Here is a 42,706-nt window from a genome sequence, read left to right as displayed (position 1 = left end):
GGAGATAATCCTTTCTTAAAATTTTTTATAAAACTTATCCACAGAATTTGTCAAAACCTGTGGATAAGTGCATAAATATATTATCAAAATGAGCATGATATATCAACAAGTATTTTGAAATCTGTTGACACAAAAACAGCAGTAGTCTATAATTCTAATAGCTATAATTTGAACTATTATGGTGTTTTTTAAGGAGGTGTGAAAATTGAAACAGACATTTCAGCCAAATACTCATTGGAAAAAGAAAACTCATGGTTTCCGTCAACGTATGAAAACTAAAGGTGGTCGCCTTGTTTTAAAAAGAAGACGTACTAGAGGAAGACATAAGTTATCCGCATAATAATAGGTCACTACGGTGGCCTCTTTTTCCTTTTGTCATAAGTAGAGATAGTGCTTTTCACTATCTCTACAACTGGGAATGATTTAGTTTTTTGTATTTTGCTTAATATATATGAGCATAAACGCCAGATTAACTTCCCAAGTGAGGGTAACATGAAATATAGTTTGCAAAAGAAACTCATTGTTAAAGAAAATAGTGATTTTCAAAAAATTTATCGTTGTGGCCGTTCTTTAGCAAATAAGAACATGGTTATGTATTATTGCAAAGCATTTCACCCTTCTCACAAAGTGGCTTTTGCTGCTGGTAAGAAACTTGGAAATGCTGTTACTAGAAATCGCGTAAAGCGATTGCTTCGAGAAGTATATAGACTACATCGTCGTGAAATAAAAGATGATTATTGTCTTTTACTTGTAGGCAGAGCGGCAGCTGTAGATTTAAAATCTACAGCTTTAGAGAAATCATTTTATTCACTATGTAAGCGTGCTAACATTTTGAAAAAAGAGGTTGAAAAAAAGTGAAGCGGATTTTCATTGGTTTGATTTTATTTTATCGAAATTTTATATCTCCATTGAAACCGCCTTGCTGTCGCTATATTCCGACTTGTTCAGAATATGCCTTAATTGCGGTAGAAAAATATGGTGTCGTTCACGGTGGCTGGATGGCAATAAAACGTATATTGCGTTGTCATCCTTTTCATAAAGGTGGATACGACCCTGTAAAATAGATGTTTATTTATGGTTATTCGTTGGTAATTTGAAATTTACTTATAGGATGTGATGATTTGGATTTTATTTCTTCTATTTTTAATCCAATTGTGCAGTTATTAGAATTTATCTTGGGGATTTTCCATGATTTTCTAAGCACAGTAGGTTTGGAATCTTATGGTGTGGCAATTATAGTATTGACTATTATTATAAAAATGGCATTTTATCCGTTGACTGTAAAACAGGTAAAATCTATGAAGGCAATGCAAGAATTGCAACCAAAAATGAAAAAACTTCAAGATAAGTTTAAAAATGACCCAAAACGATTACAACAGGAAATGGGTATGCTTTATAAAAATGCTGGGGTAAATCCTTTAGCTGGTTGCTTGCCACTTTTAGCTCAGATGCCTATTTTGATGGCAATGTTTTATGCTCTTCAAAGCATTGATTATGGTGGAGATCCAACATTTTTATGGATTATGAATTTATCTAATCCAGACCCATACTACATTTTGCCTGTTTTATCAGCAATAAGTACTTATGTAGTACAAAAACAAACATCTTCAGCTTCTAGTTCTCCACAGATGCAAATGCAGATGAAGATTATGTCTGTAGTAATGCCTTTATTTATTGGTTGGATTAGTTGTAATTTTGCAGCTGGTTTAGTTATTTATTGGATTGTCAATAATATTATGCAGATATTGCAGCAGTGGTGGATGTATAGACATGAAGATACTTCTGCAAAAAAGGGGTCATAATATATGGCAAGAGTTATCGAAGTAACTGGTAAAGACATTGAAGAAGCAAAAAAATTGGCTTTAAGTCAATTGGATTTGCCTCAAGAACGTGTTATTTTTGAAGTATTAGAAGAACCTTCAAAGGGCTTTTTCGGTTTAATTGGTGCTAGAGTTGCTAAAATAAGAGCAACTGAAAAGGAATTAACACCATTGGAAAAAGGTCAAGAATTTTTAAAGAAGATTTTCAAATCCATGCACAAAGATATACAGATTGAATGTATTGAAGAAGATATAAATTATAAATTCAATCTCATTGGTGATGATTTAGGTGTATTGATTGGTAAACATGGTCAGACACTTGATTCATTGCAGTATCTAACAAATATGGCTGCTAATAAAAATGTTACAGGTGCGAGAGTTCGCATTGTTCTAGATGTGGAAAACTATCGTAAACGCCGTGAAGAAACACTTTGTCAATTAGCAGAAAGATTAGCTAATAAAGCTAGAAAATATCGCACAAAAGTAGTTTTAGAGCCAATGAATCGCCATGAACGTAAAATTATTCATATGGCACTTCAAGATTATGCTGATATCATAACTTACAGTGATGGTGTTGAACCTCATCGTAAAATAGTTGTGGATATTAAACATAATAAAAACGAAGATTTAGTAATTTAATAGTGAAAATAAAGCTGTGAAAGGGCTGTTTCCAATTGTTTATATTATTTGGGGCAGTCCTTTTGTGTCTAATTGGAGGATTTTTGATGAAAAACTTTGGGGAAAATGATACTATTGTAGCAATTTCTACACCACCTGGAGAAGGTGGCATAGGTATTATTCGCATCAGTGGTGAAAATTCTGGAATTGTTGCTAGTAAGTTATTTAAATGTGCCAAAAAGGATTTGACTGTAGAAAATTTTGAAAGTCATAAAGTTGTATATGGTAAGATTGTAGATGAAAAAGGCAATGTCATTGATGAAGCTTTATGTATAGCAATGTGGGCACCTAATTCTTATACAAAAGAAAATGTGGTGGAAATTCAAAGTCATGGTGGTGCATTAGTTGTTCGCCGTATTTTAGAATTGGCATTGCAAAATGGTGCTAGAATGGCAGAGCCAGGTGAATTTACAAAACGTGCTTTTTTAAATGGTAGATTGGATTTATCACAAGCTCAATCTGTAATGGACATCATAAAAGCGAGAACAGATGCTTCACTTCGCATGGCAGCAGGTCATCTTCAAGGTAAATTTTCTGATGAAATCAAAGCTATGCGCCATGATATTTTAGAAGTCATAGCTCATTTAGAAGCTTCCATAGATTTTCCAGAAGATGATATCGAAGATGTGGCAAAAGATGAAGCTAGTGCAAAGGTTAGAAGTATAAAAAATCGCATAGAAGAAATGTTATCTACGTTTAATACTGGTAGAATTTTGCGTGATGGTTTAGTAACAGCTATCATTGGTAAGCCAAATGTAGGTAAATCTAGCCTTTTAAATACACTTTTGCGTGAAGATAGAGCGATTGTAACAGATATTCCAGGGACTACAAGAGATAGTTTAGAAGAATATGCAAATATCGGTGGAGTTCCTTTAAAGATTATAGATACAGCTGGTATTCGTGAAACAGAAGATAAAGTAGAACAAATTGGTGTAGAAAAATCCATGTCTTATGTACAAAAGGCAGATTTGATTTTAGCTTTATTTGATACATCTTCTGATTTAACAAAAGAAGATGAAGAAATTATTAATTTATTGCAAGGTAAAGAAGGCATAGTTTTACTTACTAAAAATGATTTATCTTGTGTTTTAGATATAGAAGATTTACAAAAACGTTTGCAGGGCAATTTTAAATATATGCAGATATCTACATTCAACAATGATGGCATAAAAGAATTAGAGCAAGAGATTGTAAATCGCGTATATAGTGGTACAGTAAAACAAGCTGAAGGCGTTTTTGTAAATAATGTGCGTCAGGCTAATGCGTTAAAAGAAGCACAAAAATATTTAGAGGATTGTTTAAATACTATTGAAATGGATATGGCAGAAGACTTTATTGTCATAGATATTCGCTCTGCTTGGGAAAAATTGGGAGAAATAACAGGCGATACAGTAGATGAAGATATTATTGACCAGATATTTAGTCAATTTTGCATAGGTAAATAAAACGATATAGTTTGAAATAGGAGGAATTTTTTTGTTTATTGCAGGCAATTATGATGTAATTATTATTGGTGCAGGTCATGCTGGCGTAGAAGCAGCTCTTGCTAGTGCTCGTATGGGTTGTAATACTTTACTTACAACTTTGAATATGGATAATATAGCAATGATGCCATGTAATCCATCTGTAGGTGGCCCAGCTAAGGGTCATTTAGTCCGTGAAATTGATGCTTTAGGCGGAGAAATGGGCGTAAATGCTGATAAAACTTGTATTCAGTACCGTATGCTCAATACTGGTAAAGGCCCTGCTGTACAGGCTTTGAGAGCACAAGCAGATAAAAAACTATATCAAAATACAATGAAGCATACTTGTGAATTGCAAGAAAATCTCGATGTAAAACAATTATTGATAGATGAAATCTTGTTTGAAGATAATAAAGTAACAGGTGTTGTAGTAGAAACTGGTGAAGTTTATACTTGTAAGGCTGTAGTGCTTGCTTCTGGGACATATTTAAAAGGACGCATTATCATTGGTGAAAATACATATGATGGCGGTCCTAATGGTCAAAGAGCAGCTATAAAATTATCTTCATGTTTATTAAAAGCTGGTGTTGAACTCATGCGTTTTAAAACAGGTACACCAGCTCGTGTAGACCGTCGTTCTTTAGATTTTTCTAAAATGATAATTCAACCTGGTGATGATGAAGTTCATAATTTTTCTTTTATGAGCGATGTAAAAACTCGTGAACAAGTTCCTTGTTGGCTCACTTATACAAATGAACAGACTCATAAAATCATCAGAGATAATATCGAACGTGCACCGATGGCAAATGGTATTATCACTGGTGTAGGTCCTAGATATTGCCCATCTATTGAAACAAAAATTGTGCGTTTCCCAGATAAAGAACGTCATCAGTTATTTATCGAACCGGAAGGTTTAGATACTGAAGAAATGTATGTACAAGGTATGTCCACAAGTATGCCTATTGATGTACAAATGGAATTTTTACGCACTATTCCAGGCTTGGAAAATGTGAGAATTATGCGTCCTGGTTATGCTATCGAATATGATTGCATTAATCCATTACAATTAAAACCTTCTTTGGAATTTAAGAAAATAAGCGGTTTCTTCTCAGCTGGGCAGACAAATGGTACATCTGGATATGAAGAAGCAGCTTCACAAGGTCTTATTGCTGGTATCAATGCCGCATTGAAAATTCAAGGGAAAGAACCTTTGATTTTAAAACGTTCTGATGGATATATTGGTGTTTTGATTGATGATTTAGTAACTAAAGGTACTAACGAACCATATCGTGTAATGACTTCTCGTGCAGAATATCGTTTGCTTTTACGTCAAGACAATGCTGATTTACGTTTAACAGAAAAAGGTCGTCAAGTTGGCTTAGTATCTGATGAACGTTATGCTCGCTTTGTAAAACGTCGTGATAGCATTAAAAATACTATTGAATTATTGAGTGAAATTCGCATTCACCCAAATAAAGAAACGCTAGCAAAGATGCAGGAATTTGAATTAGGCTCTATTCACAATACTGTTACAGCAGCGGATTTATTAAAACGCAAAGAAATCAGCTATGATGATTTAAAACATATCGTAGAGCTTCCTGAAATCAGTGAAGATGTGAAAAAACAAGTAGAAATTACTTTGGTATATGAAGGTTATATCAAAAAACAATTAGAACAAGTTGAACGCATGGAAAAACTTGAAGAAAAATTATTGCCAGAAGATATAAATTATGATGAAGTATCTAGCCTTCGCGATGAAGCTAGAGAAAAATTAAATGCGATAAGACCAATTTCCATAGGTCAAGCAAGTCGTATTTCTGGCGTATCTCCAGCAGATATTTCTGTATTACTTGTTTATTTAGAACAATATCGTCGACAGGAGGAAAATGCATGAGCTTTGTAAATGACTTAAGTGAAGTAGCTAAAGAATATGGTTTAGAGCTTACTAGCAACCAAATAAGCGCTTTTAATAGATATTATGAGTTACTAGTCGAATGGAATGAAAAAATCAATTTAACAGCGATTACAGAGCCTAGAGAAGTAGCTATAAAACATATCGTAGACTCACTTAGTTGCTATCAAAAAGAATTATTTACAGGACAGACAGGACAGATAAGTCTTATTGATGTTGGGACAGGAGCAGGTTTTCCAGGACTTCCATTAAAGATATTTTATCCAGAATTAAAATTGACATTGCTTGATTCTTTAAATAAGCGTGTGAAATTTTTACAACTTGTAGTTGATGAATTGGGTTTAAAAGATGTAGAAGTAATCCATGCACGCAGTGAAGAAGCAGCAAGAAATAAAAAATATCGTGAAAAATTTGATTTAGCAACAGCAAGAGCAGTAGCTAGATTACCTATTATTTGTGAATATTGTTTGCCTTTTGTAAAACAAGGTGGTACTTTTATCGCTTTAAAAGGTCGTCAATATGAAGAAGAAATACAAGAAGCGCAAAAAGCATTTTCTGTATTAGGTGGAAAATTAGTTAAATCTATGCCTGTAAAACTCCCTGAATTGGAAGATAAAAGAGCTGTTGTCTATATCAAAAAAGAAAAAGCAACACCTAAAGTATATCCGCGTAAAGCAGGTACACCAGAGCGAAATCCAATTGTTTAAAATATAGATAAAGTAGAAAATAAAAAAAGATAGTACATTTTGAACTGCACCCAAAATATTGGACATATTAATTAGGCTACTAATTGAAACTTAATTCTGTATTCTACAGGACTAAGTCCTTTTAGTTTTATCTTTATCCGTTTTGTATTATAATATTTTATATAAGATTTTAACTCTTTTATAAAATCTTCAACGGATTTGAATTTTTTTAAATAGAATAATTCGCTTTTTAGCAAACCAAAGAAATTTTCTATTACAGCATTATCTAAGCAATTACCTTTTCGGCTCATGCTTTGGATAATGCCTTTTTCTTTTAATAATTTTTGATATTTTTTATTCTGATACTGCCATCCTTGGTCTGAGTGTAGAATTATCCCTTTTGTTTCTTTTATCTTTCTTGTTGCATCTTCTACCATATCTAATACTTGCTTTAGTATTGGTCTTTTCGATATTTTATAACTTATTATTTCTCCGTTATATAAATCTATTATTGGTGATAAGTATATTTTTTCATTACATAATGCAAATTCTGTTACATCTGTTGCCCATTTTTCGTTTGGTTTTTCTGCTTTGAAATTTCTATTTAATATATTTTTAGCTATTTTTCCTTCTTGCCCTCTATACGATTTGTATTTCTTTGCTCTTACTTTGCATGTTAAATTTTCTTCTTTCATCAATCTCATAACAACTTTATGATTGATTTTTATCCCTTGTTTATGCAGCTGCATAGTTACTCTTCTATATCCATATCTTCCATGATTTTTATTACAAATATTATGAATTAATGTTTTTAATCCTTTATATTTATCTTCTCTAGATAATTTTTTTAATGCATCATAATATGTGCTTTTAGCTAATTTTGTATAGTTTAATAGGGCTTTTAGAGTATATTTTTTCCTTAATTTAGCAATTACTAAAACTAGTGTCTTCCTTCCTTTTCCCATTGCTTCATTAAGGCATGCCACTTTTTTAATAGGTCATTTTCCATCCTTAATTGATAAACTTCTTGTTCCAATTTTTCAACATAAGAAAGTTCTTTTTTAGGTTTGTTAACTTTGTATTTAGATTTAGATTTTTTCATAGATGGTCTACCTCGTTTCTTAGCAAGTAAGCCAGAAAAGCCATAAGAATGATACAACTTTTCCCATGTAGAAATTGTACCAGTATTAGGAATGGAAAATTTGGCTGCTGTTTGATTTAATGATAAATGATGTAGCCATTTATATTCAATAACTTTTTGCTTAAAGATAGGAGTATATTTACGATTTTTATGAAGAAGTTGTGGAATACCACCATGTTCATAATGAGATATCCATCTGCAAAGAGGAGCTATATCTGGCATGTTTAGAATTTTAGCTACATGAGAAATAGAATCTCCTTTTAAAACCATTTTAATTGCTTTAACTTTAAATTCATTTGAGTATTTAGTCATAAAAAAACTGCACCTCCAAAAGTTGTTTTTTGTCCAACTTTTGGGGTGCAGTTCAATTTGTACTATCTTTTTATTTTGCTAAATCAACTTTAAATTTTAAACAATAAGCGATGATGAAAGCAATAATGGCAGCAATTACATCACTTAAAATATACAATAGAAAGCCATCGCCATAAAATACAGGAAGAGAAGCTAGACTAGGAAAGGCAAAAGCGATAGCTTTAGCGCCTGAATAACCAGCGATAGCACCACCAATACCACCACCGATGCATACGGCTATCATAGGCTTTTTGCGAGGTAAATTTACACCAAACATAATTGGTTCAGTGATACCAAATAATGCTGACAAAATAGAAGATGCGCAAATGGATTTAAATTTCGTATCTTTACTTTTTAAGAATACAGCAAGTCCTGCACCAGCTTGAGCAAATACAGCAGGTCCCATTAAGGCTAAAACTGTATCCGAACCCAATACGGCAATATTATTCATACCGATTAAAATAAAACTCCAGTGGAAACCAAAGATTACCATTGGTTGAATGACTGTACCTAATAACGCTCCTGATATAATTGGGGAAAATTTATAGATATATTCATAGATATTAGCGAGAAAATCACCTATAACCATACCAATAGGGCCAAATAAGAATAATGTTACAAATCCTACAAAAATAATACACAAAAGAGGTGTCAAAAACCCTTTTACCATATCAGGGAAAATTTTATTTAAGAATTTTTCAACAAAAGTTAATAATGCTGAAGCTAAAATAATAGGGATAACACTAGAATGGTAGGTAACACCTTTTAAAGGAATATGGAAGAATTCTACAGTTTGACCAGATTCTAAGATATGATTTAGTGAAGGATAAAGGAAAATACCTGCAATAACGACAGCAGTAAAGGGATTAGCACCAAATTTTTTAGCTGATGTATAGGCTAATAACATGGGTAAAAAGTAAAATAAACTGTCAGTCATGGCATTTAAAACAAGGTAATTATCACTTTCTTTAATTAGTACATCTGTGGCAATTAATACAGCAATAATACCTTTTAAGATACCAGCGGCACTTAGTAAACTGACAATGGGTAAAAATATACCAGCGATACCATCAATTATAGTATTAATCATTGATTTTTGGTGTTGAGAAGAAGTGTTCATACAGATAAAAATAGTCCTTTCGATGAATTTATTATGTACATATATCTTATATAAATACACACACAGCTAATAATTATACTTAGTGTTAACAATATTGTCAATTTGTGAGTTAAATTAAAGAAAATATGTGTATTTTTTAGATGATGAATTTATAGAGATTGAAGAATTTTTAAAATAAAAAAAACTGCACTTAAAGTGCAGTTTTTTATTTAATATAATTAAAAATTAATATTATCACTATCTTTGTAAGAACCACCACAAGTAGTTATATTATCAATAACACACAAATCTTCACAACTAATTGTAAAATTTATTTTTAGATTTTCAATAATACGCTCTTTAGTAACACTTTTCACAAGAGGTATAACATTGTGTTGTAAAGCATATTGAACACATAATTGCGCTATTGAAGCATTATATTTTTGAGCAAAGATTTTTAATTCCTCACATTGAAATACTTTACCATTTGCCAAAGGACTATAACCGACAACTACGATATTGCGTTGTTTACAATAATCTCTAATATCTTTTTGCAAACAGCTAGGATGAAATTCAATTTGATTAACCATAGGTTTGATTTCACAAGTTTCAAGTAATTCATCAATATGATGCTCTTTAAAATTGCTCACACCAATAGCACGAATTTTTCCTTGTTTATATAAATCTTCCATAGCTTTCCATGATTGGCGGTTTTTTTCAATATAATCATCATGGTATTTTTGTGGTCTTGGCCAATGAATTAAATATAAATCTAAATAATCAATAGCTAAATCATTTAATGTTTGATTAAAGGCTGTAATAGTTTCATCATAACCGCGAATGTCATTCCATAATTTACCTGTGATAAATAATTTATCGCGAGAAATATTACTAGCAATAATGCCTTGACCAACTTCTTTTTCATTGCCATAAACGCTAGCACAATCGATATGTGTATAACCATTTTCGATAGCTGTTTTCACAGCATTTATAGTAACTTCACTTGTTGGTGCTTTCCATGTGCCAAAACCAATTTGAGGAATTTTTACACCATTATTTAAAAGAATATTATTCATCTAAAACCCTCTTTTCACTGAAATCATTTAATTGTTCAAATAATGATTGCAATTGCAAATAAGCTTTTTCAAAAATTGGCTGTAATTTTTGATATTTTTTTACGTTTGTAGGGGTAGGTTCAATTATTTTATCTAAAGAAATAAATTTGCTGGCTACTTCAAAATCTTTAAAAATACCAATGCCAACACCAGCAGTGATAGCAGCACCCATAGAAGCAGCTTCATCTAATAATTTTGGCAGAATGATTTTAGTATTATAAACATCAGCAAATATTTTTTGCCATGATTTACTTTTAGCTCCACCCCCAACAGCTACTAATTCAGATATATGGATATTTTCAGCTTTAAATATATTTAAGATAATATTTAAATTCATAGCAACGCCTTCTTGAATTGCTCGCAATAAATCTTTTCGCTGATGTTCCATTTTTAGACCAATGAAATTAGCTTTAGCATTTGTATTCCACCAAGGACTTCGTTCACCAATAAGGTAAGGCAAAAATAATAGTCCATTGCTACCAACAGAAGTATTAGCAAGTTCTTGTTCTAATATGTCATAAATAGATTTATGTCCTCTTTGAGCTAGATTTTGTTCGTATTGGCAAAATTTATTTATATACCAAGAGTAAGCGCCCCCACCGCTTTGCATAGTACCAGTAGGTAGGATATATCCAGGAACTATATGAGCCCAATTAAAAGTGCTTTTATTTTTGGAGAAAATAGGTTTTTTGTAGTTATAGATATCCAAGAAGAAGTACCAATACTACTATGAGCAATTCCCTCTTTGATACAACCAGTGCCAACGGCAGCACATACCCCATCGCCTCCACCACAAACAACAGGTGTATTAGGGCAAAGTCCAGTTAATTCACTAGCAGTATTAGTTATATATCCGGTAATATCAGTGGATTTTAAGAGTTTAGGCATTTTTTGTTTATCAATGCCCATAATATTTAATAATTCATCAGACCAACATAATTTATTTAAATCCATTAGACAAGTAGAGGAGGCATCACTGTATTCAGTAACAAATTGATTTGTTAATTTTAAAATGATGAAGTCTTTTGCATTTAGCATTTTATACGTTTTAGCATAAATATGCGGTTCATTATCTTTTATCCACATAAGTTTTTGACCACCATAGCTAGGAGAAAGACGATGACCTGTTATTTCATAAAATCTTTGAGGTGATATTTGTTTAGCTATTTGTTGAGTTTGTTTTGTAGCACGCATATCTGCCCAAATAATAGCATTTCTTAGTGGTTCTTGTTTTTTTATCTACACAGACACAACCCATCATTTGACCACTAAAGGACACAGCTAAAATATCTTTAGGATTAATATTTTTTATTAATGTTTTAGTGGTAGCTATGACAGCTTGCCACCAATCGTTAGGATTTTGTTCTGCCCAATTATTATTAGAGTAATAAACATCATAATTATATGTGCAACTAGCGATGAGTTGCCCTTCTGTGGAAAATAAAGTGGCTTTATTTCCAGATGTTCCTAAGTCGTGAGCTAGTAAGTATTTACCCATAGATAGGTATGCTCCTAATTATTTATTATTGTATGCTTCTGTGATTTTTATAGCAGAAGATGTGCCAATTCTTTCAGCGCCAGCTTCAATCATTTTTAAGCAAGTATCTAAATCGCGAATTCCACCAGCGGCTTTTACTTTTACTGTGTCTTTGACAATGCTTTTCATGAGTTTTACATCTTCAACTGTAGCGCCACCTGTACCAAAGCCTGTAGAAGTTTTGATGAAGTCTGGTTTTACTTCAAGTGCTATTTCGCATAATTTAATTTTTTCTTCATCAGTAAGATAGCAGTTTTCAAAAATAACTTTAGAAATTACATTATGTTTTCTGCAAACATCTACTATTTGAGTCATTTCTTCTTTGATATAATCATAATTTTTTTCTTTTAATTCTGTAATATTAATTACATAATCAATTTCATCTGCACCATTTGCAATAGCATCTTTAGTTTCAAAGACTTTAGTTTCTATTGTAGTTTGCCCTAAAGGAAAACTAATAGCAGCACCTACATGAATATCAGTTTCTTTTAAAAGTTCTTTGCATAATTTTGTCTGTGTAGAATTGATAGCTACCATCATAAAATCATATTTTTTAGCTTCTTCGCAAAGTTTAGCAATATCTTCTCTAGTAGCATAAGGTTTTAAACATGTGTGATCAAAGTATTTACTAAATTTATTCATAGTTATCGCTCTTTTCTTTGTTATTATGTAATTACATAATAACAAAATAACAAAATTAAGTCAATATATAATAACTTATTGATAAAAGATAGTTAATATTTTATAATTTTTTTGAAAGGAGATTATAAATGAATTCGATATATGAACAATTAAAAATAGATAGAACAGTTCCTATTCCGCTATATTATCAAATAAAAACTTTTATGATAAAGCATATTGAAGATAATAGCTTAAAAGATGGTGAATTAGTTCCACCAGAAGAAGAATTATGTGCATATTTAAATGTTTCAAGACCGACAGTTAGACAAGCGTTTTTAGAATTAGTACATGAAGGTTATTTAAATAGAATTAAATCAAAAGGGACATTTGTTACTCGTCCTAAAATTGCAGGGGATTTCATTCAAAAAATCCAAACATATAATCAAGAGATGCAATATTATGGATTAAAGCCTAAAACGAAGCTTTTATCTATATCAGAAATAGATGTCTTTGCTGAAGTTATGGAAAAATTGAAGCTAACAGAAAAAGATAAAGTTATTTGTCTTGAACGTTTGCGCTATGCTGATGATAAACCTATAGTTTATGTTAAAACTTTTATACCTGTGAAATTATGTAAGGGCTTAATTGATGAAGATTTAGAGCAAAATTCTTTATACGATACTTTAAAAACAAAATATAATATAGAGATTGCTCATATTAATCGTCAAATTCATGCAACAGTTGCTGACCCTTATTTATCTGATTTATTGGGTATTATGGAAAATGCTCCATTATTATATATAACAACGGTTGCATATAATCAAAATGATATTCCATTTGAATATTCATTAGCATCTTATCGAGCAGATATGTATAAAATGAATGTAGATTTATATAAAGATAAGTATTATAAATAAAAAAATGGCACTAACATAGTTAGTGCCATTTTTATAATCCTGTCCCTATAGAAATAAGACGATAATAATCTTTTTCTTTAATAAGTTGCATATAATTTGATTTATTAATAATCCAATTATTTTCTTGTTTAGTCCCATTACCAGGCAACCAAAAATCGTCATCACCTGACTGAATAGAAAATACTACAGAATATATAGTTGGTTCATTAGGTACACTATATACAGAGATATCTTTATAATCAAAGATTTTACCATTAGCAAAAAGACTTTTATTTTTATGATAAGATAGTTCTTGTTTGACAATAGTATAAACAATTTCTTTATCAGTCATGTGGATAGTTTCTTTTATTGGTAATGTATCTGGATAAGATGTAATTGGTGAATGACTAGAATAATATAAATTTAGACTAATAAGTGTAAGTAAAATCAAATATATTTTTAATGAGTTTGTTTTTTTATATAATTTAAGAAAAAATATACAAAAAATACTTATTAAAATCAAAATACATATTGAATAAAAAAGATTAATATTCATTATAATTCTATTTATAGAAATTAATGATGGAATAAACGAATTCCAACGAATGCCATTGCCATATTGTATTTATCACAAGTTTCAATAACATTATCATCACGAATAGAACCACCGCTTTGAGCGACAAATTCTACGCCAGATTTATGAGCACGTTCAATGTTATCGCCGAATGGGAAGAATGCATCAGAGCCAAGAGCTACGCCTTTTACTTGAGCGAGCCAAGCATCTTTTTCTTCTTTAGTGAATACTGGAGGTTTTTCAGTGAATACGCGTTTCCAATCGTCGCCACCGAGTAAATCCATATATTCATCAGAGATATATACATCAATTGCATTATCGCGGTCTGGACGGCGAACATCTGGTTTAAATGGTAAGTTTAATACTTGAGGTGCTTGACGTAAATGCCAGATATCTGCTTTATTACCAGCAAGACGAGTGCAATGTACACGGGATTGCTGACCAGCACCGATACCGATAGCCTGTCCGTCTTTAGCATAGCATACGGAATTGGATTGAGTGTATTTCAATGTGATTAAAGCGATAAGTAAATCACGTTTTGCTTCATCTGTGATATTTTTATTTTTTGTAGGAATGTTATTGAATAATTCTTCAGTGATTTTAATATCATTGCGTTTTTGTTCAAAAGTAACGCCAAAAACTTCTTTTGTTTCAAGTTCAGGTGCTTTGTAATCAGGGTTCATCTGAATTACAAGATAGTTACCTTTACGTTTTGTTTTTAAGATTTCTAAAGCTTCAGCACTGTAAGATGGAGCAATAACACCATCGGATACTTCACGGGCTAAGAAACGAGCTGTAGCAGCATCACATTCATCGGAAAGTGCAGCAAAATCTCCATAAGAAGACATGCGGTCAGCACCACGAGCGCGAATATATGCTGTAGCCATAGGTGTGAGTTCGATACCTTCAACGAAATACATTTTTTTCAATGTTTCAGATAAAGGAACAGCAACAGCTGCACCAGCAGGGCTTACATGTTTAAAAGATGCAGCAGATGGAAGACCTGTAGCTTCTCTTAATTCACGAACTAATTGCCAACTGTTAAAGGCATCTAAAAGATTAATATAACCTGGACGTCCATTTAAAACTGTGAATGGTAAATCTTGTCCATCTTTCATAAAAACGCGAGCAGGTTTTTGATTAGGGTTACATCCGTATTTTAATTCCATAGAATTCATTTACGATATTCCTCCTGTAAAATAAATATAATACTATTAGATTTTGTTGCCCAGACGGTCGGCTGTATAAATCTGTGCTTCATGTGGTTAATTCCACTTCCGTCAGTTACACAGATTGTTAACTAAAATTTATCATTTTAGAGTATGAGTTGTCAAGCTAAGCAATAATATTTGGAGATTTTGTTTTTTTAGGGATTTTTACAAGGATATTAGTTATTATTTAGCGAATAAAATATATAAATGCTTTTAATTTTTGAGGAGGTTTTTTTATGTCAGTAGAAAATATTGCTGTATTGACAAGTGGTACAGATGCACCAGGAATGAATGCGGCTATTAGAGCTGTAGTGAGAACTGCGATTAATAATAACGTGCGTATATGGGGCGTTTATGATGGATATAGAGGCTTAGTTGATGATAATATGGAAGAATTAACTTCTATATCTGTAGCCGATATTATTCAGCGTGGTGGTACTTTCTTGGGTACAAGTTTTTGTAAGCGTTTCCGTACAAAAGAAGGTCGTCAATTAGCTTATGAAAATCTAAAAAAACATAATATTGATGCTTTGATTGTTATCGGTGGTGATGGTAGCTTACGTGGAGCAGAAGAATTTGAACGTGAAACAGGATTTTCTGTAATTGGTATTCCAGCTACTATTGAAAATGATATTTGGGGAACAGATTATGCTATTGGTACAGATACTGCTGTAAATACTATTTTACAGGCAATCAACGAAATTCGTGATACTGCAAAAGCACATCGTCGTACATTTATTATTGAAGTAATGGGCAATAAATGTGGTTGGCTTGCTACATATTCAGCCGTTGCTGGTGGCGGAAATATGGTTATAGTACCAGAAGAAGAATTTGATAAGGAAAAAATTATCAATAAAGTACAAAAATTACATGATGGTGGTAAATCTTATTTAGTAATTTTGGCTTCTGAAGGTACTGGCAATATGCAAGAGTTAGTAAAAGAATTAGAAGCTAGAACAGGAATTTCCACACGCTTGACTGTTTTAGGTTTAGTTCAACGTGGTGGTTCACCAACAGCTAATGACCGTGTATTTGCAAGTGTATTAGGCGAACAAGCAACACTTGCAGCTGTTTCTGGACTTCATAATATTGTTTTTGGTATGCAACGTGGAAATATTGTTTGCATTGATTTACGTGATGCAATCACTAATAAAAAAGAATACCCAGAAGATTTAAGACATTTAGCAGAAGTGATTTCTTTATAATAAGAAAAATAAGAAAGTCTAGAAATAACTTATATAAGTTATTTCTAGACTTTTTTTAGAAGAAAAGGTTTTAAAATGATTTAGCAATACCACGGAAAATATACATAACAGCAGTAGCTCCAGGATCTTGCTTGCCTATAGATTGTTCATTATAATAAGCAGCTCTACCATGAACAGATTTTAAAGTTTTTGTTTTTTCTACACCTTCTATTGATGCTTGATATGCAGCTTGTTGAGCTTCAGCTAATGTTTTATTTTCAGATAATGATTGTTCTAAGGCATTAATTGCTGGAGCTAAAGCATCTAGCATAGTTTTATCACCGATTTTACTACCACCACGTTGCATAACACCATCAACAGCAGCTTTGCCCATTTCTACTAAATCTGTTAGATTTAATTCAGATTTGCCTTTGGCTTTTGGTGCAGATTTTACGAAACAAGTAGAAATTAATGTTCCCATAGTGGAAGGAACTACAGAATTCATTTTCATTCCTAATTTCATCATTAATTTCCCCATATCAGTTTCTTCTAGTATATCAATTTCTTGATAAATTGCTTCAAATCCTTTGCACATAGTAAGACCTAAATCTCCATCGCCCATAGCACCATCAAGAGCAATTAATTCATCTTTAGCATCTTGTATAGACTCCAAAATATTACCAAGAATTTCCTTTAATTTGAGTTTATTAATAGTTTCCATAAGAAAATCCTCCTTTATTAATGATTTTGTTCAAAAAATGGAGAATAGCAAGGAGCATCAATCATTTCTTTTAACTCATCATCTAATTTTAATAAAGATATAGACATTCCTGCCATTTCAAGAGAAGTAGCATATTCACCAATATATTTACGATGTATAGAAATATTTTTGTCAGATAAGATTTGATAAAGTTTACGATAAGCAAGATATAATTCTTCTTTTGGTGTACCACCTAGACCATTTACTAAAACAGCAACTTCACAACCATCTTCAAATGGTAGATCTTCAAGGATTTTTTCCATAATATTACTAACAACATCATCAATTTTCATTAATTTAGTACGATGAATACCTGGTTCCCCATGTATACCCATACCGATTTCCATTTCATCTTCAGCAATACTGAAAGTAGCTTTACCAGCTTCTGGAACAATACAAGGTGTAAGAGCAACGCCCATTGTTCTTGTATTATCAACAGTTTTTTGAGCTATACGAGCAACTTCGTCTAAGTTATACATTTTTTCGGCAGCTGCACCAGCACATTTATAGGCAAATACTAAACCTGCAACTCCACGACGTTTACTTTCACTACCCTTAGGTGCAGAAGCAATATCATCGGTTACTAATACTTCTTTTACAGGAATGTCTTCCATTTCATCTAAATCAGAAGCCATACCAAAATTCATAATATCGCCACCATAGCGACCATATAAATGTAATACACCAGCACCAGAATTAATAGCTTTATCAACTTCATGCATAGCTTCTGCGCTTGGAGAAGCAAATACATTACCAACAGTTACTCTGTCAGCAAGACCATAACCAACATATCCTAAAAATACTGGGAGATGACCAGAACCACCACCAGTAGCAATAGCTACTTTTCCTTCTTTTTTTTCGTCTGCACGAACTAAACAGTGCCAACTATTATTTACCATTTTTAAGGATTCTGGATGAGCTAAGACAATTCCTTCTATTGTTTCACGAGCAAAGTCTTCTGGTTTATTAATTAATTTTTTCATAATATATCCTCCTTATTATAGTTTTATTTTGAAGATGTTCTAGTTAATGAATCCAATAGTTTAATTTCTTTAGGATATTCCCATTTTTGAAGTTCACTATCTGATACATAAGGAGGTTCATTACCATTGTTAATAACAAGAGTATGATAATAAATTTCAGCTAATTCTTCTACATAACTAGCTTTTAAGAGAGCTTCTTTTAAATCTTTATCAATAGCGATTACACCATGTGCTTGCATTAAAGCAACATCTGATTTTTCTAAAGCTTTTACAGTGTTAATAGCTAGTTCTGGTGTTCCTGGTCTACCAAAATCAGCAACAGGAACAATTCCTTCTTTACAACCAAGACCTAAGATTTCATAAACAACGGCAGGTAAAGGTTTTTTTAGAACAGCAAAAGCAGTAGCATATTTTGAATGAGTATGAGCTACGGCATTGATATCAGGATGTTGTTTATATACTTCCAAATGCATTAAACTTTCACTAGTCGGTCTACGTTGAGCAGTTTCTGCTTCAATAACATTAGCATCTAGATCTATAACAACAACATCATGATAGGTCATTTCTTCTCTATCCATTCCAGTAGGAGTAATACATACATATCCTGTTTTAGGATCACGAACGCTAAAATTACCAGATCTATGTTTACATAAACCACTTCTATCAGCTTGAAGAGCATATTTTACAACTTGTTTTTTTAATTCTTCTAACATATTTATACAACCTTTCAAAATTAATATTTTAAGTAATTTATTTATTTAGCACTATCTTGAGCATTGCTTTTTTTCATGCTTAGGAAATACCAAGCAAATAAAATAGCAAAGATAATAATTCCAATAATACCAGTTAAATCGCCATTAAATGCATGTACGATAGACCATCTAAACTCAGGAGCTTCAACTTGCATCCAAGATATGAATTGACCTGCTTCGGCATGAAGTGTATTAGTATCAGCAGCCATCTTTGTAATTTGTGGTGCAAACTGAGTAGCAGCAATTAAATAAGATGGAGTAGCAATAATAGAAATTAAAAACATGCGAACAAGATTTTTTCTAGCAATAATCATAGCTGGTGGTGTTAAAACAACGTTGATAATAGAAGCTAGTGGAATTAATGTATTTAAACCTAATTGGCTTAAAACAACAGCAAGAATTAATTCAATAGGAACTAATACAATAGCAATAACCCAGACTTCAGAACAGCCAGCCATAAATGGCCAATCTAAACCAACATAAAAATCACGGCCTTTGAATTTACTTTTCATAAAGGCACCAGCAGCGTCAGCAATAGGGGCAAGTGCTTGCATGAAAAGTTTTGCTACCATTGGGAATAAAATCATTGCAGTTGCAACAGACATTGCTGTAATTAAAATTTCTTTAATAGCATAACCACCTAAAAATGCGATTAATCCACCAACAATGAATCCCATTACACTATTTTCACCAAATATACCAATACGTTTTTTTAATTCATTAGCATCAATGTTAACTTTATTGATACCAGGAATAAAATCTAGAATGCGATTAATTAAAAATAAAATAGGACCTTGTAAAAACATTGGATGAGTACAAGTAACACCAGGAATTTTAGTAGCTTCATAACATCTTTTTTGAATTAAATCACCACTAATTAATTCTAAGATTATTTGAATTGCGCCAGCAATAAAACCGAAGGCAATATTTCCAGTAATATAAGCAACTAAAGTAGCAGTTAATATTTTTCCCCAGACATTCCATAAATCGACATTTAAACAATTTGTTAATTTTAAAGCAAGCATAACTAAGTTAATACCAATTTGTAGAGGAAACATAAAAAGAGCAAATGGCCATGCCCAAGCAATAGCAGCTATTGGAGACCAACCAACATCAATAGCAGTTAGTTCTAATCCAGTACGTTCTACGAGCGCTTGAGCGGCAGGACTAATACTACTAAACATAAAGCCTAAAACAACATTCATACCAGTAAAAGCAATACCTAATGTAAGACCTGCCATAATAGCTTTTTTTAATTTCATCTTTACACATAAACCAAGTATAATCATTATTATAGGTAAAAATATAGCGGCTCCAAGGCCAAGAATATAATTTAATATATCATTAAACATACAGTTTTCCTCCTTTGATTGTAGTTTTGTAATGAATTATTTTTATGTTATAATAGTCGTGCAATATATATTTTTTTGGACTCTATGTGTTTTATATCATAGAGTCCGCTTTTTTTTATGCTTCAATTAATTCTTTTAATTTTTCAAATTCTTCGTCCATACCTACACCTGTTAAGAATGGAATACCTTTAATAGTTGGAACATCCCATTCATCAGCATTGTCAGAAACAATTGAAACATAAATGTCACACTGATCAATAATACTTTCTAAAGATTTAATATCTACAGCTTCAACAGAAACATCTAATCCTTCATCTTCACACATAGATTGAATTTTAGAAGCAACTGTTTGACTTGTTGCAACACCAGAACCGCAAGCTACAAAAATTCTTTTCATGATAATCAAACTCCTTTTAATTTAAAACTTTATTTAATTTGTCTATAATTTCTTTGGCTTGAGTAGAATTATATAGGTCAATAAGTTTATCTTCTTGAGAAAATATAGACATTAATTTACTTAATATTTCTAAATGTCCTTTAGGATCTGTAACTGCTAACATAAAAATTAATTTTGCTGGAACAGTATTAGAACTATTACCCATTTCATGAAAATCAATAGGATTTTCTAGAGTAGCTACTAAAATAGCAGGTTTTATTACATGTTCTGGATACGTATGAGGCATAGCAATATTAATACCAGGTGTTTTTAATCCAGTAGGAAATTGTTTTTCTCTTTCTAAAATAGCAGAAGTATAACTTTCTTTTACATAACCTTTTTTATATAAAATATGAGATAATTCTTCGATCAAATTTTTAAAGTTAGTAGTTTTATAATTTAAAAATATTAAATCTTCATGTAACATAGAAGTAGACATAACAAGCACCTCCTTAAAATATATTTTTGTAATATTTATAATGCAATTTCTGTGCCAACTTAATGTATATTAAAAATGTATATTAATAATATATAAAGATAAAAAAATATATACACAAATTATAATTTTTATGCTAGTGTATATATTATAAAATGAATAGTGTATATATTATCTTTTTTATAAAAATTCTAATAAATAAGGAGTATAAGATGAGTCAAGCAAATGATATTTTAGATTTTATAAAACGCAATTGTAAGGTTGAGGTTTTTATAAAGGGTTTAAAAGATGGTAAAAATTTAGGTATAACAGCATTAGAGATACAAAATGAATATGGTATTTTACGTAATAATGCTAGTAGTATATTAAATCTATTGTGTAAGAATGGTAAATTAGTAAAAATTAATAGTAGACCAGTTACATTTATAGATAAAGAAATATTAAATGAAATGAATAAAAAATATAATGTACCAATAAAAAATATATATACTTTTAATGAATTAAGGGAATATATATTAAATACATCTATAAATGATCCATTTGAAATGTTATTAGGATATAATAGTAGTTTACTATCACAAGTTAGACAGGCAAAAGCAGCAATTGTATATCCGCCTAAAGGATTACATACGCTATTATTAGGGGAAAGTGGAGTCGGGAAAACAACATTTGCTCAAGCTATGCATGCATATGGATTGTTGATGAATAATAAAGAAAATAAAGATTATCCTTTTGTAACCTTTAATTGTGCAGATTATTTTAATAATCCTCAGTTATTATTATCGCAGTTGTTCGGACATGTGAAAGGTGCATTTACTGGTGCTGATACAGATAAAATAGGATTAGTAGAAAAAGCTAATGGAGGAATTTTATTTTTAGATGAAGTACATAGATTACCACCAGATGGACAAGAAATGTTATTTTATCTTATGGACAAAGGTGAATATAATAGATTAGGAGATGGAAGTAAAAGAAAAAGTAATGTTTTAATAATAGCAGCAACTACAGAAGATCCATCTACTACATTATTAAATACATTTATTAGACGTGTTCCAGTAAATATAATTTTACCAAGATATAAAGATAAACCTATAGCGGAAAAAATAGAACTTATAGAACAATTTTTTCGTTTTGAAGCAATAAATTTACAACAAGAAATATTAATAGCACCAGAAGTTTTAAAAGCTTTAGCATTATTTGATTTCATTGGAGGTAATATTGGACAATTAAGGTCAGAAATAAAGCTTTTATGTGCAAATGCTTTTTTACAATATTTACAAAATAATCAACGAATATATGTTGGATATCAAATGTTAAATAAAGAAATTAGAGATGTATTATTGAATTATTTAAAGTTAGATAAATCAATTACAAGTTATTTAAATATGTTTTCTGAAGATATAGTTATTAGACCTAATAGTAAAAATATAGAATATGAAGAAACAAATGATATATATGAAATTATAACTAAGAAATTAGATAGTTTAAAACAAAAGGGAGTAGCTCTAGAAAATATAACAGATGTATTAAAAACTGATATTGATAATTATTTATGTAGTGTAAGTAAACATTTTAACAATACAAATTCTAATTTAAATAATCTTTATAAATTAGTATCTAAAGATATTGTATTAGCAACAATGCAGTTTATAGAATACGCAAGAGAAAAATTACAAGTTAATTTTTCTAATCATTTTTTATTTAGTTTATCATTACATATTCAAGAATTAATAAAGAGAGTAGAAGAGAATAATGTAAGTAGTAATCAACATTTATTTAAGATAAAAAAAGAACATCCAGAAGAATTTAGTGTAGCAAATGATTTAGTGAAAAAAATTAGTAATAAATTTGGAATAATTGTTCCAGAAAGTGAAAAAGGATTTTTAGCATTATTATTATTTCATAGTAGAGTGGAGATATCGGACAATAATAAAATAGGAATAATTATAATATGTCATGGAGATTCAACAGCTACAAGTATTGCTAATACCTGTAATATGTTGCTAAATACTAATATGATGAAAGCAATAGATATGCCATTATCCCAAAGTATTGATGAAACATATAAAAAATTAAAATCAATGGCATTAGCTATAAATAAGGGTAAAGGTATTATAATATTGGCAGATATGGGATCTTTATTAGATTTTGATAAGAAATTAACATCTGAAACAGGTATAAAAACTAAAGTAGTAAAAAATGTCTCAACACCAATAGCTTTAGAAATGTTAAGACATGTTTTATATGATATGGAAGATATAGATAATGTATATGAACAGGCAAAGTTTGTTGAGGATAATTGTAATAAAATTGTTGTTGCTAAAAAGAAAGAATTAGCTATTTTATCAGTTTGTGCAACAGGCAAAGGTAGTAGTATAATTGCTAAAAATATCTTAGAAGAATTAATTGATAAATATTATGCTGATAAGATAAAAATTATTCCTGTTGATTTAGAAAATGCAAAAGATGTATTTAAAAAAATGCAAGATAGGTATTATATTTTAGCAGTTGTTGGAACAATTGATCCTATTTTACCAATCCCATTTTTTCCAATAAATCAATTAATGCAATCTGAAATACAACAAGTATTCTTTCATTTATTAGATGGAAATATTAATGGTATATTTATGTTACCTGAAAATAAAGCAAATTATACTATTTTTGAAACAGCTAAAGATTTATTGGAAAAATATGTTAAATTTATAAATCCTAAATATGCTATAACTAAAATTAGGAAGTTTATAGAAAAAATAGAATATAATCCGAAAAATGAAGAATATGTACTAGACTTAATGATTCATATGGGATGTATGTTAGATAGATGTTTAAGTAAAATTGATATAAAATATAATAATTTAGATTTATACAAAGAAAAAGAAAAACTTTTATTTGATAAAATAATAATAGCTTTAAAAGATATAGAGCAAGATTATAATATAAAAATAAGTGATGATGAAGTAGCATATATTGTAAAAATTATAACTACAAAAAAATAAAAAAAGGCATCTTAATAATTTATTAAGATGCCTTTTTCATAGTAAAGATTTTTTATAAAAGTAAAAGTTCTACAACAAATACAGATAAACAACAAGATGAGGCTACTTGGAATAAATTAGCACCAAACCAAGAAAGTACAATACCAATGACAAGAGCAATAGCTCCAGAAAGTGGTGTCTGTGTTACCTGTATAATTGCAGGAAAAGTCATAACTGCTAATGTGATATAAGGAACATAGTAAAGAAAAGATTTTATCAGCGGATTTTTTATTTCTGTTTGAATTAAAGTCAGTGGCAAAACACGAATAGCAAAACTAGTTAAAGCCATGACTAAAATGTATATATATACCTCAGACATTCTCTTCACCATCCTTTGTTTTTACTGGATATAAGATACTAGCAATCAAAGATAATACTATAGTTAAAATAATGATACGTGTAGCACTTGATAATTCAGATATATAAGGAAGGTAAGTGGATAAGTAGCTAGCAATAAAGCTGATGATAACAAATACACCGATTACTTTATTTTTTCGTGCAGGTGGAATGATAACGGCTAAAAACATGCCGTATAATGCTACACTAAAAGCACTTATCAATTGAATTGGCAATAAATTACCTACAACAATTCCAAGAGCTGTACCACCAGCCCAACATGGCATAGTGATGAACATAGCACCAAAGTAATAGAAAGGATTTAGATAATTAGGTCTAGCGATAGAAATGGCAAATAATTCATCTGTGATATCAAAGCCGATTAAAATGCGTTGATACCATGGAATATCTGGCGATAATTTTTGACTTAAAGCGCAACTCATAATCAAATAACGAGAATTAGCGATTAAGATAACGAGAAATACTTCTATATATGTTGCCATTGTAGCAATAGAAGTAAAGCCAGCATATTCACCAGCGGAAGCATTTACAAGAAAGCTTGTTAAAAAGCCTTGAAATGCTGTCAGTCCTGCATTTTTAGCAGTGATTCCCAAAGAGAAGGAAACTGCTAAATAACCAAGAGCAATAGGAAAACCATCACGTATACCATCTTTAAAAGCTTGTTTTTTTACAGAGATATTGTCTACTGGATAAACATCGTCAGCAATATCTAATTCATTCATAGCGATTTCCTCCATTTTGTATTTTATTTTTAAATATGTATTTTGTATAAATATTATAGCAGTTATATTTACATTAGGAAAACGAATATTTATAATAACTACATAAGTAAAACTAATGGGAGAGCGAATGCATATGGTTTCGCGTTATGGGATTTTTTGTAAAGTCATAGAAAATGGAAATTTTACAAAGGTAGCAAAAGAAGTGGGCTATTCGCAAAGTGCGATTAGTCAAAGTATAAAGGCGTTAGAACAAGAATTAGGAACCATCTTGATAGATAGGAAAAAAGAAGGCATAACATTAACAGATGATGGTAAATCTTTTTATCCGTATATACAGGCAATTTTTCATGCTGAACTTTCATTGAAACAAAGGCAACAGGAAATGAAGGGTTTAGAGCATAGCGTTATACGTATTGGCACTTTTACTAGTGTAAGCAGAAATATTTTACCGCAATTGATGAAGAGTTTTAAATCATTATATCCTACAGTCAATTTTGTTTTAAAACAAGGTGAATACACAAGCATAAAAAAATGGATTTTGCATGGAGAAATTGATTTTGGTTTTGTAAATAGTGATGTAGTTTCAGGCATCAATATGGAATTTTTATATAGAGATGAAATGATGGCAGTATTGCCTAAACATCATAAATTAGCTAATTTACCGATTATATCTTTAGACCAATTAGCCAAAGAATCTTTTATTTTATTAGATGAAGGTCGCCATAGTGTGATTATGCATGCTTTTGCTGATTATAAATTAGAGCCACAGATTGAATATAAAGTTTATGATGATTATTCAATTTTAGCTATGGTAAAACAAGGTCTAGGGATATCTGCCATGTATAGTTTAGTTTTAAATGGATTTGAAGATGGCTTAGCTATTCGACCAATAAAAGAACACCCTGAACGCAATGTAGCTTTAGCATGGCAAAATTGGGATACAATGTCACTAGCTTCACGTAAATTTGTGGAATTTATAAAAGAAAATTTTGTATTTGTACAAGAAAAATAAAAAAATTGCAGAGCTTACGCTCTGCAATTTTTATTTGATAATACTCAATAATTCTAAAGGTTTATCAATAATAAAATCGGCATTAATATCTTTTAATTCCTCAAGACTGCCATATCCATACGTTACACCAACACATTTTAAATTAAATTTTTTCGCGCCAATGACATCGTATTTACGGTCACCTACCATTATACAGTCATTTAAATCTGTAATTTGCATTTGTTTTAAAACATAAGCTAATACATCATCTTTATTTATACGACTGCCATCAAGCAAACTACCGCCAGCAAAGGCAAAATATTTTAGTAAATCATGTTGACTTAAAATATTTTTTACAAACTTTTCAGGTTTCGAAGAAGCAATCAATAATTTTAAACCATTTTCAACTAAAGTCTTTAATAATTCAGGTATTTGCTCATATACTTCATTTTCTAAAATACCTTTATCTGTATAATATTCTCGAAAATATTTTACAGCCTCAAGACTTTGTTCATGACTAAAATTATAGCAATTGATAAATTGCTGATTTAATGGCGGACCTACAAAACTTTTTAAAACCGTCATATCTGTTTCGTTTATGCCATATTTTTTTAAAGCATATTGTACAGCATGAATAATACCAGGTCCAGAATTAATCAATGTACCATCTAAATCAAAAATAATATTATGATATTTATATTGCATAAATTTATCCTCAATTTTATTTATTAATAAGTTTTTTAGCGATTTCTACAGCTTCAACGCCATCAGGAGCATAAGCATCAGCACCGACATTATCAGCATATTCTTGAGTTACTACAGCGCCACCGATCATGACTTTTGTGGAGTACTCGCTTTTATTTAATTCAGCGATGACTTCATCTATCTGTGTAATAGTAGTTGTCATCAAGGAGCATAAACCGATCATATCGGCTTTATTATCTATAGCTGCTTTAATGATTTCTTCTTTATCAATATCTTTACCTAAATCGATAACTTTAAAACCGTTATTTTCTAAAAGCGCAGATACGATATTTTTACCTAAATCATGGATATCGCCTTTTACAGTGGCAATGACGATAGTACCTTTATTACTTACGCTATCAGCTGGAATACGTTCTTTGATTTTGATGAAAGCTTCACGCATTGCTTCAGCGGATAACATAACTTGTGGTAAAAAGATTTTTTTCGCACCGAAATCTTTGCCAACGACATTCATTGCTGCGCTTAAAGCTTTATCTGTAATTTCATTTGTTTTATGTCCTTCAGTTAAAGCTTGTTCTACCATTTGAGCAATGGATTCTTTTTCCCCACTGATTATAGCAGATTTTATATCTTCAATGATATCACCGCTAGATACTGCATTTTTAGCTTTAGCTACAGGGATATTTTGACCGGAATGATTAAGACTATAATCGCGACCATTAGGGTCTTTAGCTAAAAGAGCATTAGAAGCACTCAAGGCATTTTGCATAGAATCATCATAAGGGTTCATGATTGGAGCATCTAATCCCATTGCTAAACACATAGTGAAGAATGTGCTATTGATAAGTGGACGATTTGGAAGTCCAAAGGATATATTGCTAAGTCCCATAGTGGAAGGAGCACCAATATGTTCGCGATAAAGTTTTAAAGTGTTTAATACTTCATTACAAGCATTTTTATCGGCAGCTATAGTCATTACAAGCGCGTCAAGTAAAAAGTTGTTATCTTTTAAGCCCTGAGCTTTAGCTTCAGCGATTATTTTTTGAGCTAGTGCAAGACGTTCTTTAGCTGTTTTAGGGATACCTTCATCAGATAATGGCAAGCATAAGATTGCAGCACCATATCTTTTAGCTAATGGTATAAAATATTTTAATCTATCAGGTTCTGCACTTACAGAATTGATGAGTGCTCTACCAGGATATGCTTTTAACCCTGCTTCTAATGCTTTGACATCGCTTGTATCAATGGCAAGTGGTGTATTTACAAGTTGAGAAATTTCAGTGATAGCTTTGTGCATAGCTTTTGCTTGGTCAATTCCAGCAACACCCATATTTACATCAAGGATTTGAGCACCAGCTTGAGTTTGTTCAATAGCTTCACGTTTTACAGAGATAAATGAACCATTTTTTATTTCTTCGGCTAATTTTTTACGACCAGTAGGATTGATACGTTCGCCGATTAATCTTGTAGGTAAATCTTTGCCAATAAATACAGTTTTAGAACGGCTAGCAAGGGCAAGATTAGGATTTGGTGTTTTGCGGATAGGTTCGGAAACGTCAGCTAAAGCTTCTTTGATAGCTTTGATATGAGCAGGAGTTGTTCCACAGCAACCACCAATATAAGTTGCACCAGCTTCTACAAGTTTTGGTGCCCATTTAGCCATATCTTCTGGAGTGAGTGGGAAGATTGTTTGACCATTTTCTAAATGTGGCATACCTGCATTTGCTTGTACACTGATAGGGCAAGAACAATTATCGGCTAATTCTTTTATGATAGGAACTAATTGTTCAGGGCCTAAAGAGCAGTTGGCACCGATAATATCTGCGCCCATAGCTTCTAAGATAATGGCAGCTGATTGTGGGTCTGTGCCTGTTACAGTTCTGCCATCTTCACTGAAGGATAATTGACAGATTACAGGTAAATCGCAAGCATCTTTAGCAGCGAGAAGGGCAGCACGCATTTCTTGGATTTCAATACAAGTTTCGATGAGGATATAATCAACACCTGCGTCAGCTAAAATTTTAGCTTGTTCATAATAATTTTCATAAACTTCATCGAAAGTCAATTCGCCTAAAGGTTCAATAAAAGCACCAGTAGGGCCCATAGAACCAGCTACTTTTGCTTTGCCAGCAGTGGCGATTTTGGCATTTTTTACAGCAGCGATATTTATTGCTTCTACTTTATCGCCTAAGTTATATTCATTTAATTTGATGCGAGAAGCACCAAATGTATTTGTTTCAACAATATTAGAGCCTGCTTCTACATAAGCACGATGAACATTTTGGATAGCTTCAGGAGCTTCGATATTTAATAATTCAGGGCACATTCCTGGTTTTAATACAGATTTTTGTAACATAGTGCCAGTAGCACCATCAAATATATGTATCATAGAAGATACCTCCTAGAAATTTTTATTGAGCAAAAAAGATAAAATGTATTTGTTTATCATCATGAATTTTTATTTAATAATTCAGGGTCAAATGGTTTTATGCGGAAATTGCAATTAGGGTTTGGACAATATTTACAAGATTGTTTTTCAGGTTCGACATCTTGTGTTTTAGGTATAAGTCCAATGATTGCAGTAACGGATTTTCGCGGTGTAAGCATTAATGATGAAGTTAGGCTAATACCTATTTCATGAGCTTTAGCTAAGCGGAGCATTTCAGGTTGTGCTTGTATAGGCCAATCTCCATATCCTGGGCTAAATCGCCAACGACGAACTAATCCTTGCATATTGAATTTTTGGTCAATGGCTTGTTCAATACCATCAGCAACATGTTCAACAGCTGTAGTTGCAGCAGCGTCCATCAAAACAGCTAGCGTGTATTCTCCATCTTTGAAACGACGGGAGATTTCTTCTTCAACAGTTTCGCCGATTGTAACAGCGATGATGGCAACTTTTGTAGCTCGACAAAGATGTTTAGTTACTTTTTTCCCTTCTAATTTAAAGGGCTTATCTGCAAGTACAATGCCATTTTTAGCGTCATAGTCATATACTTCCCAAATTCCTTTAGGTTCAGAAATATATAAGACTTCACGACATGCTTCTAAAATAGTTTTTTTATTGAAATTAGGAGCTTTATTGAGTCCAGCATAACGTCTAGTTTCACTAGGGTCAATGGACATTAAAGCAGCATTATATTTAGGCATGGTAAAATCTCCCTTAATGTTTTGTGTTTATAATTATATCTAGAAAAGAATTTTATCATAAATTTTAGTATAATTATACTGTTATTAGTTAAATTAATTTTTTATGATTGATTATAGTTTTAAATTATAATGAATTTATAAAAGTAATAAGTTAAAATAATTATTATAATATTTTAAAGGAGAAATACATGGAATTTTTAAATATTGATGAAATTTTACCAAACCCATTTCAACCAAGAAAGGAGTTTGATATGGAGCAATTAGCTCAACTAGCAAAATCGATAAAAGAATATGGTATAATTGAGCCTCTAATTGTGCGTATAAATGATAATGATGAATTTGAATTGATTGCAGGAGAAAGACGTCTTCGTGCAGCTAAAATGGCAGGATTAGATAAAGTGCCAATTATCTTAAAAGATTATGATGATGATAAGGTAGCACAAATAGCTTTAATTGAAAATCTCCAACGCAGTAATTTAAATGTTATTGAAGAAGCAAATGCATATCAGTTGTTATTACATAAATTTAATTTAAAACAAGAAGAAGTAGCGCAAAAAGTAGGAAAAAGTCGTTCGCATATAGCAAATTTTGTACGCTTATTGAATTTAGCAAAAGAAGTACAGTGCTTATTACAAGATAATAAACTCAATATGGGGCAGGCAAAACCGCTTTTAGCGATAGAAGATGAAAAACTTCAAGTAAAATTAGCTAATTTGATAATTGAAAGAGAATTATCTGCTAGAAAAGCTGAAGCATTAGTCAAAAAAGTCTTAGCAGGTGATAATGTCATCGAGCAGATTGAACAAGTAAAAGAAGCGAAGATGTATTTAAATGATGTGCAAGAGCGATTAAAACAAATATTGGGAACAAATGTAAATATAAAGCAAGGTAAAAAGAAATCTCGTATAGAGATTGAATTTTATAATGATGATGATTTAGCTAGATTAGTTGAATTATTGATGGAAAAACAAGAAAGTCCTCAGATGAACAAATCGAGAATTATTAAGGATTTTAACATTTAGTAAATGCTGTTTTGATTTTACAAATAAAAACATGAATGCTATAATGTTGCACGTTAAAAAGAATAGTCTTTATTGAATAATCAATTCTTTTTTAACAGAATTTAGGAGGGAATATTTATGGATTTTTCAATGCTAAATCAGATATTTCAAGATAATTTATCAATTATTTTAACTGTAATCGTAGTCTTATTAGTTTTATTAATAATTTTATCAATAGTGATGCTTGTAAAATTAAGCAAAGCTAAAAAACGTTATAATTCATTGGTAAATGGTGCAACAGGTGAAAGTTTAGAGGATATTATAGCTGATAATATTGCTCAAATGAATGAACTTGTAGTAAAAAATAATAAAATTGATGCAGATTATGCAGAAATGAAATCTTTATTTACAAAATCCATTCAAAAAGTAGCAGTACATCGTTTCTGTGCTTTTGCTGATATGGGTGGCGATTTGAGTTATGCTGTAGCTTTGCTTGATAATCAAAATAATGGTGTGATATTCTCTTCTATTTTTGGACGTCAAGATTCTTGCACATATGTAAAACCTATAGAAAATGGTGTTTCTAAATATCCTTTGACTCAAGAAGAAAACAAAGTATTATTAGAAGCTATGTCTAAATAATTTTGACAAAGATAAAAACAAAAGGAGTACAAATTGTTGTACTCCTTTTTTATATGCAATTTTTCCAAAAAAAATTACTTCGCTTATGCGAAGTATAAAATTAATCAACTGTAGGCATAAATAAAGCAGGCATATTATTAATCGTATCAGTAACTTTCTGCTCTGTTTCCATAGCTTTTCGATGTAGTCGTTCAGCCTTAGCTAAATCTTTTGGTTTATTATCTTGAATACCGATAGCATAAGCTTTCCATGCTTGAATAGTATATGTCGTACTTTCCATGCGCAATTCATGTAAATGGCGAGCGCCTGTAGGTATTTGATAACTTTGTAGATAATTATACCAATCTTGATATGTTGGCACTATTTTATTATCAATAAAAGATTTTAACAATGCTCTTTGACTTGATGAAGGATTATTTTTGAAGTTTTCAGCTAAAACTATAAATTCGTTTTGTAATTGCTTGAATTGAGCATTATTTCTATCCAAATCAGCTTTAGTATTAGTCAAATACGTATTTATATCTTGGTGATAAAGATTAGATATCATAGTTAGATAATCTTGATAATTAGTAACTTCACTGACTTGCCAAATGCCTTCTTCATTTTTGACTAATTTCAATTTTAAATCAAAATTAGTATCTGTGTATTTATCTGCAACTAAAATCGTTGCCATAACTGAATTATCATCAATAGTTTCTATGGATTTTATTTCTTTGAAGCTTATATTGAATAATAAAGAGCGATTGATTAATTCTGTATAATCGATACCTAATTGACGACCTTTAAGCATAGAATCATAATTGAAACGTTGCCAATTTCCAGTTTGAATATATTTATCAATACTTTGAATTGTACCATCAATAATGATGGGTTCAATGAGGGCATAGAAGGTTTGATAAATACTATGTTCTTTTTCTGTATAGATTTTATCATTGATAAATATATCATTAGTCAAAATCTTATAATTTGGTGGTAATAAAGTTTTTAAATCTACGTATTTATGAATAGTGTCAATATCACGATGTTCAAAGGCTGTTTGCAATTCTTCTAAAGCATATTCAGGAGAATTAGTGCGCTGGTAATAGTAATAACCTCCTATAATCGATAAAATTAATAATACTAATAAAACTACAAAACAAGCAAATATATTTTGTATGCGACGTTGTCTTCTTCGTTTAGCAACGGTTCGTTGCCATTTATCATCATTCATGATTAATTTACTCCAGGGTGAAAATTTGTATAATTATTATACCATAAAACAATATCGGTGGTTATTGCTTTTATTTTATAGTGTAAAGTTTACAATTTAATATTGACAAAAAATAATTGATGTGCAATAATATGAGCAAATCAATTCAAAAATTTAATACTTGCCTTAATGAAACCTATGAGGTGGAGATAAAAATATGAAATGCACTTACAGAGAGTAGGGGAGCTGAGAGCCTATAGTACGCAGCATATTAAATGGACCACTGAGGGTGCAGTCAACAGATTAGAAATAATCTTAGTATTCTGCAACGCGACACAAGCGTTAACTGTGAGGGATATGTTAGTATCCTGCAAAGAGGAGCATTTGCTCAAACAAGGTGGTACCGCGAGTAGAGTATAATATATAATTTAGTGATTTAATTATATAGAAATATAGATACCCGTCCTTGATATTATTTTCAAGGACGGGTATTTTTATTTGCTTACAAATAGATTTATAAAGGAGGATTAGAATATGTACAAACTGACTCTGGCAGAATTAGAAGCAATAAAAACAGAATATAAAATAGTGCCAGTGAGTAAAGAGATATTTGCTGACCTTACAACACCGATTAAAGTGTTGAAAATCTTGAAAAATATCAGTGATAATGTGTATTTATTTGAAAGTGTGGAGAATACACATCATTGGGGCAGATATTCTTTCTTAGGTTTTAATCCTTCTTTAGAGATTAGTTGTAAAAATCATTTATTGAAGATAAAAAAAGCTAGCAATAATGAAATAGAAGAAATTAAGACAGATAATCCAAATACAGAGATTAGAGAGATTTTAAAAGCATATAAAAGCCCTAAATTTGAATATTTACCGTCGTTTACTGGCGGATTGGTTGGATATTTTGCTTATGAATATCTGCGTTATCAAGAAAGTAAATTGGACTTTGTAGATGAAACAGTAAACAAAGATGAAGTTTCTTTCAATGATGTAGATTTGATGTTATTTGATAAGGTAATAGCTTTTGACCATTATACGAAAAAGATAATTTTAATTGTGAATATAAAAACTGATAATTTAAAAGCTAATTATGCTAAAGCCATTGATGATTTAGAAAAATTAGCAAAACTTATTATCTATGGCAAAGAAAAAGAAATACCTTCAGGGAAACTATTATCTGATTTTAAACGAGAGTTTACTAAAGATGAATATATAGATGTAGTGAAAAAGACACAGCGTTATATCAAAGAAGGCGATATTTTTCAGGCTGTCATTTCTAATCGCATAGAAGCTGATTTTTCAGGAAGTTTATTAAATGCTTATCGTATATTAAGAACGATAAACCCTTCCCCATATATGTTTTATCTAAGTTCTAAGCAAATAGAGCTGACAGGGGCTTCACCAGAAACATTGATAAAATTAGAGGATAAAGAATTAAAGACTTTTCCGATAGCTGGCACGATGCCAAGAGGTAAAGATGAACGAGAAGATGATTTATTAAAAACAAGATTATTAAGTGATGAAAAAGAATTGGCAGAACATAATATGCTAGTGGATTTGGGCAGAAATGATATCGGTAAAATCAGTAAATTCAATTCAGTAACAGTAGAAAATATGCATAAAGTAGAGTTTTTCTCTCATGTGATGCATATAACAACTACTGTAAAAGGAAAAATCAAAGATGATTGTGATGCTTTAGATGCTATCGTAGCTACTTTGCCAGCAGGAACATTATCTGGTGCGCCAAAAATACGAGCTATGGAAATCATTCATGAATTAGAGAAAAGCCCAAGAGGTATTTATGGTGGTGCTGTGGGATATATCGATTTTGCAGGTAATATGGATATGTGCATAGGTATAAGAATGGCAGTAGCAAAACAAGGTAAAGTATTTGTTCGTTCAGGTGGCGGAATAGTCAAAGATAGCATACCTGAAAATGAATACCAAGAAACGATAAATAAAGCCCAATCAATGATAGAGGCAATCACAAAAGCACAGGAGGTGGAAACATATGATTTTGTTAGTAGATAATTATGATAGCTTTGTGTATAACTTATATCAATTAATCGGTTCAATAAATACAGAGATAAAAGTCATTCGCAATGATGAAATAAATATAGAGCAGATAAAAAAACGAAATCCAAGTCATATTGTGCTATCTCCAGGGCCAGGAAAACCTAGTGAAGCTGGAATTTGCAGTGAAATTGTGAAAGCTTTTCAAGGTGAGATACCGATTTTAGGGATTTGTTTAGGTCATCAAGTCATAGCTGAAGTTTTTGAAAGTATTGTAAGTTATGCTAAAGAAGTAGTTCATGGCAAAGCTTTTAAATTAAAGATAATGGAAAATTCACCTTTATTTGAGGGTATAGATAAAGAATTTATGGGAGCAAGATACCATTCTTTAGCGATTAAAAGAGAAACTTTAGGCGAAGATTTAAAGATAATAGCAACTACTGATGATGGTGAAATTATGGCAATAGAGCATAGAAGATATCCTATTTATGGATTGCAATTTCATCCTGAATCAATTTTAAGTGATAATGGCAAGAAATTAATTCGAAATTTTCTGGATATAAGAGGTAATCAAAATGATTAGACAAGCAATATATCAATTGAGTAATAAGCAAGATTTAACAACAGAGCAAGCTATAGTTTCTATGCAAGAAATTATGAGTGGAACAGCAAGCAATATTCAAATTGCTAGTTTTTTGACTGCTTTGCGATTAAAGGGCGAAACGATAGACGAAATAACAGCTTTTGCTCAAGTCATGAGAGAAAAAGCTCAAAGCATAGATTATAAAGATGATTTATTTGAAATAGTCGGCACAGGTGGAGACGAAGCAAATACATTTAATATCTCAACTACAGCAGGATTTGTAATTTCAGCTAGCGGTATAAAAGTAGCTAAACATGGCAATCGCAGTGTATCTAGTAAATGTGGTGCAGCTGATTGTTTAGAAGCTTTAGGCACTAAATTAGAATTAGATGCTAAGCAGAATGAAAAGATGCTAGATGAAATAGGCATGTGTTTTATGTTCGCTCCGAAGTATCATAGTTCTATGAAATATGCTAGTCCTGTTAGACGTGAACTAGGAATTAGAACAGTATTCAATATCTTAGGGCCACTTGCTAATCCTGCAAATGCTAATCGACAATTGATGGGCGTTTATCAAGAAGAATTAGTAGAGCCATTAGCGAAAGTATTATCTAATCTCGGTGTAAAAAGAGGTGCTGTTGTCTATGGTTATGATGGTTTAGATGAGATAACAGCTTGTAATAAAACTTTAGTATGTGAAATCAAAGATAAAAAATTAAAGACATATACTTTAGACCCTAGAGATTATGGCATGGAATATGCAAATTCAGCTGAATTAGTTGGCGGAGATAAAAATGAAAATGCTCAAATCACAAGGGATATTTTAGCAGGAACTTTGGGGGCAAAACGCAATGCAGTATTATTAAATGCTGGTATGAGTATTTATTTAGCAAAAGATGGATTATCTATACAAGATGGCATCAATATAGCCAAAGATACGATAGATACAGGCAAAGCTAAATATCAGATGGAACGATTTATCAAATATTCAAATGAGGTATGTTAAATGATTTTAGATGAAATTGTAGAGAAACGAAAAATCAATATAGCTAAACAAAAACAGATAAAATCATTAGCTATGCTAAAACAAGAAGCAGAAGCTTTGCCTCAAAATAGAGATTTTCCTTTGGAAAAAGCATTGATGAAGCAAGATATAAATTTTATCTGTGAAGTGAAAAAAGCATCACCATCAAAAGGAATTATAGCTCAGGATTTTCCTTATTTAACTATCGCTAAAGAATATGAATTAGCAGGAGCAAGTGCTATTTCTGTACTCACAGAGCCAGATTATTTTTTAGGTGAAGATAAATATTTACAAGAAATAGCTCAAAATGTCAGTATTCCTGTATTATGTAAGGATTTTATCATTGATGAATATCAGATTTATAAAGCGAAAATTTTAGGAGCTTCAGCGATTTTATTGATTTGTGCGATTTTAGATGATGAAACACTTAGAAGATTTTTTACCTTAGCTGAAAAATTAGGGCTATCCTGTTTAGTGGAAGCTCATGATGAAAATGAGATAAAAAGAGCCTTGAAAGTACAAGCGAGAATTATCGGTGTGAATAATCGTAATTTAAAAGATTTCACTGTAGATGTAGAAAATAGTTTAAAATTAAGGTCTTTAGTGCCTGAAAATGTGATTTTTGTTTCTGAAAGTGGCATAAAAACTAAAGAAGATATAGAAAAATTAAGAGTTCATCAAGTGCAAGCCGTGCTTATCGGTGAAACTTTTATGAGGGCTAAAGATAAAGTCTTAGCACTTAAGGAATTATATGGAAAGAAAATAAGCCCTAAAGTAAAATTTTGTGGCATGAAAACTAGAGAAGATATAGCTATCATAAATAGATATACTCCAGATTATGTGGGTTTTATATTTGCTGAAAGTAAACGACAAGTAAGTATGCAAACAGCGAGTGATTTAGCTAAAATTTTAGATGAAAAAATTAAAAAAGTCGGTGTCTTTGTCAATGCTTCATTAGCACAAATTGAAGAGATAGCTCAGAAAGTTTCTTTAGATATCATTCAATTACATGGTGATGAGGATAATGAATTTATCAAAGCATTGAAAAATAAACTCGATTTGCCGATTTGGCAAGCGATAAAAGTAAAAGATATTGTTGATATAGAAAGAGCGAAACAAAGTATTGCCGATATGATTTTGTTTGATGCTTATGTAAAAGATAGTGCTGGTGGCACAGGAAAGAGTTTTAATTGGGATTTGCTTAAGGATTTTACAGGTGAATTTATCTTGGCTGGTGGTATAAATAAGCAAAATATCATTAGAGCGATAAGAACAACAAAACCATATATAGTAGATATCAGTAGTGGCATAGAAAAAGATAATCATAAAGATGAAAATGAAGTTAAGACGATAAGTGAACTTTTGCGAAAGGTAGGATAAATATGAACGTGAATAAGATAAATAAAAAAGGTCGTTTTGGTAAATATGGCGGACAATATATGCCAGAGACTTTAATGAATGCAGTAAATCAATTAGAAGAAGCGTATTTAAAATATAAAGATGATCCTGATTTTGTCAGAGAATTAGAGGATTTACAGCGAAAATATACAGGTAGACCATCACTTTTATATTTTGCGGAAAAGATGACAAATGATTTAGGTGGAGCAAAGATTTATTTGAAACGAGAAGACTTAAATCATACAGGTTCTCATAAAATCAATAATGTTTTGGGGCAGATTTTATTGGCAAAACGCATGGGAAAAACTCGTGTAATTGCAGAAACAGGTGCAGGTCAACATGGCGTAGCTACAGCAACAGTGGCAGCACTTATGAATATGGAATGTGAAATCTTCATGGGCGAAGAAGATACGAAACGACAAGCATTAAATGTTTATCGCATGGAATTATTAGGAGCAAAAGTACATAGTGTTACTAAAGGAACAAGAACACTAAAAGATGCAGTAAATGAAGCTTTACGCGAATGGACTTCAAGAATTGATGATACACATTATGTTTTAGGTTCTGTTATGGGACCACATCCATTTCCAACTATTGTGCGTGATTTTCAGTCTATCATCAGCAGAGAAGCTCGTGAACAGATATTAGACATGGAAAATAGATTGCCAGATGTAGTCATGGCTTGCGTTGGTGGCGGTAGCAATGCTATGGGCATGTTTTATAATTTTATTCCTGATAAACAAGTGAGATTGATTGGTTGTGAAGCAGCTGGAAAAGGTCTTGATACAGAAGAACATGCAGCTACTATTTCTAAAGGCACAGAAGGTATTTTCCATGGTATGAAATCCTATTTTTGTCAGGATAAATATGGTCAGATTGCTCCTGTATATTCTATTTCAGCAGGCTTAGATTATCCAGGTATTGGGCCAGAACATGCTTATTTACACGATAGTGGTAGAGCTGAATATGTAGCGATTACAGATGATGAAGCAGTTGATGCGTTTGAATATTTATCAAGAACAGAAGGAATTATCCCAGCGATTGAAAGTGCTCATGCTATAGCACAAGTGATGAAAATTGCACCGAAAATGAAAAAAGATGAAATCATCATTGTTTGCTTATCTGGTAGAGGAGATAAAGATGTAGCAGCTATGGCGAGATATAGAGGAGTGAAAATCAATGATTAAGATAGAAGAAGCATTTAAAAATAAGAAAGCATTTATTCCCTTTGTATTGGCAGGTTATCCGAATTTAGAAACTACAGAAAAATTTATTCTAAAAATGGCAGAAGCTGGAGCTGATTTGATAGAAATAGGGATACCTTTTTCTGACCCAGTGGCAGAAGGAACAGTTATTCAAGCGGCTAGTAAAGTAGCTTTAAGTGGCAATATGACGACAAATGATATTTTTGATATGGCTGAAAATTTAAAGGGAAAAGTGAATATACCACTTGTATTTATGACTTATATAAATCCTATATTCGTTTATGGTAAAGATAAGTTTTTTGCTAGATGTAAACAATGCAATATCAGTGGCGTTATTGTGGCTGATTTACCTTTTGAAGAAAAAGATGAAATCTTAGCCCAAGCTAATGAAAATGATGTAGAAGTAATATCTTTGATAGCACCTACTTCAGAAAATCGCATAGGTATGATAGCTAATGAAGCACAGGGTTTTATCTATTGCGTATCTTCTTTAGGTGTAACAGGTGTTAGAAAAGAAATAAAAACAGATATACAAAGTATTGTAAATACTATTCGTAAATATACAGATAAACCAGTTGCTGTAGGTTTTGGTATCTCAACACCACAGCAAGCATATGATATAGCTAAAATTGCTGATGGTGTCATTGTAGGCAGTGCCGTTATTCGTATTATTGATAAATATGGCAAAGAGGCTACACCATATTTAGTTGATTATGTAAAATCCATGAAAGAAGCTATTTCAAAAGCATAATTAAAAATAATTTGTATAATAATAAAAACTCCCTTTAATTAAAGGGAGTTTTTATTTTAAACAGCATTGTAACCGAGTTCTAATGCCTGCATATTTTTATCAACTGTATGTGGTGGTACGCGATGTGCCACAGATTGTTTTACTGTTTCAAGCGAAACAATGCCAGAGAGTTTAACCATGATGCCAAGTGCAACTATATTGGCAAATAACAATTTGCCGAGTTTTTCAGAAGCCATTTTAGTGATTGGCACTTTAATGATATGTGGAAAATCTGGTGCATTTGGTACAAGGTCTTCATCAACGATTAATAAGCCATTGTCTTTGTCTAAATCGCCATAATATTTGTCAGCTGCTTGTTGTGTCATAGCAAGTACGATATCTGGATTTATAACTTTAGGATGATAAATCGGATTATCGGAAATAATTACTTCCGCTTTAGAAGCACCACCACGTGCTTCTGGACCATAAGATTGAGATTGAACAGCTTGTTTGCCTTCACTTACAGCAGCTTCAGCAAAGATAATTGCTGCTGTGATAACGCCCTGACCGCCTGAACCGGATAAACGGAGTTGTTTCATCATTTTTCAACACCTCCAGCTATTTCAATAACTTTATCATAGGCATGGTCATAATCAATAGATTGATGTTGATGTAATAGACCAATTGGGAATTTGCCTACTTTTTTATCATCAGCTAATTTATCAAAAGCTGGCTTCATAACTGCATTATCACGCATCCACATCATCATTTGTGCAGGATCTGCCATTTTATTTTTACGACCGAAAGCTGTTGGACATTGTACTATAGCTTCAATTAAGGAGAAGCCTTTATTTTCAATACCGCCAGCTATCATATTGATCAAATGTGGTACATGATAAGCTGTGCTTCTTGCCACATATGTAGCACCTGCTGCTGCTGCCAAATTGCATGGGTCAAATGGATTATCAACGCAACCATATGGAGCAGTTGTCGCTTTTTTATCAAGCGGAGTAGTAGGTGATGCCTGACCACCTGTCATACCGTAAATATTGTTGTTGAATAATACGACAGTTAAATCTACATTACGTCTTGCACCGTGAATAAAGTGATTGCCACCGATAGCCATGCAATCGCCATCACCTGTGATTACAATTACATTAAGCTCTGGTCTAGCAAGTTTTATACCTGTTGCAAATGGAATAGCTCTACCATGAGCTGTATGAAGTGTATCAAAATCCATATAACCAGATGCACGTGAAGAGCAACCAATACCGGATACGATTACTGTTTTATCTGGATCGAGATTTTTCTTGACGATAGCTTCTACAATTGCTTTCATTACAATACCATTACCGCAACCAGGGCACCATAAATGCGGAAGGCGGTTTTGACGGAAATGTTGTTCATAAACTCTAGGTTTCATTAATTATTGCCTCCTTCGCACATTTTAATAATAGCTGTTTCAATTTCAGCTGGAGTGAAAATCTGTGTATCATATTTGCCTAAGAATTCTACTTTGCATTTGCCTTCACTTGCACGTTGCACTTCATGTACAAGTTGTCCATAGTTAAGTTCTGGGACTAAAATAGCATCAACTTTGTCTGCTAAATCTGCAATAACTTTATCGGCAAATGGCCAAATTGTGATAAGGCGTACCATGCCGACTTTATAACCTTTTTTGCGAGCTTCGAGCATAGCTTCATACGCTGTACGAGCTGTACCACCATAGCTTACAATTGCATATTGTGCATCTTCCATATTGTATGCTTCATAATGACAAATTTCATCACGAGCAATATCTATTTTTTTATGCAATCTATCAATGACTTCTTTAGTAACCATTGGGCTACCTGATGGGAAGCCTGTTTCATCATGAATAAGACCAGTTACATGAATGTGATATCCTTTACCAAAGTCAGCAATATTTGGCACTAAGTCAGTGTCAGGAGTATAGGCTTTATATTCTGGTGATGGTGTCATCTTTGGTTGACGACGAGGATAAATTTCTATATCGTCTTTCTCAGGAACATCTATGTTTTCACGTAAATGACCTACAATTTCATCCATCAATAAAATAACTGGTGTACGGAAGCGTTCTGCATAATTTACCGCCATAACAGTAACGTCAAAAGTTTCACGCACACTCCATGGAGAAAGCGCAATGATAGAATGATCGCCATGTGTTCCCCAACGAGCTTGCATGATATCGCCTTGTGCAGGAGATGTTGGTTGGCCAGTTGAGGGACCTACACGCTGTACATTGGCAATAACTACTGGAATTTCAGCAGCACAAGCATAACCGATTAATTCCTGTTTTAAAGAAAAGCCAGGACCAGAAGTGGCTGTCAGTACTTTATCACCAGCAAGAGAAGCGCCTAAAACAGCACCCATACTAGCGATTTCATCTTCCATTTGAACGAATTTACCGCCCATTTTAGGCAATAATTTAGCCATTGTTTCAGCGATTTCTGTAGATGGTGTAATTGGATAACCTGCAAAAAAGCGCACACCAGCAGCTAAAGCACCATAACTGCACGCTTCATTGCCTTGCATTAATTTAATCATTAATTTTCCTCCTTATCTACAAAAATAGCATAATCTGGGCAACGTAATTCACATTGTCCACAACCTATACAAGCATCAGCATTGACAATCTGACAGTGATTTAATACATCTAATTGCAAAACTTTTTTGGGACAAAAAGCTACACAAATACCGCAGCCTTTGCAACGTTGTGTTTTCAAGTAAATAATATTTTTCAAAGCTACACTCCCAAACTCTCAAATATATACATAATTTTGACATAAATATTAATAGCAATAAATTCATTATTTGATACATTCAATATCAATTATGAAATCTATTATATAACAAAAAGTGTAAATGTGTAAATGTATACAATATATATTTTAAAACAAATTATATTTAAATATATGAAAATATCT

The 42,706-nt window shown here is 31.7% G+C and carries 45 protein-coding genes and 1 riboswitch; of the genes, 20 read left to right on the top strand and 25 right to left on the bottom strand.

The annotated features are described in order from the left end of the window. Nucleotides 1-205: 205 nt before the first annotated feature. The 8 genes from rpmH to rsmG all read left to right on the top strand — a co-directional run bounded on the left by rpmH (nt 206) and on the right by rsmG (nt 6,580). Complete coding sequence (rpmH, locus tag GXM21_RS12540; protein ID WP_008539230.1) at nt 206-340, top strand: 50S ribosomal protein L34; 135 nt, start codon at nt 206-208, stop codon at nt 338-340. 152 nt (nt 341-492) lie between these two features. Then, entirely contained in the window at nt 493-858 is a 366-nt protein-coding gene (gene rnpA, locus GXM21_RS12535) for a ribonuclease P protein component (RefSeq protein ID WP_008539232.1), read from the top strand. Further along, nucleotides 855-1,064, top strand: a complete 210-nt coding sequence (gene yidD, locus GXM21_RS12530; RefSeq protein WP_008539234.1) for a membrane protein insertion efficiency factor YidD — start codon at nt 855-857, stop codon at nt 1,062-1,064. The genes rnpA and yidD overlap by 4 nt, the downstream gene beginning before the upstream one ends. 57 nt (nt 1,065-1,121) lie before the next feature. Continuing rightward, a complete protein-coding gene (locus tag GXM21_RS12525) occupies nt 1,122-1,802 on the top strand; it encodes a YidC/Oxa1 family membrane protein insertase (protein ID WP_008539236.1) in 681 nt (226 codons plus the stop codon). 3 nt (nt 1,803-1,805) lie between these two features. Next, entirely contained in the window at nt 1,806-2,459 is a 654-nt protein-coding gene (gene jag / locus GXM21_RS12520; RefSeq protein ID WP_008539237.1) for an RNA-binding cell elongation regulator Jag/EloR, read from the top strand. An 86-nt stretch (nt 2,460-2,545) separates the two neighbouring features. Continuing rightward, nucleotides 2,546-3,943, top strand: a complete 1,398-nt coding sequence (gene mnmE / locus GXM21_RS12515) for a tRNA uridine-5-carboxymethylaminomethyl(34) synthesis GTPase MnmE (protein WP_008539238.1) — start codon at nt 2,546-2,548, stop codon at nt 3,941-3,943. 31 nt (nt 3,944-3,974) lie between these two features. Beyond that, nucleotides 3,975-5,855 carry a tRNA uridine-5-carboxymethylaminomethyl(34) synthesis enzyme MnmG gene (mnmG, locus tag GXM21_RS12510; RefSeq protein ID WP_008539239.1) on the top strand — a complete coding sequence of 627 codons (1,881 nt, stop codon included), beginning with the start codon at nt 3,975-3,977 and terminating at the stop codon, nt 5,853-5,855. Further along, the gene (gene rsmG / locus GXM21_RS12505) at nt 5,852-6,580 is read left to right on the top strand and encodes a 16S rRNA (guanine(527)-N(7))-methyltransferase RsmG (protein ID WP_008539241.1); all 729 of its coding nucleotides are present in this window, start codon (nt 5,852-5,854) and stop codon (nt 6,578-6,580) included. The genes mnmG and rsmG overlap by 4 nt, the downstream gene beginning before the upstream one ends. Nucleotides 6,581-6,651: 71 nt before the next feature. Here rsmG and GXM21_RS12500 read toward each other — a convergent pair. From GXM21_RS12500 to deoC, 7 genes are all read right to left on the bottom strand, one after another. Continuing rightward, a protein-coding gene (locus tag GXM21_RS12500; protein ID WP_370763700.1) for an IS3 family transposase occupies nt 6,652-8,012 on the bottom strand; the annotation gives its coding sequence in 2 pieces (ribosomal slippage) (nt 6,652-7,509 and nt 7,512-8,012; 1,359 coding nt in all). A 70-nt stretch (nt 8,013-8,082) separates the two neighbouring features. Further along, nucleotides 8,083-9,171 carry a PTS transporter subunit EIIC gene (locus tag GXM21_RS12490; protein ID WP_008539247.1) on the bottom strand — a complete coding sequence of 363 codons (1,089 nt, stop codon included), beginning with the start codon at nt 9,169-9,171 and terminating at the stop codon, nt 8,083-8,085. Nucleotides 9,172-9,389: 218 nt separating this feature from the next. Continuing rightward, a complete protein-coding gene (locus GXM21_RS12485) occupies nt 9,390-10,226 on the bottom strand; it encodes an aldo/keto reductase (RefSeq protein WP_008539248.1) in 837 nt (278 codons plus the stop codon). After that, the gene (locus GXM21_RS12965; protein WP_208854429.1) at nt 10,219-10,974 is read right to left on the bottom strand and encodes an FGGY-family carbohydrate kinase; all 756 of its coding nucleotides are present in this window, start codon (nt 10,972-10,974) and stop codon (nt 10,219-10,221) included. The genes GXM21_RS12485 and GXM21_RS12965 overlap by 8 nt, the downstream gene beginning before the upstream one ends. Continuing rightward, nucleotides 10,905-11,459, bottom strand: a complete 555-nt coding sequence (locus tag GXM21_RS13170; protein WP_008539250.1) for an FGGY family carbohydrate kinase — start codon at nt 11,457-11,459, stop codon at nt 10,905-10,907. The genes GXM21_RS12965 and GXM21_RS13170 overlap by 70 nt, the downstream gene beginning before the upstream one ends. Then, on the bottom strand, nt 11,425-11,763 hold the full coding sequence (locus GXM21_RS13165; RefSeq protein WP_008539251.1) for an FGGY family carbohydrate kinase: 339 nt from the start codon (nt 11,761-11,763) through the stop codon (nt 11,425-11,427). Before GXM21_RS13165 ends, GXM21_RS13170 begins: the two co-directional genes overlap by 35 nt. A gap of 18 nt (nt 11,764-11,781) precedes the next feature. Beyond that, nucleotides 11,782-12,444, bottom strand: coding sequence for a deoxyribose-phosphate aldolase (gene deoC, locus GXM21_RS12475; protein ID WP_008539252.1), 663 nt, complete (start codon nt 12,442-12,444; stop codon nt 11,782-11,784). Between the two features lie 128 nt (nt 12,445-12,572). Here deoC and GXM21_RS12470 point away from each other — a divergent pair, with 128 nt between their 5' ends. Then, nucleotides 12,573-13,340, top strand: a complete 768-nt coding sequence (locus GXM21_RS12470; RefSeq protein ID WP_008539253.1) for a GntR family transcriptional regulator — start codon at nt 12,573-12,575, stop codon at nt 13,338-13,340. A gap of 31 nt (nt 13,341-13,371) precedes the next feature. On the opposite strand, the gene GXM21_RS12465 is transcribed toward GXM21_RS12470, so the two are convergent. After that, nucleotides 13,372-13,671, bottom strand: a complete 300-nt coding sequence (locus GXM21_RS12465; RefSeq protein WP_019000047.1) for a hypothetical protein — start codon at nt 13,669-13,671, stop codon at nt 13,372-13,374. Between the two features lie 224 nt (nt 13,672-13,895). Beyond that, a complete protein-coding gene (locus GXM21_RS12460) occupies nt 13,896-15,071 on the bottom strand; it encodes a phosphoribosylaminoimidazolecarboxamide formyltransferase (RefSeq protein WP_008539256.1) in 1,176 nt (391 codons plus the stop codon). 41 nt (nt 15,072-15,112) lie between these two features. Further along, nucleotides 15,113-15,191, bottom strand: a riboswitch (ZMP/ZTP riboswitch). A 149-nt stretch (nt 15,192-15,340) separates the two neighbouring features. On the opposite strand from GXM21_RS12460, the gene pfkA reads away from it, so the two are divergent. Then, complete coding sequence (gene pfkA, locus GXM21_RS12455; RefSeq protein ID WP_008539259.1) at nt 15,341-16,309, top strand: 6-phosphofructokinase; 969 nt, start codon at nt 15,341-15,343, stop codon at nt 16,307-16,309. Between the two features lie 70 nt (nt 16,310-16,379). On the opposite strand, the gene dhaL is transcribed toward pfkA, so the two are convergent. The 6 genes from dhaL to GXM21_RS12425 form a co-directional block, all read right to left on the bottom strand. After that, nucleotides 16,380-17,009 (bottom strand): dihydroxyacetone kinase subunit DhaL, encoded by a 630-nt coding sequence (gene dhaL, locus GXM21_RS12450; protein ID WP_008539261.1) that lies wholly within the window; start codon nt 17,007-17,009, stop codon nt 16,380-16,382. Nucleotides 17,010-17,026: 17 nt separating this feature from the next. Beyond that, a complete protein-coding gene (locus GXM21_RS12445; protein ID WP_008539262.1) occupies nt 17,027-18,031 on the bottom strand; it encodes a dihydroxyacetone kinase subunit DhaK in 1,005 nt (334 codons plus the stop codon). A 23-nt stretch (nt 18,032-18,054) separates the two neighbouring features. Continuing rightward, nucleotides 18,055-18,744 carry a class II aldolase/adducin family protein gene (locus GXM21_RS12440; RefSeq protein WP_008539263.1) on the bottom strand — a complete coding sequence of 230 codons (690 nt, stop codon included), beginning with the start codon at nt 18,742-18,744 and terminating at the stop codon, nt 18,055-18,057. A gap of 41 nt (nt 18,745-18,785) precedes the next feature. Next, entirely contained in the window at nt 18,786-20,135 is a 1,350-nt protein-coding gene (locus GXM21_RS12435) for a PTS galactitol transporter subunit IIC (RefSeq protein ID WP_008539264.1), read from the bottom strand. Nucleotides 20,136-20,250: 115 nt separating this feature from the next. Continuing rightward, nucleotides 20,251-20,532 carry a PTS sugar transporter subunit IIB gene (locus GXM21_RS12430; RefSeq protein WP_008539265.1) on the bottom strand — a complete coding sequence of 94 codons (282 nt, stop codon included), beginning with the start codon at nt 20,530-20,532 and terminating at the stop codon, nt 20,251-20,253. Nucleotides 20,533-20,548: 16 nt separating this feature from the next. After that, nucleotides 20,549-21,010 carry a PTS sugar transporter subunit IIA gene (locus GXM21_RS12425; RefSeq protein WP_008539266.1) on the bottom strand — a complete coding sequence of 154 codons (462 nt, stop codon included), beginning with the start codon at nt 21,008-21,010 and terminating at the stop codon, nt 20,549-20,551. Nucleotides 21,011-21,219: 209 nt separating this feature from the next. On the opposite strand from GXM21_RS12425, the gene GXM21_RS12420 reads away from it, so the two are divergent. Next, nucleotides 21,220-24,003, top strand: coding sequence for a sigma-54-dependent transcriptional regulator (locus tag GXM21_RS12420; RefSeq protein WP_008539267.1), 2,784 nt, complete (start codon nt 21,220-21,222; stop codon nt 24,001-24,003). Between the two features lie 52 nt (nt 24,004-24,055). Here GXM21_RS12420 and GXM21_RS12415 read toward each other — a convergent pair whose 3' ends face one another. Further along, nucleotides 24,056-24,361: a branched-chain amino acid transport AzlD family protein gene (locus GXM21_RS12415; protein WP_008539269.1), complete on the bottom strand. Its 306-nt coding sequence runs from the start codon at nt 24,359-24,361 to the stop codon at nt 24,056-24,058. Next, nucleotides 24,354-25,121, bottom strand: coding sequence for an AzlC family ABC transporter permease (locus GXM21_RS12410; RefSeq protein WP_008539270.1), 768 nt, complete (start codon nt 25,119-25,121; stop codon nt 24,354-24,356). The genes GXM21_RS12415 and GXM21_RS12410 overlap by 8 nt, the downstream gene beginning before the upstream one ends. Nucleotides 25,122-25,254: 133 nt before the next feature. Between GXM21_RS12410 and GXM21_RS12405 the strand changes: the two genes are divergently transcribed. Then, the gene (locus tag GXM21_RS12405) at nt 25,255-26,133 is read left to right on the top strand and encodes a LysR family transcriptional regulator (protein WP_244263883.1); all 879 of its coding nucleotides are present in this window, start codon (nt 25,255-25,257) and stop codon (nt 26,131-26,133) included. Between the two features lie 30 nt (nt 26,134-26,163). On the opposite strand, the gene GXM21_RS12400 is transcribed toward GXM21_RS12405, so the two are convergent. From GXM21_RS12400 to GXM21_RS12390, 3 genes are read right to left on the bottom strand one after another with little or no spacing between them, the layout of a single operon-like run. Beyond that, entirely contained in the window at nt 26,164-26,817 is a 654-nt protein-coding gene (locus GXM21_RS12400; protein ID WP_008539272.1) for an HAD-IA family hydrolase, read from the bottom strand. 16 nt (nt 26,818-26,833) lie between these two features. Then, the gene (locus GXM21_RS12395) at nt 26,834-29,206 is read right to left on the bottom strand and encodes a homocysteine S-methyltransferase family protein (protein WP_008539273.1); all 2,373 of its coding nucleotides are present in this window, start codon (nt 29,204-29,206) and stop codon (nt 26,834-26,836) included. A 59-nt stretch (nt 29,207-29,265) separates the two neighbouring features. Then, on the bottom strand, nt 29,266-29,967 hold the full coding sequence (locus tag GXM21_RS12390; RefSeq protein WP_008539274.1) for a vitamin B12 dependent-methionine synthase activation domain-containing protein: 702 nt from the start codon (nt 29,965-29,967) through the stop codon (nt 29,266-29,268). Nucleotides 29,968-30,155: 188 nt separating this feature from the next. Here GXM21_RS12390 and GXM21_RS12385 point away from each other — a divergent pair, with 188 nt between their 5' ends. Then, nucleotides 30,156-30,989 (top strand): ParB/RepB/Spo0J family partition protein, encoded by an 834-nt coding sequence (locus tag GXM21_RS12385; protein WP_008539275.1) that lies wholly within the window; start codon nt 30,156-30,158, stop codon nt 30,987-30,989. Between the two features lie 117 nt (nt 30,990-31,106). Beyond that, complete coding sequence (locus tag GXM21_RS12380; RefSeq protein ID WP_008539276.1) at nt 31,107-31,610, top strand: DUF4446 family protein; 504 nt, start codon at nt 31,107-31,109, stop codon at nt 31,608-31,610. 100 nt (nt 31,611-31,710) lie between these two features. Here the strand turns inward: GXM21_RS12380 and GXM21_RS12375 are convergent, their stop codons facing one another. After that, the gene (locus tag GXM21_RS12375) at nt 31,711-32,820 is read right to left on the bottom strand and encodes a hypothetical protein (protein ID WP_008539277.1); all 1,110 of its coding nucleotides are present in this window, start codon (nt 32,818-32,820) and stop codon (nt 31,711-31,713) included. 513 nt (nt 32,821-33,333) lie between these two features. Here GXM21_RS12375 and trpE point away from each other — a divergent pair. From trpE to trpA, 6 genes are read left to right on the top strand one after another with little or no spacing between them, the layout of a single operon-like run. After that, a complete protein-coding gene (trpE, locus tag GXM21_RS12370; protein WP_008539278.1) occupies nt 33,334-34,839 on the top strand; it encodes an anthranilate synthase component I in 1,506 nt (501 codons plus the stop codon). Then, a complete protein-coding gene (locus tag GXM21_RS12365; RefSeq protein ID WP_008539279.1) occupies nt 34,820-35,404 on the top strand; it encodes an anthranilate synthase component II in 585 nt (194 codons plus the stop codon). Before trpE ends, GXM21_RS12365 begins: the two co-directional genes overlap by 20 nt. Continuing rightward, nucleotides 35,397-36,410 (top strand): anthranilate phosphoribosyltransferase, encoded by a 1,014-nt coding sequence (trpD, locus tag GXM21_RS12360; RefSeq protein ID WP_008539281.1) that lies wholly within the window; start codon nt 35,397-35,399, stop codon nt 36,408-36,410. The genes GXM21_RS12365 and trpD overlap by 8 nt, the downstream gene beginning before the upstream one ends. Then, nucleotides 36,411-37,808, top strand: coding sequence for a bifunctional indole-3-glycerol-phosphate synthase TrpC/phosphoribosylanthranilate isomerase TrpF (gene trpCF, locus GXM21_RS12355; protein ID WP_008539282.1), 1,398 nt, complete (start codon nt 36,411-36,413; stop codon nt 37,806-37,808). It abuts the gene before it with no gap. Between the two features lie 2 nt (nt 37,809-37,810). Then, nucleotides 37,811-39,013 (top strand): tryptophan synthase subunit beta, encoded by a 1,203-nt coding sequence (trpB, locus tag GXM21_RS12350; protein WP_008539283.1) that lies wholly within the window; start codon nt 37,811-37,813, stop codon nt 39,011-39,013. Then, the gene (gene trpA / locus GXM21_RS12345; RefSeq protein ID WP_008539284.1) at nt 39,006-39,782 is read left to right on the top strand and encodes a tryptophan synthase subunit alpha; all 777 of its coding nucleotides are present in this window, start codon (nt 39,006-39,008) and stop codon (nt 39,780-39,782) included. Before trpB ends, trpA begins: the two co-directional genes overlap by 8 nt. Nucleotides 39,783-39,838: 56 nt before the next feature. On the opposite strand, the gene GXM21_RS12340 is transcribed toward trpA, so the two are convergent. Genes GXM21_RS12340 through GXM21_RS12325 form a run of 4 tightly spaced genes read right to left on the bottom strand, consistent with a single transcriptional unit; the run spans nt 39,839 to nt 42,523 of the window. Continuing rightward, complete coding sequence (locus GXM21_RS12340) at nt 39,839-40,363, bottom strand: 2-oxoacid:acceptor oxidoreductase family protein (RefSeq protein ID WP_008539285.1); 525 nt, start codon at nt 40,361-40,363, stop codon at nt 39,839-39,841. Next, nucleotides 40,360-41,184: a 2-oxoacid:ferredoxin oxidoreductase subunit beta gene (locus GXM21_RS12335; protein ID WP_008539286.1), complete on the bottom strand. Its 825-nt coding sequence runs from the start codon at nt 41,182-41,184 to the stop codon at nt 40,360-40,362. Before GXM21_RS12335 ends, GXM21_RS12340 begins: the two co-directional genes overlap by 4 nt. Beyond that, nucleotides 41,184-42,326, bottom strand: a complete 1,143-nt coding sequence (locus GXM21_RS12330) for a 2-oxoacid:acceptor oxidoreductase subunit alpha (RefSeq protein WP_008539287.1) — start codon at nt 42,324-42,326, stop codon at nt 41,184-41,186. The genes GXM21_RS12335 and GXM21_RS12330 overlap by 1 nt, the downstream gene beginning before the upstream one ends. Further along, nucleotides 42,326-42,523 carry a 4Fe-4S binding protein gene (locus tag GXM21_RS12325; protein ID WP_008539288.1) on the bottom strand — a complete coding sequence of 66 codons (198 nt, stop codon included), beginning with the start codon at nt 42,521-42,523 and terminating at the stop codon, nt 42,326-42,328. Before GXM21_RS12325 ends, GXM21_RS12330 begins: the two co-directional genes overlap by 1 nt. Nucleotides 42,524-42,706: the final 183 nt, after the last annotated feature.

This window comes from Megamonas funiformis (genome assembly GCF_010669225.1).
GTDB lineage: Bacteria > Bacillota > Negativicutes > Selenomonadales > Selenomonadaceae > Megamonas > Megamonas funiformis.
This window is presented reverse-complemented; position numbering and strand designations above follow the sequence as displayed.

Bases quoted from the DNA above. Each gene is read 5' to 3' on its own strand.
- rnpA (WP_008539232.1), top strand. From the start codon at position 493: ATGAAATATAGTTTGCAAAAGAAACTCATTGTTAAAGAAAATAGTGAT.
- jag (WP_008539237.1), top strand. From the start codon at position 1,806: ATGGCAAGAGTTATCGAAGTAACTGGTAAAGACATTGAAGAAGCAAAA.
- mnmE (WP_008539238.1), top strand. From the start codon at position 2,546: ATGAAAAACTTTGGGGAAAATGATACTATTGTAGCAATTTCTACACCA.
- rsmG (WP_008539241.1), top strand. From the start codon at position 5,852: ATGAGCTTTGTAAATGACTTAAGTGAAGTAGCTAAAGAATATGGTTTA.
- GXM21_RS12490 (WP_008539247.1), bottom strand. From the start codon at position 9,171: ATGAACACTTCTTCTCAACACCAAAAATCAATGATTAATACTATAATT.
- GXM21_RS12485 (WP_008539248.1), bottom strand. From the start codon at position 10,226: ATGAATAATATTCTTTTAAATAATGGTGTAAAAATTCCTCAAATTGGT.
- GXM21_RS13170 (WP_008539250.1), bottom strand. From the start codon at position 11,459: ATGCGTGCTACAAAACAAACTCAACAAATAGCTAAACAAATATCACCT.
- GXM21_RS13165 (WP_008539251.1), bottom strand. From the start codon at position 11,763: ATGGGTAAATACTTACTAGCTCACGACTTAGGAACATCTGGAAATAAA.
- deoC (WP_008539252.1), bottom strand. From the start codon at position 12,444: ATGAATAAATTTAGTAAATACTTTGATCACACATGTTTAAAACCTTAT.
- GXM21_RS12470 (WP_008539253.1), top strand. From the start codon at position 12,573: ATGAATTCGATATATGAACAATTAAAAATAGATAGAACAGTTCCTATT.
- GXM21_RS12465 (WP_019000047.1), bottom strand. From the start codon at position 13,671: ATGACTGATAAAGAAATTGTTTATACTATTGTCAAACAAGAACTATCT.
- GXM21_RS12460 (WP_008539256.1), bottom strand. From the start codon at position 15,071: ATGAATTCTATGGAATTAAAATACGGATGTAACCCTAATCAAAAACCT.
- pfkA (WP_008539259.1), top strand. From the start codon at position 15,341: ATGTCAGTAGAAAATATTGCTGTATTGACAAGTGGTACAGATGCACCA.
- dhaL (WP_008539261.1), bottom strand. From the start codon at position 17,009: ATGGAAACTATTAATAAACTCAAATTAAAGGAAATTCTTGGTAATATT.
- GXM21_RS12445 (WP_008539262.1), bottom strand. From the start codon at position 18,031: ATGAAAAAATTAATTAATAAACCAGAAGACTTTGCTCGTGAAACAATA.
- GXM21_RS12440 (WP_008539263.1), bottom strand. From the start codon at position 18,744: ATGTTAGAAGAATTAAAAAAACAAGTTGTAAAATATGCTCTTCAAGCT.
- GXM21_RS12435 (WP_008539264.1), bottom strand. From the start codon at position 20,135: ATGTTTAATGATATATTAAATTATATTCTTGGCCTTGGAGCCGCTATA.
- GXM21_RS12430 (WP_008539265.1), bottom strand. From the start codon at position 20,532: ATGAAAAGAATTTTTGTAGCTTGCGGTTCTGGTGTTGCAACAAGTCAA.
- GXM21_RS12425 (WP_008539266.1), bottom strand. From the start codon at position 21,010: ATGTCTACTTCTATGTTACATGAAGATTTAATATTTTTAAATTATAAA.
- GXM21_RS12420 (WP_008539267.1), top strand. From the start codon at position 21,220: ATGAGTCAAGCAAATGATATTTTAGATTTTATAAAACGCAATTGTAAG.
- GXM21_RS12415 (WP_008539269.1), bottom strand. From the start codon at position 24,361: ATGTCTGAGGTATATATATACATTTTAGTCATGGCTTTAACTAGTTTT.
- GXM21_RS12410 (WP_008539270.1), bottom strand. From the start codon at position 25,121: ATGAATGAATTAGATATTGCTGACGATGTTTATCCAGTAGACAATATC.
- GXM21_RS12405 (WP_244263883.1), top strand. From the start codon at position 25,255: ATGGTTTCGCGTTATGGGATTTTTTGTAAAGTCATAGAAAATGGAAAT.
- GXM21_RS12400 (WP_008539272.1), bottom strand. From the start codon at position 26,817: ATGCAATATAAATATCATAATATTATTTTTGATTTAGATGGTACATTG.
- GXM21_RS12395 (WP_008539273.1), bottom strand. From the start codon at position 29,206: ATGATACATATATTTGATGGTGCTACTGGCACTATGTTACAAAAATCT.
- GXM21_RS12390 (WP_008539274.1), bottom strand. From the start codon at position 29,967: ATGCCTAAATATAATGCTGCTTTAATGTCCATTGACCCTAGTGAAACT.
- GXM21_RS12385 (WP_008539275.1), top strand. From the start codon at position 30,156: ATGGAATTTTTAAATATTGATGAAATTTTACCAAACCCATTTCAACCA.
- GXM21_RS12380 (WP_008539276.1), top strand. From the start codon at position 31,107: ATGGATTTTTCAATGCTAAATCAGATATTTCAAGATAATTTATCAATT.
- GXM21_RS12375 (WP_008539277.1), bottom strand. From the start codon at position 32,820: ATGAATGATGATAAATGGCAACGAACCGTTGCTAAACGAAGAAGACAA.
- trpE (WP_008539278.1), top strand. From the start codon at position 33,334: ATGTACAAACTGACTCTGGCAGAATTAGAAGCAATAAAAACAGAATAT.
- GXM21_RS12365 (WP_008539279.1), top strand. From the start codon at position 34,820: ATGATTTTGTTAGTAGATAATTATGATAGCTTTGTGTATAACTTATAT.
- trpD (WP_008539281.1), top strand. From the start codon at position 35,397: ATGATTAGACAAGCAATATATCAATTGAGTAATAAGCAAGATTTAACA.
- trpCF (WP_008539282.1), top strand. From the start codon at position 36,411: ATGATTTTAGATGAAATTGTAGAGAAACGAAAAATCAATATAGCTAAA.
- trpB (WP_008539283.1), top strand. From the start codon at position 37,811: ATGAACGTGAATAAGATAAATAAAAAAGGTCGTTTTGGTAAATATGGC.
- trpA (WP_008539284.1), top strand. From the start codon at position 39,006: ATGATTAAGATAGAAGAAGCATTTAAAAATAAGAAAGCATTTATTCCC.
- GXM21_RS12340 (WP_008539285.1), bottom strand. From the start codon at position 40,363: ATGATGAAACAACTCCGTTTATCCGGTTCAGGCGGTCAGGGCGTTATC.
- GXM21_RS12335 (WP_008539286.1), bottom strand. From the start codon at position 41,184: ATGAAACCTAGAGTTTATGAACAACATTTCCGTCAAAACCGCCTTCCG.
- GXM21_RS12330 (WP_008539287.1), bottom strand. From the start codon at position 42,326: ATGATTAAATTAATGCAAGGCAATGAAGCGTGCAGTTATGGTGCTTTA.